Genomic DNA, 57,671 nt, shown 5'->3' on the forward strand with positions numbered 1-57,671 from the left:
GGCGAAAGCGGCCGCCAGGCGAATCTCCAGCGGCACCAGGTTGCGGGCGGCGGCGTATTTGACCAGGAAAGCAAAACCGAACAGCAGCACCACCACCCCCACCCGCACCATGAGGTTGCCGCCCAGGAAAAACGCCCTGATCCGATCGCCCGGGTCACCCGGCCGCGGCGTCGCCGGATCCGGACGGGGCGGCCCGGACGGCGGGTCGAGCCCGGCAATGGCGTCATCGGACAGTTCCAGCTCCAGGGAAGGCATCGCACCGGCGGGATCGGAACGGGGGGGCGGAACTGTGGGCGCCCGTCCCCCGGCGTCCCGGGCAGGTTCCGTTTCCGACAGGGCGGCGTCATCGTCACCTCCCGTGTCCATGGGGGCCGACCGGACCGATTCCGGCTGTCCGGAGGGTTCCGCCGGCCCGGCGACGCCCTCGGCGGAGAACGTACCGGCAATCCGCTTTTCCAGGGATACAAGGCGGTTTTCCAGCGCCAGGAGCCGGTTTCTCTGGTTGATCACCGCCGCCACCAGCAGGCCGACGAAGCCGCCCAGTAAAAAGTCGCCCCGCCCATACAGGTAAACACTGCCCGTGACCGCCCCGATCAGCCCCAGAACGATGTAGATCATGCACGCTCCCTTATATTTTGCCCAAGATACCATTGAAAGAATGACGCATTGACAGGCAGCGAAACCGCCTGCGGCCGGCTGCATCATACGAAAAGCGGCTGATATGTCAACGCACGACGAGACGATATCACCGTGTTTTTGAGTTCGGCAGGCAGTGGCGGCAACTCAAGAAATAAAATCGGTCATCCCGCGGAAGGATGACTTTTCGACATCCGGGTATTGGAAAAAAAATGTCCTCCGATTCGAACAGCCTTCATGTAATCCGCTAATAAATGGCCATTTCCCCATTATTATGGTATGAGATAAAATATGCCGGCAACACCGGCACCACTTAACCATCATTGTGCAAAAGGGGATGATCATGAAAAAACCGAGTGATTCTGCTGAAAGACTATCGGAAATGATCAAGACGGCCATGGAAGACGGAAAACTGACCACCAAGGAACACAATAAGATTATGGCCATTGCCGATGAAGACGGGATTCTCGACAATCAGGAAAAACAGCTCCTGGCCCAGCTGCAGGAAATGCTCGCCAATGGCACCATCAAACGGGTTGCCGAGTAAACGACCAGCAACGTTTGAACAGGCTGACCGCCCCATTGGCAAAGAAAGAATGCTCCTACCCTTTCCACGGGTGGACCGGTTTTCACGACTGGTATCCAATCCTGCGCCTTCGATTGACGGACAAATCCGAATTCCGTCCCGGTTTGACATTGTCAATTCAAGCATAATTTTTGAATTGTCTTACACCAACCGACAAAAAAGGAGCATTATTATGGCCTATACATGTAAAAGCTGCGGCGCCGTGGCAGAAGCCCCGGGGCACCTGTGCAATCCTTGCGGAGACACCGAAAAATGCAGTTTCTGCGGCACTCCGGACGTAGACCCCAAGCACATCTGCAAAGACAAGCTGGCGGTAATGAAGTTTACCTGCGGCGGCTGCGGCCGGGTGGCCATGGAAGAAGCCCATCTGTGCAATCCGGTCCCCATCAAATAGCGTAAACCCGATATGCCTGAACCAGGCGCCCGCTGATTCGATCTGCAGGCGCCTGGTTTGTGCCGGCTGCCGGCCCATGCACCATCCTTTGCACCCCTCTTGTGCAGGCAGTCACCATCTTTTTTTCGAGTCACCCAACCGCCCTTTCTGGTCGGCAGTTTAAGTTGCTCCGCCGATGGGCGATACCCTATCCATGGCAGCACCCAATCGCATGTATTGATGCCAACGCATCAACCGGAACCGGAGTCGTCCCCCGTATGGCATGCGGAAAGCCCATGGAAAGGAATTCAACGCAATGCTGAACCGTCTGAAAATCAAAACCAAACTGCTGGGGGCCTTTATCATCGTCAGCCTGATCCCGCTGGGGATGGTCACGTTCATCGCTACAGACAAGGCCAGCCGTGGACTGCACGATGAGGCCGTGGCCAAGTTTACCGCGGTCCAGGAGGCCAAGCGGAATCACATCGAAGACTACTTCAGGCGGGTAGGCACCGCCGTTAAGGTCATCAAGGCAGACCCTTTCCTGCATCAATGCGTCAGGTCTTTCAATGCGGCCTATGAAGAAAACGGCAACTCCGCGGACAACGAAGACTGGCGCATCATCGTGGAGTTCAAGGAGCCCCGCATTAAGGGGATGGTGGCCGACAACGGCTTTTACGACCTGCTGCTGGTTTCCCCCGATGGCAATATCGTCTATTCGGCGGTCAGGGAATCGGACCTGGGAATGAACATACCCGGCAGCGAACTGGCCGATTCCAGCCTGGGACAGGCCTATAAACGGATGACTCAGGCCGGGGACGATCGGGTGGTCATCGGCGACTTCGCCGCCTATGCCCCCTCGAACGGGGCGCAGGCCGCCTTCATGATGGCGCGGATGAAAGATGAAAGCGGGAGCGTCGTGGGCAGCGTGGCCGTTCGGCTGGCCGCCGACCAGCTCAATGCCATCCTCCAGCAGCGCAGCGGCATGGGCGAAACCGGGGAAAGCTATCTGGTGGGCCGGAACAACGGTCAAACCGGCCTGCGCAGTGACCGCGTGGTAAAAAAGGGCCGAATCGGCGACGTAAAATCGGACCAGTTTATCGACCTCGCACTGAACGGCGAATCGGGTTCGGCAGTCAAGACCGGCAGCAGCGGCGCCAGGGAATTTGTTCGCTACGACCCGGTAACGATCAGCGGGCTCAACTGGGGCCTGATAACCACCGCCGCCACCGAAGAAGTCTTCGGCGCCGTCGACGCCCTTCGCAACACCATCCTGGTCGTCATCGGTGTGGTCATCCTTGGTATGGCCGCACTGGCGTTGGGAATGACGGCCGTCATCGTCAGGCCGATCAGAAATACCGCGGCCATGCTCAAGGACATTGCCGAGGGTGAAGGCGACCTCACCGGGCGTCTGTCGGTGGACGCCCGCGACGAAATGGGCGAGATGGCCACCGGGTTCAACACCTTCATGAAAAAGCTTCAGGGCATCATCGGCCAGATCGCTGTGGATGCCACCACATTGCACAACGCCTCCTCCAGCCTGTCCGCCATTGCCGGACAGATGACCGGTGGGGTGGATAATATGTCCCGGCGTTCTGAACAGGTGGCCGCCGCATCCGAAGCGATGAGCGGCAACATGAACAGTGTGGCCACCGCCAGCGAACAGGCGGCAACCAACGTCAACATGGTGGCCTCGGCCACAGAAGAGATGACGGCCACGGTAGGCGAAATCGCCCGGCACTCGGAAAAGGCGCGCGCCATCACCGAATCAGCGGTCAGCCAAGCCGGCGACGCGTCGGCCAAAGTGAACGAACTGGGCCAGGCGGCTGATGAGATCAGCAAGGTCACCGAAGCCATCACCGAGATTTCCGAGCAGACCAACCTGCTGGCCCTCAATGCGACCATCGAAGCGGCCCGTGCCGGTGAAGCGGGCAAGGGCTTTGCGGTGGTGGCCAACGAAATCAAGGATCTGGCCAAACAGACCGCTGCCGCCACCCTGGACATCAAAAACCGCATCACGGGCATCCAAGGCTCCACTGACGATACCGTATCGCAGATCGAATCAATCTCCGGCGTGATCAACGACGTCAACGATATCGTGACCACCATCGCCTCAGCGGTGGGAGAACAGGCCGCAACCAGCCAGGAGATCGCCGATAATGTGGCCCAGGCCTCCCGGGGCATCCGGGATGTCAACGATAATGTGAACCAGAGTTCCACGATGGCCGGCACCATTTCCGGAGAAATTGCCCAGGTCAATGCATCGGTTCAGGAGGTTTCCGATTCCAGCGGCCAGGTCAGCCGGAGTTCGGAGGAACTGTCCGCCTTGTCCCAAAAACTCCATGAACTGGTCGGTCGCTTTAAAATCTGATCGCCAGCTGCGGGTCGGATGGGAGCGCCTCCAAGCCCGTTTCCGGTTGGTTCAACCGTGGCCCCGCATCTCGGTGCGTTGACGAAAATCAGGGCTGCGGGCACTCACCGGAACGTTTTCAGGCTTCCGAATCCTCCTGCCGGACGCCCAGGCCATTTGCATTCCCGCCCGGAATCGTATATTTTCTTTTAGCGTCTGATTTTCTCAACCAGGTGGCCGGTTCACTGTCGGCCAACTGGGTCCAAGGCGTTCCCGATCCTTTTCTTGACACCTTCGCTGCCTTAAAAAACGGGCAAAAACGATATTGGGGCAACCGGCCCGTCCCACCGGGCCGTTGACCAAAACCTATGGTTCCTGAAGGATCTGCGATGACGACCCAACGATGGGCACAACGCTGCGCCGCCTGCATCCATGAACGGTTCCGGGACTATGAGGACCGTTTCCGCCGGATTACGTCGCGGGCGCCCGAACGGTTCATGAACCGGCAATGGACACAGGTTCAGGCCGAGACCACCGAACGGTTGAACCTGTATGCAGCGATCGTCGACCAGACGGAAACCGGCATCCGCCGCCTGCTGGAAAACCGGGTCGCCGACGGCAGGGTGTGGGCCGCCGCCAGGGCGGACTATGCCGCCCGCATCGCCGGGGGGGATAACCGGGAACTGGCCGAGACCTTTTTCAATTCGGTCACCCGCCGCATTTTCGGCACCGTCGGCGTGAATCGACAGATCGAGTTTGTCCACGATGACGACGGCCCGGTCCGGCCCGGCCCGTCCGAATCGCTTTGCCGGGTCTACCCGCTGGCCGACCCCATTGAACCGGCGATCCGGCGGATGCTTTCGGATTTCAACGAGGTCCGCATCGCCCCTGCCGTCATGGAAAAGGTGATGCCACGAATCGCCGAAAGGGTGGAAAAACAGCTTGGCCACAGCCGGCCGGCGCGGATAGAGATGATACGCCACATTTTCTTCCGTGGCCAGGGCGCCTATCTTATCGGCCGGATCGTTGCCGGAAGCCGGGTGATTCCGCTGGCCCTGGCCCTGCTTCATGAACCGGCGGGCGTCCGGGTGGACGCGCTTGTGCTGGACACCGACGGCTTGAGCATCGTTTTCTCCTACACCCGTTCGGCCTTTCACGTAGCCATGGAAAACCCCGGTGAACTGGTCGGTTTTCTCAAGTCGATCATGCCGTCGAAACCGGAAGCCGAACTCTATTCGGCCGTCGGCTATTTCAAGCACGGAAAGACGGTGCTCTACCGGGATGTGTGCCGTCATACGGCGCAGTGCACACAGGACCGGTTCCGCCTTTCGGCGGGCAAGCGGGGCATGGTCATGGTAGTGTTCGACATGGCCGGTCACGATATGGTGGTCAAGCTGATCCGGGACCGTTTCGACTCCCCCAAGCGGACGACCCGGAACAAAGTGATGACCCAGTACGCCTTCGTCTTCAACCACTACCGGGTGGGACGCCTCATCGAGGCCCATACCTTCGAGCATCTCTCTTTCGACCGCTGCTGGTTCTCGGACGATCTGCTCGATCATCTCACCACCGAAGCCGGGCAGACGGTCCGCCTGGAAAACGACCGGGTCATCATCGACCATGCCTACCTGGAACGACGGGTGACCCCGCTCGACATATACCTCAAAGAGGCGTCCGCCGAGAAAACCGACGCCGCCGTTGTGGACTTCGGCAACGCCATCAAGGACCTGGCGTTCGCCAACATCTTTCCCGGGGACATGCTGCTCAAGAATTTCGGCGTCACCCGCCACGGCCGGGTGGTCTTTTACGACTACGACGAAATCGTACCGCTGGTCGAATGCCGGTTCAGGACAATCCCCCGGGCCAGAACGGACATGGAAGAAATGGCCGACGAACCCTGGTACACGGTGGGGGAAAACGACGTTTTTCCCGAAGAATTTTCCCGGTTCCTCGGACTCTCGCCGGAGCATCGGGACCTTTTTTTGAGCCGGCATGCGGATCTGCTCGCCACTGATTTCTGGACGGCGGTCCAAGACGAGATCCGTTCCGGCCACATCCGGCACATCCGGCCCTATGCGCTCCGCTACCGGCTGGAACAGGAGTAAAGGGTTTACATTGTACCACAGCGTATTAACTTGTGTCTGTCCGGAAATGAGGAATTTTGGTCGAGATCAAGGCGTGCGAAAAATTCAACCGGAAGCATATAGTTGATATTCCGAGGATAAAATTTTTCGAACAACGCAGAGATCGGGCAAAATAACCATTTATGGATGGGCACTGACTTAACCCCAGCTCCGCTTTAGACCGAGCCAGTTTCAAAATGTCCCGTTTCGGCCCGTATCGGTGTTGGGCGCGCACTTCAATGCTCCAAATACCCTGTGTATTCATCCGTTTGAAGTGATCGCCCGCCGTGATCCTGGCCGGACTGCCACATTTTGAATCAGACCCGACAGACAGTTCTACCAAGACCCACGCCACCGTTCGATCCGTCGGAACGAATTGGGCCACACCCTGGCCCAGCCCGGACCGTTTCCTGCACCGGGCCACCGGCGGACGCCGGTTTCCGACGGTGGATGCCCCCAACACACCAAAGGAGGAATCAGATGAGCACCACGCCATTGACAGACGGCATCACCATCAATGCGCCGGTCAGCGATGCGTTCAGCCGTATTCTCACCCCTGATGCACTGGCATTCGTAGGAACACTGGCCCGGCGGTTCGACGACCGCCGCCGGGAGTTGATGAACCGCCGGGAGAACGTCCAGGCGGAAATAGACGCCGGCCGGCTGCCGGACTTTCTGCCCGAAACCCGGCATATCCGTGAAGGAGACTGGACGGTGGCCCCGGTGCCCGCCGACCTGGCCGACCGCCGGGTGGAGATCACCGGTCCGGTGGACCGCAAGATGGTGATCAATGCGCTCAATTCCGGCGCAAAGACATACATGGCCGATTTCGAGGACAGCCACTGTCCCAGCTGGTCGAACACCATCGAGGGCCAGATCAACCTTCGCGATGCCGTCAACCGGACCATCACGTTTACCAGCCCCGAAGGGAAAACCTACCGCCTGGACGACCGGACCGCCACCCTCATCGTCCGGCCCCGCGGGTGGCACCTGGAGGAAAAACACGTGCTGGTGGACGGCCGGCCGGTATCGGGCAGCCTCTTCGATTTCGGGCTCTTCTTCTTCCACAACGCAAACCGTCTGCTGGCCGCCGGCAGCGGACCCTATTTTTACCTGCCCAAAATGGAGAGCCACCTGGAAGCACGGCTGTGGAACGATGTCTTCATCGCCGCCCAGGAGACCCTGGGCATCACGACGGGCACCATCAAGGCCACCGTGCTGATCGAGACCATCATGGCCGCCTTCGAGATGGATGAAATCCTTTATGAACTCAAGGACCACAGTGCCGGGCTCAATTGCGGGCGCTGGGATTACATCTTCAGTTTCATCAAACGGTTCAGGAACGTTCCCGGCTACCTGTTCCCCGACCGGGCCCAGATCACCATGACCCGGCACTGCATGCGCTCCTATTCCCTGCTGGCCATCAAGACCTGCCACCGCCGCGGTGCCTATGCCATCGGCGGGATGGCCGCCCAGATTCCCATCAGGAACGACCCGGAGAAAAACCGGGAGGCCCTCGACAAGGTGCGGGCAGACAAGACCCGCGAAGCCGCCGACGGCCACGACGGCACCTGGGTGGCCCATCCCGGCCTGGTTTCCATCGCCATGGAAGAGTTCGACAAGGCCATGCCCGCCCCCAACCAGATCGACCGGCTGAGAACGGACGTCCAGGTCTCAGCGGCCGACCTGCTGAAACTGCCTGCCGGCACGATTACCGAGTCGGGCATGCGCACCAACATCAGTGTGGGCATCCAGTACATGGCCAACTGGCTCTCGGGCCTGGGGTGCGTGCCCCTGTATCACCTCATGGAGGATGCGGCCACCGCAGAAATTTCCCGGGCCCAGTTGTGGCAGTGGATCAAGCACCCGGATGCGGCCCTCGAGGACGGGCGCAAGATCACCCTGGAGCTGTTCCGGTCGATGCTGGAGGAAGAAATGGAGAAGATTCAAACCGAGGTGGGCGACGCGATGTTCCACCGGGTCAGGTACGGGCAGGCCGCCGGCCTGTTCGAGGACATCATCGCCGCCGACACCCTGGCGGAATTTCTGACCCTGGCGGCCTACGACCATCTGGAAGGATGACCGCCGCGCCGGGCGCCGAACCCACGTTCATTCACACCCATCAGGAGGCGAGATGAAAACCATTGAAGAGAAAGCCGAAGAAATCTGTGAACGGTTGACCTGTCACGAAGTGGTGGCCGACGAACGGGAGGAACTGGAAACCCACTGGGCTCAGGATCCCCGGTGGAAGGGCGTCCAGCGCCCCTACACGGCAGAAGATGTGTTGAAACTGCGCGGCAACCTGACCATCGAGTACACCTTTGCCAAAATCGGCGCCAAGCGCCTGTGGTACCTGATCAACCATGAGGACTACGTTGCCGCCCTGGGCGCCCTGACGGGCAACCAGGCGGTTCAGCAGGTGGAGGCCGGGCTCCAGGCCATTTACCTGAGCGGCTGGCAGGTGGCCGCCGACGCCAACCTGGCCGGCGAGATGTATCCGGACCAGAGCCTTTACCCGTCCAACAGCGTGCCGGCGGTGGTCCGGCGCATCAACAACGCCCTGCGAAGGGCCGACCAGATTCAGGTGCTGGATGGAAGAAAGAACGGCCCCTACTGGTTCGCCCCCATCGTCGCCGATGCCGAGGCCGGGTTCGGCGGGCCGCTCAACGCCTTCGAACTGATGAAGCAGATGATCGAGGCCGGTGCCGCCGGGGTTCATTTCGAAGACCAGCTCTCCTCGGCCAAAAAATGCGGTCACATGGGCGGCAAAGTACTGGTTCCCACCCAGGAGGCGGTGGCCAAGCTCGTTTCCGCCCGGCTTGCCGCCGACGTCTGCGGCGTCCCGACCCTTCTGGTGGCGCGGACGGACGCGGATGCCGCCAAGCTGGTCACCAGCGACATCGACGAACGGGACCGGCCGTTCATCCTGGACCGGCAGCGATCCAGCGAGGGCTTTTTCTATGTCAGAAACGGCGTGGAATCGGCCATTGCCCGCGGCCTGGCCTATGCCCCCTACGCGGACATGGTCTGGTGCGAAACCTCCAAGCCGGACCTGGACCAGGCCAGGCGCTTCGCCGAAGGCATCCATGCCCGGTTCCCCGGCAAGCTGCTGGCCTACAACTGCTCCCCGTCTTTCAACTGGAAAGCCAACCTGGACGATGCCACCATTGCCGGCTTCCAGCGGGAACTGGGGGCCATGGGCTACAAGTTCCAGTTCGTCACCCTGGCCGGCTTCCACGCCCTTAACCTGGGCATGTTCGACCTGGCCATGAACTACCGCAAAACCGGCATGCTGGCCTACTCCCGGTTCCAGGAGGAAGAATTCCGCTTCGGCAAGGAAGACGGCTATATGGCCACCACTCACCAGAAATTCGTGGGCGCCGGCTATTTCGACCGGCTGATCGACACCATCAGCGCGGGGGCGTCCAGTGTGGGCGCCATGTCCGGCAGCACCGAGGAGGAGCAGTTCAAGTAATGTCGATCACCATCCCCGTCTGCAGCGGTGAGAAATGTTCTTTGAACCTGTTGTAAAGCGCCACCTGTGCCCGGAAGCCGGTGCAATGGCCGGCATATACCCAGTCGGGGCCGACATCCCCGATCCCGGCGACCGTCTTCTTGATTCGTTCATCGGAGGCCTCGACCAGGTGCAGTCCCCCAAGCAAACCGACTGTTTTTTTGACGCCGGTCATGCGCCGGGCCTGAGCCAGCACGTTCACGACCCCGGCATGGCAGCAACCGGTGACAACAACCAGGCCGTTGCCTTCCATGTTGGCCACAAGGCTGATATCGTCGGTCATGGCGTCCGTTTTGACCCTTCCCTTTTCGATGGTGCACAGGTCGATCCCCGGGTCCTCGAATTCGGTGGTCCGTTCCACCTCCCCGGTCGTCATGAGCCCGGGCATGATCTCCAGTGGATCCCGGGTCAGGAAAAGAACGCCGCCGGCGTTTTCGATCTGCGGTTGCAGATCGCCGGGCATGACGCCCACATGCCTTAAAAAAGGCGTCCGTAAAAAGTTCAGGCGAAACAGGTCGGGATGAGCAATGACGGGGATGTCGTCCCGGTCGATTGCCTGGAGGATCCGGGCCAGGCCCCGGGTGTGGTCATAATGGCAATGGGTCAGCACGATCGCGTCGATACAGGCGGGGGCGATGCCCATTTTTTCAAAATTGGCCAGCAGGGCCTCGGGATCCTGGGCGACATCCACCAGGATGTTTTTCTCGCCGGGTCCGGAATTGGCCGTCAGCAGCAGCGAAATGCCATGCTGCCCCAGCAAGTTCGAATCGTAGGCCACGGAGTCTTCGGCAGCCACGGTAATTTTCAACGTTTTAAGCATATCTGTCCTCGGGTCCCGGACCTGCGGGCACCGGTTGCGCAGGACTGCATCCTGAAGGCCATCGCCGTTTCCGGGCAGCCGTGCGTTAACGCCAATCGGGGTCACGCCGTGTGCTTGCGCTTCAGCGCCGCCCCGCCTAGATACGCCTCCTGGATCTTCTTATCGTCACGCAGGTCGGACGCCGGACCGCTGACCGAAATCACCCCGGTCTCCAGCACGTAGCCGCGGTTGGCAATTCCCAGCGCCTTGCGGGCATTTTGCTCGACCAGCAGAATCGACACCCCCTGGGCATTGATCTCGCGGATGATTTTAAAAATCAGTTTGACAAACAGCGGGGACAGCCCCAGGGACGGCTCGTCGAGAAGCAGAATGCGGGGGTTGCTCATCAGCGCCCGGCCCATGGCAAGCATCTGCTGTTCTCCGCCGGAAAGGGTGCCGGAAAGCTGGTTGCGCCGCTGCACCAGGATCGGGAACAGTTCGAACACCCGCGCCCTGGCCTCGGCCACTTCCTTTTTATGCGTCTGCCGGGTATAGGCCCCCAGGTTCAGGTTCTCCTCTACGGTCAGGGTTGCAAACACCCGGCGCCCCTCGGGGGACTGGGAGATTCCTTTGCGAACGATGTCATAGGGCGGCACCGCGTTCAAGGCCTCGCCGTCGAGATAAACGGCGCCGCTTTCAGGCGGCACGAGACCCGAGATGGCCCTCAGCAGCGTACTTTTCCCCGCCCCGTTGGCCCCCAGCACCGTGACGATTTCGCCCTGGTTCAACGCCAGCGAGATGCCCTTGAGCGCCTCGACCGCCCCATAGACAATCCGCAGATTTTCGACACTAAGCAGCGCTGCCATGTTACGCCCTTTCCGTCCCGCTGTCTTCGTCTTCGTCATCCCGCCCCAGATAAGCCTCGATCACCTTCTGATCGTTGTAGACGGTTTCCGGCGTTCCCTCTGCAATCTTGCGCCCCTCATCCATGACGGTCACCCAGTCGGAAATCCCCATGACCACGTTCATGTCGTGCTCGATAATCAGGATCGTCAAATCCTCTTTGATCAGGTTTTTGAGAAAAACGATCAGATCTTCGGATTCCCGATCGTTCAAGCCGCTGCTGGGTTCATCCAGCACGAGCAGCCGGGGATTGGTGGCCAGAGCCCGGCCGATCTCGAGCATTCGCTGATTGCCATAGGGGATGTTTTTGGCCAGTTCATCCTTAAGGCGGCCCAGCCCCACCTGCTCCAGGCGCTGTGCGGCAATCGCCGCAATCCGCTTTTCTTCCGTCCGCTGCCCGGCCGTTCGGGCAATGGAAGCCCACACCCCTGCCGCCCCGCGGCAATGCTGACCGGCCATGACATTTTCCAGGCAGGTCATATTGGGAAACAAACGGATATTCTGAAAGGTGCGGGCAATGCCCAATTCCACGATCTGATGGGGTTTTTTACCGTCAATCGGCGCGCCGTTGAAGCGGATGTCGCCCGCATCGGGCCTGTAGATCCCCGTCACGACGTTGAAAAAGGTCGTTTTCCCGGCACCGTTGGGACCGATCAGGCTGCTGATCTCGCCCCGGTGCACCTTCAGATCCATATTGCCGACGGCAACCAGACCTCCGAAACGCTTGGTCAGGTTTCGGGATTCGAGAACGATTCCGGCATTCTTGTGGTTTCTCATCTTCACGTCCGAGTTCCTGTCAATGTCCTTGACGGCTTCCTGTACAGTGGATTTACCCGTTATTACGGCCCCGGGGCCTACGGGTTCCCCGAAGCCCCCTGCTCTGGCATTTTCGGCAGCCGGAATCCGGTCCGCCGCTCGATGGCCCCCCGCTTGCGCGGCCAGATGCCGCCGGGACGGAAAATCATCATCAGGATCATGGCCAGCCCGAAAATCAGCATCCGGTACATGGCAAAGGGCCTGAATATTTCCGGAAACAGGCTGATCACCGCTGCGCCGATCAGGACCCCCGGAATCGACCCCATTCCGCCGATCAGCACGATGCAGAACAGCAATGCCGATTCCATGAACGTAAAACTGTGGGGCGAGATGACCATCATCTTGCTGGCATAGATATTTCCGGCAACCCCTGCCAACGCGGCGCCCAGCACAAATGCCAGCAGCTTGTAGGCCCGGACGTTGATGCCCGAGGCTTCGGCGGCGACCTCGTCTTCCCGGATGCAGTTCCAGGCCCTGCCGATTCGTGACTGCTGCAGCCGGACCAGGCCGAGGATGCTCAAACCGACGACGATCCAGACCAGAAAGTAAAAATCCAGGGAGGTGTCGACCACCAGCCATTGGGTCAGTGACGGGTTGTCGATGCCCACGATGCCGTTGGACCCGCCGGTCATGCCGAAGGGATTGTTGATCAGTACCAGCCGGATGATTTCACCGAGGCCGATGGTCACGATACACAGGTAATCGCCCTTGAGATGGATAATCGGTGAGACGACAAGGTAAGCGAAGAGGGCGGCGGCGATAAAGCTGAGGGGCAGCATGACCAGGATGGGAACACCGTATAGGGTATTGAGAATACCGGTCGCATAGGCGCCGATGGCATAGAACGCGGCGTGCCCGAGGTCAAACAGTCCCACTTCTCCGAGAACGATGTTCAGGCTCAATCCCAGGATCACGTATATGCCGAAGAAAAAGGCCACATCCAGCAGGTACTCGTTACGCATGCCAATCAGCGGAAAGAGGAGAAAACCGGCGATGACCAGCCAGACGATACGGCCGTTTAAAAAACTGGTGCTGATTCGCCCCATTTGCAAATCCTTTACTCTACTATACTTGATGAACTCTAAAAAACCAATTTCCAACGGGTTCGTAAGAAGTCCGAGATCAAGGTTTGCGGGCCGCGGAAGCGTGCACGGCCCTCGTCTGCGAGCGCACTGGAAACCGACCGTCATCCATACGGCGGACATTCATAGAATGTCCAATCCCGAGCAATGAGGTGTACTTACCGTACTCCGCAGTGACGAGGGATGAAGCGTAACGCAGATATCGGACTGCTTACGAACCTGTCATACTTTATCGGCAATCTTTTCTCCGAAGAGCCCGGTGGGCCGGAATATCAGCACCAGAATCAGTGCCAGAAAGACAAACACATCCTTCCAGGCCGCCGACACGTATACGGCACCCAGCATTTCCAGGATACCCAGGATCAGCCCGCCGAACATGGCCCCGGGAATATTTCCGATGCCACCCAGAATCGTTGCGGTAAACGCTTTCAACCCATAATTCCATCCCATGGTAAAACTGATCTGCCGGTAGTACATGCCGACCATGACGCCCGTCATGCCGCCCAGGGCCGGTCCGAGCGTAAAAATAAAAAGGATCACCTTGTTGATGTTGATGCCCATCAGTGCAGCCGTGTCCCGGTCCAATGCGGACGCCCTGATGGCGGCACCGAAGGTGGTTTTCTGCACGATAAAATAGAGCAGCCCCATCAGGCTGAAGGAGAGCAGGAGAATCACCACCTGCAGGGCGCTGATCTGAACCGCACCGAGCTGGATCACATTGTCCGGCACGATATCGGATGTATAGGCCAGATACCGCGGCCCCCAGACAGCCATAATGGCATTTTCAATGAAAATGGATGCCCCCAGGGCGGAAACCACAGCGGGCAGCCGGCCGGCTGAGTATATGGGACGATAGGCCACCCGCTCCGTGAGCATGCCGACCAGGGCCACGCAGACACCCGCCACGGCAAGGGCCACCACCATGCCGCCCCAGAGCCCGAACCGATTGCTGATCAGCGCCGAGCCCCAGACGAGAAGCGTGTAACCGAAGTAGGAACCCAGCGCAAAGAAATCGCCGTGGGCAAAGTTGATCAGCTTCATGACACCATAGACCATGGAGTAGCCCAGTGCGATCAGGGCATAAAAGGCCCCGATGGTCAGGCCATTGACAATTTGTTCCAAAAAAACGTCCATTCTGAGCCCCGGTGTTGTGCGACCGATCGTTTGATTCGGCACCAGACAATTGGCGGTGTCCGTCCTGAACCGGTTGACGGGTTTTGGCAGCGCGACGATCGGTGGCCCCCCCCCTGATTCAACCCGTCGCCCGGTTCATGTGTTTTCCATGCAGGAACGCTATTTATCGAGCAGGACAAAGGCCCCCTTTTCGTTGACAACGTACATCAGGTAGGGCACCCCTTCACGGTCACCCTGTGCGGTGAAACCGATCGGTCCGGTCACCCCCGGCACCCCATTGGCGTCATTGTGCAGGTAATCGGCCAGCACACCCGGCTCCGTCGAGCCGGTTTTTTCGACTGCCGCGGCGAGGATATTGACACCGTCGGCGGCATAAATCGGCCAGGGGCTCGAAGGAATCTCGCCGTATTTCTGCTCATAGGCAGCCAGGAATTCCTTTGACTCCTTGTACGGCAGTTCGCTGGGCATCGGCTCCTGAGTCATCATCCACCCCTTGGCCACGTCGACACCGGCGATTTTGACGAAATCATTGTTGATTACGGCGTTGCTGCCGACAAATATGCAGTTGATGCCGATCTTTTTGGCCTGGCGGGCAATCAGTGCCCCTTCCGGATAATGTCCGGTGTAGTAGAACACGTCCGGACGGGTCTCGCGCATCTGGGTCAGAACAGGTGTAAAATCCTTGTCCTCCGGATTGACGGCGTCATAAAAAACGAGTTCGACCGCACCTGAATCCAGCATCGGTTTGAGCGCCTTCTTGGTCTCTTCGGCCACACCAATGGCAAAGGTCGTATTGTTGTGCACGATGGCGATGCGCTTGACGCCAAACTTCTCGGGCATGAATTTGGCGAAGAAGATCCCCTGGGCGTCATCCCTTCCGCAGGTGCGGAAGAAATAATTTCTGTTCTTTTTGCTCAAGCCGACAAAGGTCGCGCCATATGCGATGTTGATCATCTTGCGCTTCTCGAAAATATTCGAGCTGGCTTCAACGGTCGGGGAACCGTAGGTGGACACCACTCCGACAATATCTTTCTGAGAAACGATTTTCATGGCGGCCAGGGCGCCGTCCTTGGGTGTCCCGGAGTCATCGAACTCGCGGATTTCAACCATGCGACCGCCAAGCAACCCGCCTTTTTTATTTATCAATTCAGCAGCCACCTGGCAGGATTGCACCGCCATCTGGCCTTCGAACGCCCATGGTCCGGTGATGGGCGCCTGAATCCCGATTACGATCGGTTTCTCAGCTGCAGAAACACCCGTCGTGAAGAGGAGACATGCCGCCATCAAAACGCCCAACGCTGCAAAAAAGCCTGACCATCTCATGAGTTTTTCTCCTTGTGATAGGTTAAGAGTAGGCTCATCCTTTTTGAGGATAAGCGCATTATATTGGATGAAGCCGGTCGGCATGTCAAGTAAAAAGCATATGGCCGTTATTCAGCTCGCCAGAGCCATCGGGAGCGCGCCTGCCACCCGCTCAGAATTGAGCGGCGGGCCGGGCATCGGCAAGCGGGAAGAAAGGTGCAGCGGGATCGACGCGGCGGACCACGTCGCTCCCCGGAAAGGGGTTTCGTGTATGTTCAACAGGATGGTTGACCGGTGGAGCGGTTCGCAACAGGCGGGCGGGGAATCCATCGAACCGGGATTCGACCGGTTGGGTGCGGCAAGATCATTTCCGCGGGGGACACCACGGGGCGATGGGGCGGGGCCTCAGGAATCGGCCAATATCGCCATCCTGAAGCAGCCGGCTGAGAAAGCACCACTGAACGGGCGGGGCTGCACACCGGCCGTGCGCATCGGCCGGAACAGCCTGTCAGAACGCAACCGCCGGATTTTTTCGCCTCCGGCCGGCAGCCCCTGCTTTGGGCCGACGGCCCTATCCCGTAAAATAAACGGCCGCGTAAAGGCCCAAAATACCAAGGGAAATCAGGAGGCTGACCGCTCTGGGGTGTTTTTTTGCCGCTTGTTTTCGATGCCCCCTTGCGACCAGGATGATCCTGGCCGGATTCTGATCATAAGCGCTGCAAATTCTCGGTATCATCGTTTCTCCTCCTGCAGTGGTAGTGTATCTGGTAACTACCCGAGGTTCTACAATGACCGTGCCACCCCGACGCAAATCCGCCCCCGATTATTTCAACCTATTTGAATATTGAGACATTTCCCCATAGTCGCTGAAAACACCGGTCCTCCCTGCCCGCCCCGGGGAGGCCACTGACCACGACACATGTGGCACTGCCGCTCTCACTGCGACCGTATCCAACCGATATGATTAACTTTTTCATTTGCGCCAATATTGTCGCATAACCTGCCGGTTGTGGCGCACCTGGAAGCCGTCACTACAGCTGATGGGCCTTCATCTTGCGCTGAAGCGTTCGAAGGCCGATACCGAGCGCTTTGGCGGTCCGGGTTCGGTTCCAGCGATGCTGGGCCAGGGCCGCAGAAATCTGACGTTTTTCGAACGAAGCCACCGCATCCGGCAGCGAAGCCGCGGGGAAGGTCGCTTCGACGGACGGGTCAGGGGCGGGCAGGGCCGCATCTCCGGCAAGGTCCAGCCGTTGGAGGGTGACGAACCGGTAGAGTACATTCTGAAGCTCACGGACATTGCCCGGCCAGTCGTAATTCATGAGGGCCTCCATGATCCTTGACGTCAGCGTCGGCCGGATCTTGCGGTCATAGGCCTTGAAGAAGTGTTCGGCCAGCAGGGGGATGTCTTCTTTTCGTTTTCTCAGTGGCGGCAGATGAATCGGAATGACGTGCACCCGATAGAAAAAATCGCTGCGCATCCGCCCCGCCCTGACCCGTTCGGTCAGGTTCCGGCTGGTGGCGGCAATGATCCGAAAATCGGACTGGATCACCCGGCGGCTGCCTACCGGCGTGTACCCCCCGCCTTCGATGGCCCGCAGCAGCTTCACCTGGAGGCCCGGCTTGATTTCCCCGATTTCATCGAGAAACAGGCAGCCGTGGTCGGCCTCGTCCAACAATCCTTTGGTATCGGCTCCGGCACCGGTAAAGGCGCCCTTTTTGTGGCCGAAGAACTCGCTCTCCAGCAGGTTTTCGGGAATGGCACCGCAGTTCACGGGCACAAAATTGCTGCCCTGACGGCTGCTCATGGCATGGATGGCCCGGGCAACCAGTTCTTTTCCGGTTCCCGATTCCCCGTAAAGGATGATATTGGTGTCCGAGGCGGCAGCCATCAGCATCAACTCATACACTTCCTGCATGGCCGGACTTTTGCCCACAATATCCCCGAACCGCTCACGCTCTTCGATTGAGGTCCGCAAACGGATATTTTCCTCACGCAGATGCGCCTCACTGTCGCGCAGCGCCTCTTCCATCCGCTTGCGCTCGTCGATGTCCGTGATCATCGCCTGGCAGAAAACCGACTGATCCGACATCCGTACCGGCACGTTGATGCTGTAGTACCACTTCTTGTCATTGGGGTTCTTCATCTCGAACCGGACCCGGTTGCCCTCGAAGACCTGTTCGGCAACACACCACAAACAGGGCGCCGACCGGTTGTGCAGCGCCTCATGACAAATTTTCCCCGTGGCATCGCCACCGGTGTTGTGGATCAGGTTTTCATTCATGAAACGAATGCGGTAATTCCTGTCGATAAAATAGACGAAGCCTTCGTAGCCCTCCAGTATGGCGCTGTACAAGGTCTCACGGTCGCGGAGTTCCTGCTCCGTGTTTTTCAAAGAGGTAATGTCTATGATTGAAGCGATGCTGCGGCCGGTTTCGCTGAGCATCCCCACCTTGATGAAGATGGTCCGCAGGGATTGATTGCGGTCGATGATCCGGCATTCGTATTCGGCAGGTGCGCCGTGTTCATCCGCATCGGACCGTCGGGCGAAGTGATATCGGATGACCATCTGACGGTCTTCCGGGTAGATAAAGTCCGTCCATTTCATCCGCTTTTCGATTTCCCTGCAGTCGAACCCGGTCAGCTCTTCGAACTTGGGGTTGGCCATGGAGATCGTAAAGTCCTGCTCGACGATAATGGACGGTGCGCCGGAGTGGCGGAAAATATTTCGGTATCGGTTTTCCGCCGCCGACAGGTCGGCGCTTCGCATGGCCATCTGGTGCTCCAGGTGGAACTGGTATTCGTGGAACTGTTCTTCGGTTTCTTTTTCACGGGTGACATTGCGGACAAAGGCAATGACTTCATCATCGGAACTCCTTACCAGGCGGGCCTCATAAAAGCAGAGGGTCTGTTGGAGTGTGAGCGAATAATCGATGGAATGCACCTGTCCGGTCCTGAAAGCGGATTCCAGCGTGTCGACGAATCGAATCGCCGTTGCCCCGGGCAGCACGTCTTCGATACGCTTTCCCAGGTAATCCACTTCAGGCCGGTACAGCTCATTCACCTTCCCCTCGAAGCTGCGGAAGACATGATCCTTGCCGATGCGGATGATCATGTCCGGGATGGCATCAACAATGGCCCGGCAGGAAGCGATCCCGAGCCCCTCATGCGCCTGTGTCATGTCGGTTTCCCCTATCTATTGGATGACGGCAGATGATCGAAAAGGCGCGAACGTGCCACATGTTACGCAGCAAGTCAACATTGGCATATCGTGTCAGCCGGACTGCTTTTCAGCATTCCGGCAGGAGGGGCATCTGCTGCCGATCTATAAATGGCCAATCTGCCCGATATCTTCGTTGAACGAAAAATTTTATCCTCTGACGATCAACCGTATGCACGGGTGAAATTTTTCGCGTGTCTCAATCTCATTTTCCTATTTCTGGATCGTCACTGTCTGCCGCCTGCATGACACACCGGAAAAGGGGAAATCCGGCTGCATCGGATTGTCGAATCCCGGGAAAACCAACGCCGCGACGGTAGCTTCCGAACACATTGGTTGTCAGGTAAAAAAACAGATCACACGATCTTTTTTTTCACGTTTCTGCCTCTTTCCGTGCTTTAATGAATCACCTTTATCACCCGATTAAATACTTTCGACACCATCGTTATTTTAATGCCAAGAAGTCTATTAAAAATCATTGCAATGCCGAAAAAAGATTCGTTATAAATATCATTCCTGTAATTTTTTTTAATGAATAGTTATATTATACTTGATTTTATTTTCATCATGTTAATAATAGAAAGCAACTATTTAATATTCACCGGTTTTCATTAAAAAAGGAGATTAAAATGCCAGCAAAAAAGAAGATTGACGGTGCCAAACTGATTAAAATGGTCGCGGATGGCAGCCATCAAAAAGAGATCATGAAAGCGTTCAAATTCAATACCGCTGCACAATTCAAGACGCACTATCTCGATGCATTGATGAAAGCCGGTAAAGCTCCGGAAATCAAATCCGGCCGGGGCATCGCAAAAGCCAGATCGAGCAAGGAAGTACTGGTGAGCAAACGCGGCAGCGTGGTTGTTCCCAAGGCAATGATTGAAGAAATGGGATTTGCTGAAGGTGAAAAATTTATCGTCCGCAAAACGAAATCAGGAATTTCCTTGAAAGCGATCGGGAAATAACTTCACCTCATTTCGTCGTTGTCGGAGAGAAAAAAGCAGGCCATATCCGGTCTGCTTTTTTCTTTTCAGGATGCTGTCAGCCAAAAGACGTGCGCAACCTGCATGGCAGGTGGTATCATTTCGCCCTTCAAAGAGGACTAAATAACAGACCCATGACCATCGAACACTGAACGTCCAACATCGAACGTCAAATAAGGAATTCTATCATTTGATAGGATCAGAAACATGGTTTCCTTCTTCTTTATTACACCTGAACGAAGTGATCTCATCATTCGACGTTGGACGTTGGGCGTTCGATGGTCGATGTTAAAAACAATCAATTTTTATCGCTATTATCTCGCCGGATCGGTCGAACTTTTCCACTTCCACCACTGTAGGTGGTGGCTTAATGCCAGAGTTATTTTTTACAGCGGTTCAATCCTTTGATACCCACATACGGAAAGGGTTACAAAATGGCTGTCGAACAATGAAAAGCCATGCAAGCCGGGCCCGGCGTAATAGAGTTAAAGAGACTATATGCGGATGGGTATCACCGGTTTCATCGCTTCGCCCGGCGCATCGCCGTCCTGTAACCGTCCACAAAGTAAACACAGATGCAAGGCCTTGGGCATGCAGGCAGACTGCCTGTTTCTGTTCGCCATCGGAGTCGCTTTCGGTATCGGCAACGAAGAGGGGGATTGGGCGTTTTCCGACCCTGATTCAGATAACGATTTCCCGCACAAAATTAGAGTTCTTCCGGGGTAAAGGCGACCACATCGTCAATCGAAGCCGCGTCGCAAAAGAGCATCACCAGCCGATCCAGGCCCAGTGCGATTCCGGCAGCGGGAGGCATGGATGCCAGAGCCTGCAGAAAGGGTTCGGCGGTGGGATAGGCCGGTTTTCCGCCCGCCCCGCGGGCGCGATTCTCCGTTTCAAAGCGGGCGCGCTGTTCTATCGGATCGGTGAGTTCGGAAAAGGCATTGCACAATTCCATGCCGGCGATATAAAGTTCGAAACGCTCGGCCACCGACGGGTTGCCGGGCTTGAGCCGGGCCAGTGCACCGCAGCGGGCCGGGTAGTCGTAAAGAAACAGCGGGCGCCGCAGCCCCAGTTTCGGTTCAATGTCGATGCCCAGAATCACGTCGAAGCAATCCCGATCCAGCGCCGCTTCCGCCGTCATCCCCCCGAAGCGCCGGAAGGCCTCGGCCACGCTCAGGCGATCCCAGGGGGGGGTCAGGTCGACCACTTGTCCCTGGTAGGTCAACTGGGTCCCCATATCCATTCGCTCGGCCAGGAAAACGACCAGTTTCTCGCACTGGGTCATCAGGTCCAGGTAGTCGGATCCCGCCGCATACCACTCCAGCAGGGTCATCTCCGGCATATGGCGGCTGCCGCGCTCGCCTTTGCGGAAGCACCGGCAGATCTGGAATATTTTCTCGTAGCCGGCGGCCAGGAGCTGTTTCATGCAAAGTTCCGGGGAGGGCTGCAGGAACCAGTCCCCCGACTCCTGGGTATCGATATGGGCCTCCGGAGCCGGGGCCGGGATCCGCACCGGCGTTTCGATTTCCAGAAACGCCCCGGCAATGAAAAATGCACGAACGGCGTCGATGAGGCGGGCCCGTCGCAGCAGGTTGGGCCGGATGGCGGCCTGTCGGGGAAAACGCATGGATTATGTGGTTTTCTCCGCCATCACATCACCGGCGCGATCCTGGAGACAGACTTTATCATACCGGGCCGCATCTGCCGAATCATACCACTGGTAGCCCTGCTTCCGGCAGGTCTCGCAGGTGTTTCGGGGGATGTGCACCGCCAGGATATGCTTCATCCCCTGGGCGGCGGAATCGATTTTAAAGGCGCCGCCGCAGTCATCGCAGACCCGGATGGTCTCCTGCTGGTGTTCGTGGATATTGTCCGTATCGTAGTAGATGTTGCGGTCCCGGTTCATGAGCTGGTAATCCCCCCGGTACATCTCTGCCAGATGCTGCCGCTGGTGCCAGTTTTCCAGCACCTTATCGCAGGTTTTATGCACCCACCGGGTCACCTCGGCGGACTGCCGGACCTTCACCGGGTCGTAATCGGGCTCCCTGAGGTGGCTGTAGTCCATGCCGGCCATGGCCAGGATAATGCCGGCATTCACGTAGGGCAGCGCCCCTTCGATGGCATAGCCCCCCTCCAGGACGGCGATGTCGGGTTTAAGCAGGGTGGTCAGTTCCGCATATCCCCGGGCGGAGAAGTTCATATTGGTGATGGGGTCCGAATAGTGGTTGTCCTGCCCGGCGGAGTTGACGACAATCTCCGGCTGGAACTCGTCCAGGATGGGCATCACCACTTCACGAACGGCATGCAGGATCCCCTCTTCGGAGGTGTTGGGAGGCAGTGGAATGTTAATGGTGGTGCCCACGGCGTTGGGCCCGCCCAGTTCACTCAGAAAACCGGAGCCGGGGTAGAGGGTGCGGCCGTCCTGGTGAATGGAAATAAACAGGGTGTCCGGATCGTGCCAGTAAATGTCCTGGGTACCGTCGCCGTGGTGGCAGTCGGTGTCCACAATGGCCACCCGCTTGACCCCGTAAGCCTGGCGGATGTATTCGATCATGATGGCTTCGATGTTGACGTTGCAGAATCCTCTGGCACCGTGAACCACCCGGTTGGCATGATGTCCGGGCGGCCGGACCAGGGCAAAACCGCGTTCCACATTTTTGTCCATCACCGCCATGGCAATGGTCTTGGCGCCGCCGGCACTGATAAAATGGGATTCGGTCATTACCGCCCACAGGTCGGGCACACAGAAGTGAACCCGCTGAACGTCCTTCTTGGTGACCAGGTCCGGTTTGTATTCGATGATTCCCTCGATGTCGAGAATCCCCTCTTCGAACACCTGATCCTGGGTGTAGAGCAGGCGCTCCTCACGTTCCGGATGGGTGGGGCTGATGGCCCAGTCAAAGGCGGGGAAAAAGACAAGGCCGGTTTTATTTATGGCGCGCAGCATAGCGGACTCCGGGTAAAAACATGGGTTTCCCGTTCGCGGGCTTCCCGTTTCGGGGTTATCGGTCCCGGATGGCTGTGGGAAAGCACATCCTTCAGGTATAGCTGTTTTCCACGATCTTTTCCGCAATGGGATCATAGCCGTGAATCAGCCCGGGCTTGACCTGGGCCATGACGCGGATGTTTTTGCCGGTGGTGTAGAAACCGCGAACCATGTTGAAGGACATGGCATCGACGATTTCCAGTTCCAGGTGTTCAGGGTTGGCACCCCGGCCAATGGCTTTGCGGCGCAGCAGGTCCAGGGCGGTGGTGATGGCGTCCTGTTCGGTGTAGCTTGACGAAATCACCGCGGTAAACCCTTCTTCCGGGGCGGCGGCGATTTCCCGCTCCGTATCGGCAAACAGGGTCACCTCACAGGTCGTACGGGCCAGGCCGGCGCCGATGGCATTGGCGACATTCCAGCGGGGGACCACATCGACCCGGTTGTCGCTCAACCGCTCCAGGCCCCTGGCGAACCAGGGCGCCGGCCCTCCCAGGACCAGAATGTGCCGGGGCTGAAGGCGGTGGCCCTCCCACAACTCGTGGACCGTATAGACCGGTTTGGCGTTGATTCGCTCGATCATCGCGTCGGCTTCGGCGAGGATGGTCCGGCAGGCCTGTTCGAAAATTCGATGGGCCGCATCCCGGACATCGGTCCCCAGGGCATCGGCCAGGGCCTGGACGCCCTCCCGGGCCTTTTCCAGGTCGCCCCCCTCGCCGAGTCCCAAAAGGAAAATGGCATCCGTGGGGGTCGGCACCGGCCCGCCGTAGGCCATGGCCATTCCCAGCCGGTCTGGACCGATATGAATCGTTCCGTCCACGACGCGCACGGCACTGTCTCCACCGACGCCGATGGAGACGGTTTCCAGCGATCGAATCAGTGTTTTGTGCTCGCCGATGCCGATGCCCATGGGGTCCAGCAGCGGCACCCCGTTAACCAGCACCGCCATGTCCGTGGTGGTGCCGCCGATGTCCAGCACCAGGCACTCTTCATCCCTGGGGGCAAAGGCCACGGACCCCATGACACTGGCTGCCGGACCGGAAAGAATGGTCTGGGCCGGATGGTCGATGGAGGCATCGAAGCGCATGTTCCCGCCGTCGGGTTTAAGGATGCGGATGGGCACATGCAGCCCTTTTTTACGCAACGAGTTGACGACGGCTTCGAAAAACTCCTTGTGGATCGGATAAACCGACGCGTTGAGGAAGGTGGTGGCGATGCGCCGCGGAAAGTTGAGGTTCCCGGCAACCCGATGGCCCAGAAACACCTTTTCGAAACCGTCGCCGAGAAGTTCACCGATGGCGACTTCATGTCCCGCGTTCCTGACCGAAAACTTGGAGACCACCCCCACGTAACGGATGCCGTCTGCTTTGAACCGATGGGCCACCTCCAGGATCTGGGCCTCATCGATGGGAGAGACCTCGCGCCCCCGGTGGTCGATGGCCCCGGCCACCTGATGGTAATGGGGGCCGGTGCGAAACAGTTCCGGATCGATACCCGGTCCGGCGGAAACGATCATTCCCACCTCGGGAATCCGGTTCTGCACAATGCGATTGGTGGCCAGAGTGGTGGACAACACCGCCCGACGGATATGCTCGGGATCGATGCCTTCGGTAATCTTTTCCAGGCCGGACAAGACGGTGGCAAAAAGATCCGACGGGTTGGTGGTCACCTTGACCTGTCTCACCAGTCCTTCCTGACCGAGAAGGACCACATCCGTATGGGTACCGCCGACATCCAGCCCAATGATCATGGCGCTATCCTGATTGGGTTTGTTTTCGCCTCTGTGGAAGAGGATTTCAAGGTATCCAAAATCAGCACCCATGTCAACACATCACCACCGGTTGAGGAATCTTTGCCGACCTGTCAATCGCCCCCCCCGGCAGTTCCCGCAGCGCGTCCGGCACCGCCGATTCCTTCCCGTGGTCCCTGCCCGCCGAGCCGCCCCCGAAAGGCCCCTTCGCGGCCCTCCGCCGCGTCTATTTTCCTGAAAGATGTTGACTATCCGGGAAAACCTGCGATAAACGTTCAGGTTTACGCGAACAGATCGTCGGCAACGGCAGCCGGGGTCGGTCAGGGCGGCAGAGGCCGCCGCCCGCCACCGGTTGCGGGATTGCCCGAAAGGTATTGTACACTGATGAGCCAGCCTAGCATACAACTGATCAGAGGGTTCAAGGACATCCTTCCCGGAGAGACGGAACTGTGGCAGCATATCGAACGCACCGCCATCGCCCTGTTCGAGGATTTCGGATACCGGGAAATCCGCATCCCGATCATGGAAAAAACCGGACTGTTTGCACGCAGCATTGGCGAAGACACGGATATCGTGGAAAAGGAGATGTACACCTTCCCGGACCGCAAGGGTGACCCGCTCACCCTTCGGCCAGAAGCCACGGCATCCATCTGCCGCTCTTACATTCAGCACAAGATGTACGCGCAGGATCCGGTCCGGAAATTCTATACCATCGGCCCCATGTTCCGCCGGGAAAGGCCCCAGAAGGGCCGCTACCGCCAGTTTTACCAGATCGATGCGGAAATTTTCGGCGTTGCGGAACCTTACGCGGACGTGGAACTGATTTTTTTGCTGCGCACCCTTTTCGACCGCTTGAAGGTGACCGACACCACCGCCCATGTCAACTCCCTGGGCTGCCCGGTTTGCCGCCCCCGCTTCAAGGCGGCCCTGGCCACCCTGCTGGCCGATGCGGCGCCGTCGCTGTGTAAAGACTGCCTGCGTAGAAAAGACCGAAACCCCTTGCGCGTGCTGGACTGCAAGGTTCCCGGCTGCCGGGAGGCCATGGCCGGTGCGCCCGCCATCATCGACTACCTGTGCGACGACTGCCGCGATCATTTTTCAACGGTCACCGGGTCATTGACCGAACTGGGCGTTCCCTTCAAGGTGGACAAACAGCTGGTTCGCGGCCTGGACTACTACACCCGCACCGCCTTCGAGATCCAGACCGGCGCCCTGGGTGCCCAGAGTGCCGTGGCCGGCGGCGGCCGCTACGACGGGCTGGTCGGATCCCTGGGCGGCCCTGAAATGCCCGCCATCGGCTTTGCCATCGGCTTCGACCGCCTGGCGGAAATCGTCTCTACGACCACCCCGGCCGCCGTGCGGACACCCGACCTGTTTATCGCCGCACTGGGAAAGCCGGCCAAGAAACTCGCCTTCGGATGGTCCACCGCACTGGGGCTCAAGGGCATCGGCGCCGCCATGGAATACGGCGACAAGAGCCTGAAGGCCCAGATGAAGCGGGCCAACCGCCTGGGCGCCGGCCGGGTTCTCATCGTCGGCGAGAGCGAACTGGCGTCGGGCGCAGCGGTGCTTCGGGACATGTCGACCAAGACCCAGATCACGTTGCCCCTGGACGGCATCATTGATTCATTGATTGAGACATTGGATTGAAACGGCACAGATTACAATTTTTAATTATAAATTTTTACTTTTGAATGATTGTTTCTGCCATGTGCATAAATAATGGTCAAAAGGCCTTAATTGAAGATCCACCATTAATCATTCAAAATTGCTTTTTGGTTGGAATTTGAAAGGAGCATTCCATTGGCTGACATTCTCGGAGACATGAGAAGAACCCATCACTGCAACGCCTTGAGTGCCGGGGATATGGGCAAACAGGTCGTTCTGATGGGCTGGGTCCTGCGGCGACGGGATCATGGCGGGGTCATTTTCATCGACCTGCGCGATCGCGAAGGCATCACCCAGGTGGTCTTCAACCCGGAAATCAACCCGGACGTCCACGCCAAGGCCCACGCCATCCGCAGCGAGTTCGTCCTGGGCATCCGCGGCCGGGTGGAACCCCGCCCCGACGGCATGATCAACCCGAAGCTGCCGACCGGCGAAATCGAAGTGCTGGTGGACGAGCTGAAAATTCTCAATCCGGCCAAAACACCGCCCTTCATGATCGAGGACCACGTGGAAGTCTCCGAAGCCCTGCGCCTGAAAAACAGGCATCTGGATCTCCGGCGTCCGCCCCTTCAGCGCAACATCATCACCCGGCACAGGGCCAGTGCCTCGGTGCGCCGCTTTCTGGACGAAAACGGATTCCTGGACATCGAAACGCCCGTACTGACCAAAAGCACGCCGGAAGGTGCCCGGGATTATCTGGTGCCCAGCCGGGTCAACCCCGGGCAATTCTACGCCCTGCCCCAGTCCCCCCAGTTGTTCAAGCAGCTGCTCATGGTTTCCGGGTTCGACCGCTACTACCAGATTGTGCGCTGCTTCCGGGACGAAGATCTGCGGGCCGACCGGCAGCCGGAATTCACCCAGATCGATATGGAAATGTCCTTTGTGGGCGAAGAAGATCTCATGGCGGTCAGTGAAAACATGATGACCCGGGTGTTCGAAGAGGTCCTGGGCCAGTCGCTGACCGGCCCCTTTCCCCGGCTCACCTACGCCGAGGCCCTGGACCGGTTCGGCCTGGACAAACCCGATACCCGCTTCGGCCTGGAACTCAGGGACATCTCCGACATCGTGGAGGACTCCGGGTTCAAGGTCTTTTCCAGCGTGGTCAAAAAAGGCGGCATCGTCAAGGCGCTGAACGCCAAGGGGTGCATCGACTTCTCACGCAAAGAGATCGACGACCTGACGGACTTCGCCGCCGTCTACCGCGCCAAGGGCCTGGCCTGGATCAAGGTTCGCGAGGAGGCCTGGCAGTCTCCCATCGCCAAATTTTTCACCGACGAAGAGAAAGCCCGGCTGGCCGAACGCATCGACATGCAGCCCGGCGACCTGGTCTTTTTCGTGGCCGACCAGCCCAAGGTCACCAACGAGGCCCTGGGCCACCTGCGAAACCACCTGGGCAAGCGGCTGGGGCTCATTGATGACAGCCGGTTCAATTTCGTGTGGGTCACCCACTTTCCCATGTTCGAATATGACGAGACCGAAAAACGCTACCAGGCCCTCCATCACCCCTTCACCGCCCCGCTGGAAGAGGATTACGACCGACTGGAAACCGATCCCCTCGCCGTCCGCTCCCGGGCCTATGACCTGGTGCTCAACGGCTTCGAAGTGGGCGGCGGCAGCATCCGTATCCATGACATGGATCTGCAGCAGCGGATCTTTGCCGCCCTGGGCATGCATCCGGCGGTCTACCGGGAAAAATTCGGCTTCCTGCTGGATGCGCTGGAGTCCGGCGCCCCGCCCCACGGAGGCATCGCCTTCGGATTTGACCGCCTGGTGATGCTGCTGTGCGGCGAACCCTCCATCCGCGACGTGATCGCTTTTCCCAAGACCCAGCGGGCCGCCTGCCTGCTTACCAGCGCCCCGTCGGAAGCGGCCACGGCCCAGTTGGACGAACTCTCGCTCAGGGTGAAACTGACCGTGATGGAAGGTATGAAGAAAGGCGAAGATTGATCAATAGACACTGTTTTTGGAACGTTGAAATTGGAAATTAGAAATTTGATCCTCATGCTTTTTTACTGTTGATCAACACATTCAATTCGTAAACTCGTTTGGTCTGCCCCAATTTCTATTTTCCAATTTCACCCCTTCAGGAGCCGCCATGACCGACAAAAACGAAGTGAAACTCTCCGACCTGCGCTGCCTGTGCGATGCCGCCATCTTCGATTTTGAAACCACCGCCGACATCGACCCCCTGGACCAGGTCATCGGCCAGGAACGGGCCGTCCGGGCCATCACCTTCGGCCTGGAGATGAAAAGCGCCGGCTACCACATCTTTGTCACCGGTCCGGAAGGCACCGGCAAAACCACCATCGTCCAGGACATCATCCGCAAAGCCGCCAGGGACCTGCCCACCCCTCCGGACTGGTGCATGGTCAACAATTTCAAGGATGAATACCGCCCCATTGCCCTGCCGGTAAAACCCGGCCATGGCTCCCGTTTCGCCAAAAGCCTCAACCGGCTGGTAGCCGACCTGAAAATCCGCCTGCCCAAAGAGTTCCAGACGGACCCGTTCCGTGAAAAGGTCGTCGAAATACAGAAACGACACGGTGAGCAGAAAAAGGACCACTTCGCCGCGCTGGACCGCTCGGCCCTGGAAAAACACCTGAAAGTGGAAAAAACACCCTCGGGCTATCAGACCCTCCCCATCAAGGAGGGCGAACCGTACACCCAGGAAGAATTCGAGGGGCTTCCCGAGCAGGAGCAAAAGGAGATCGAAAAGCGGGTACAGGGTTTTCAGGAGGAGATCCAGACGGTGATGCGCGAGGTCAGCCGGATCAACCATGCCCAGCAAAAAGAGATTCAACAGCTGGCAGACGAATCGGCCCGTTTTGTTTTACAGAGCCGCCTGGATCTGCTTCGTGAGAACTATGCCGACCATCCGCCGATCCTCCAATTTCTGGAGGAGATGCAGGAGGACATGGTGGAAAACGTCGCCCTGTTCCTGCCCCGGCAGCAGTCGCCGGAGGAAAATGGCGATGGCGCCCCACCTGCCCAGGTTGTGGAACACTCCCTCAACCGTTACAAGGTCAACGTCCTGGAAGACCGCTCCGGTCTGGACGGCGCGCCGGTGGTCTTCGAGCCCAACCCCACCTACCAGAACATCTTTGGACGAATCGAGAAAAAAGCCTTCATGGGCACACTGGTCACCGACTTCACCATGGTGCAGTCCGGCTCTCTGCTTCAGGCCAACGGCGGTTTTCTCATCATGGAGGTCGCATCGATACTGACCCACCCTCAGGTTTGGGAATCCCTCAAGCGCGCCCTGCAGAACAAGATGCTCTGCATCGAGGACATGGCCCACGACATGGGACTGGGCACCGCGTCCCTGCGCCCGGCCCCGGTGGCCCTGGATGTGAAAGTGATCCTTCTGGGCGGGTACGAACCCTTCCAGATTCTGCAGAACTATGACCCCAAGTTCAACAAGATCTTCCGGGTGCGGGCGGATTTCGACTATGAAGTCACCCGCACCGACGAGACCGTCAGGCTCTATGCCCAGTTCATCGCCCGGGTATGCCGGGATGAACGCCTGCTGCCCTTCACCGCAGACGGGGTCGCATCCGTGGTGGAATACGGTGAGAAGGCCATCGACAGCAAAAACAAGCTTTCCCTGCGGTTCGGCAGCGTCACCGGGGTAATCAAGGAAGCCGATTACTGGGCCAGGAAGGAGGATGCCGACCGGGTGACCGCCGCCCATGTGGTCAAGGCGTTCACGGAATACCGGTTCCGCTACAACCTCTACGAAGAGAAAATCCACGAAAATTACGTGGAAGACACCATCATGATCGATGTCGCCGGTGAAGCGGTGGGGCAGGTCAATGCCCTGGCCGTCTACCAGATGGGCGAAATCGCATTCGGACGGCCGTCGCGCATCACCGCCGAAACCTTCATGGGCAAAGCCGGGGTCATCAACATCGAACGCGAATCCAAGCTGTCCGGAAAGACCCACGACAAGGGGGTATTGATCCTCTCCGGATACCTGGGCCGCACCTTTGCCCAGCGCTACCCCCTGAGCCTGTCCATCAGCGTGACGTTCGAGCAGAGCTACAGCGGCATCGACGGCGACAGCGCCTCGTCCACGGAACTGTATGCCATCCTCTCCAGCCTGTCGAAAGTCCCCATCCGCCAGGGCATCGCCGTCACCGGATCGGTGAACCAGAAGGGCCAGGTCCAGGCCATCGGCGGCGTGAACCAGAAAATCGAGGGATTCTTCGATGTCTGCCGCAGCAAGGGACTGACCGGCAGGCAGGGGGTCATGATCCCTGCCGCCAATGTAAAAAACCTGATGTTGAAAAAAAGCGTCGTTGACGCCGTCAAGGAGGGGCAGTTCACCGTCTGGCAGGTGGCCACCATCGAGGAGGGCATCGAAATTCTCACCGGTAAAACTGCCGGCAGGCCTGACAAAGAAGGAAATTACCCCTCCGAGACCCTGTATGGACGGGTGCAGCAGAAACTGAAAACGTATCTGGAACAGAGCCTGAAACTCAAAAAACCGTATGTGTCGGAAAAATAGATGCTTTTCAGTTAGGCTCCTGCCCCGGCTGTCATCCCCTTTTCTCGAGGGGCAAGCCCATTGATGACATCCTGACGGGAGCGTTGCGGTCTTTGATACCCGGAAATATCGACAGGCATTCATGGTGGCGCAAAATGTGGTTGCCCGAAAACCCTGACGCTTCAGTTTCCTTGGGTGCCATAATGGCTCAAATTCCGTTTCGGTTTCCCTCAGAGGCCGTCTCCTGATTTTCCGGAGTCCTTCTTCCCATGATTTTCTTGTACTGGTACCTGAAGGCATGGTGTTTCAGATTCAGAAGTCTGGCGGCACGGGTTTCATTGCCCTTTGCCAGGGCCATGGCCTGGGAAAAGTAAAATTCATCCATATATGTTCTCATGGCATTCAGGTCCACTCCTTTTGGAGATAACGGTGCCAAATCAAAATGCGGAATGTCACCTGCATCTTCTCCGGCGCTAAAATCGCCCAACCCCAGGTCCTCGGACGTTAGTTCCGGCCCCGCAGCCGTGAGAACGGCGCGCTCCATCATGTTTTTCAACTCCCGGACATTTCCCTCCCAGGTATGGGTTTTTAACAGTTCCAGGGCCGTCTGGCTGATCCCGGTCAACGATCTGTCGAACTTTTCGTTGAACATCTGCAGGAAATACCTGGTAAAAATCAGGATATCATCATCCCTTTCTTTCAGAGAAGGCTCCTGGATCTTGATGACGCCGATTCTGTAGAAAAGATCCCTGCGGTAGGTATCCTTTCCGATCATCTCTTCCAGGTTTTTGTTGGTAGCGGAGACAATTCGGGTTGCGACTCTCTTTTTCTCGGTACCGCCCACCTTGTAGAACTCACCGTCTTCCATGAACCGGAGCAATTTGGCCTGTGCATCAAGGTTCAAATCTCCCACCTCATCCAGAAACAGGGTGCCCTTGTCTGCCATTTCGATCAGTCCTTTTTTCCCGCCGGCATTGGCCCCACTGAAGGCCCCTTTTTCATAGCCGAAAAGTTCGCTTTCAATAAGATTAGGGGGAATGGCCGCACAGTTGACCGTGATAAAGGGTCCTGAAAAATTCGGGCTTCTGTGGTGGATGGTATTGGCAATCAACTCCTTGCCGGTGCCGGTTTCCCCGATGATAAGGACCGGGGTGTCCGGGCTTTTGGCCACTTTTTCGACATAATCCAGAATGTCGCGGAACACCTGGCTTTCGCCGATGAAAAATGGCATGTTTTTTCGGATCAGCTTTTCCTGGAGACTTTTGATTTCCTTTTTCAGACGAATCGTTTCTAAGGCGTTGGCAATGGCAACTTCCAGCCCTTCCATTTGAAGGGGCTTGACAATGTAGTCATAGGCGCCTTGCTTCATGCACTGGATCACGGAATGGATATCCTCATAGGCGGTGATCATGATCACCGGAAGATCGGGGTTGACCGCTTTGAGTTCCTGCAAAGCCTGGATCCCGTTCATACCGGGCAGACCAATATCCAAAAGCACCAGGTCCGGATCATGGGCTTCGAGATTTTGAAGGGCGTCTTCAGCGGTCATGTATGAAAACAACCGGTAATCCTCTTCAAAACATGCGGTAATGCCCTCCCTGATGGTCTTTTCATCATCAACGATGAACAGGGTGTAATCGGTCATGGGTTCTCCTTGGGCTGGTTTCCATTATCGGCATGGTTAGTTTGTAAACGTTTATCTGCCCCCCCATCATCAAAATCACCGGTCGGGGGGCTGGATACGGGGATTTCGATCAAAAAACAGCCCCCCCAGATCCGATCGCCTTACGGCGATCTTTCCCCTGTGGTCGGTGATGATTCTATGACAAAGGCTCAGGCCGATCCCCGTGCTATTCTCCTTGGTGGTAAAGAAGGGTTCAAACACTTTCCCGCTTAAATCCCGAGGAATGCCTGGACCATCGTCTTCTACCCGCAAAACAACCTTTTGCCTGCAGGATTGCGATGACACCTTGATGACGCCGTGATTCCGGTTCTGGAGAATCGCATCTGCGGCATTGTTGATCAGATTCAAGACCACCTCTTCAATCATATGGGGTTCTGCGTAGCATTCCGGCAGATTGTCATCCAGATTTTCACCGATATCGATTCCTTCTTTGTAGAGGGTAAAACGGGTCAGATTGACAGCCTCTGCCACCGGTGCATTCACATTGATCCGTGCAAACTGGGGTTCCGTCGGCTTGGCGAAATTCATTACCCGTTTGATCACCAACTCTATCTTTTGCGATGCGGACCGCGCCGCCTCGATTGAAGCATTGACCTTTTGGGCTTTACTGGGATTTTGAAAATACTTTTCTATGGTTCCCAGAAAAGGGAAAAGATATGGGCGTTATGGCCTGTTCCGTGAACAGCGTATTCCCTTTGAGAATGGAAGCCGCTTTGCTGTGGCGCCGGTTTGACCTGATGGAAAACACTCCCTGGGAAGTAAACATGGGTTGGTCTGTCCATCTGAAAAAAGGGGATTTCCGCGGTAAGGAAGCACTCGTGGCCGCAAAGGGTAAAGAACGCTTTAAACTCGCCGGGATCGAGGTTGACCTCGATCGTGCACTGGCAGGCGGCGAAAAGCTGATGATCGACGGCAAAGAGGTTGGCAGGGTCCATGACAAGCCGGCCTGGTCCCACCGGCTGAACAAATCCCTCGCCATCGTCCGCCTGGATCCTGAATTGACTGTTATCGGAACCCGGCTGGAAGTGGCCGGGGAGGATGGTACCTGCACGGCCACGGTGGTGAAGTTTCCGGTCTATGATACCGAAAAAACAAGAACCCATCAGTAGCGTGGCGGAAAAATTGTCATCCTGTATAAAGGAGCAGTCATCATGACGACCCAGGACATTTTCAACGCCGTGCTGGCCTTTGACGAGGCCGCGGTAACGGCCAGAACCCAGGCGGAAATCGACGCCGGCACGGCCATCGACGCCATCTTGAACGACGGCCTGATCAGCGCCATGGACGAGGTGGGTGAACGGTTCAGTGCCGGCGAACTGTTCGTACCCGAAATGCTCATGGCGGCCCAGGCCATGAAGTCCGGCCTGGGGCTGCTCAAGCCCCACCTGGCCGAGGGCCAGGGCCAGAGCAAGGGGGTCGTGGTCATCGGCACGGTCAAGGGCGACCTGCACGACATCGGCAAGAACCTGGTCTCCATGATGATGGAAGGCGCCGGGTTCGAGGTGGTGGACCTGGGGGTGGACGTGGACAGCGAGGCCTTCGTCCGGACGGCGGCGGAGAAGAAGGCCGACGTGATCGCCCTGTCGGCCCTGCTGACCACCACCATGCCGTCCATGGAGAGCACGGTCAAGGCGGTCAAAGAGGCCGGCATGGCGACCCGGACCATCATCGGGGGCGCCCCGGTGACCCAGGCCTTCGCCGACCAGATCGGCGCCGACGGTTACAGCGCCGACGCCCCGGGGGCGGTCAAGCTGGTGAAACAGCTGGTAGGCTGAAGGGGTTTAGGCACTAGGAGCGGCTTCCAGCCGCGATCAATTGGACCCGGAACCCGGAGCAGATACCACGATCATCATCGGCGAACTGATCAACGCCAGCCGCAAGGCGATCGAGGCGGCCATCGAAACCCAGGATGCCGCGGCCATCCAGCAGGTGGCCACGGACCAGGCCGAGGCCGGGCCGACTACATCGAGGTCAACGCCGGCATTTTCGTGGTCATGGAGCCCGAATATCTCCGCACATGAGATCGAAAAAGGCCAACCTCCGGATGCCGGGGGTGGCCTTTTTGATTGTGAGGATTTCCTGAGCTGTACCCGATGCCGGCTTCCTCTGGATCGACATTGATCCCGCCCACACGTGATTCCGGTAAGAACTACGACCCTACCGGCCCCCCACCGCGCCATCGCGCCGCTGGTCGGCGCCACCTATCAGGTATGAGTGTTTATGGCAGCGGCCCTTGGCGTGCCATTTTCCCCTTCCGCAATGATCGCATTCGACGACCTGAATGATCGACAATCCGCTTGTCTGGGCGATGATGCCGACACGATCCTCCGGCGGGACCGACAGGTTGCCGCTGTGTCCACGGTCGACCAGTTCAGCCGCCAATGCCCCGGCATCGTAATCCAGGGTGACCCCCGGAATCGGTTCCTCGAGATCCGTGCGCCCGTTGCGGTTCATGTAATGCGGGACATTGATCGCTTCCTGGGGATCAAGGCCAAAGTCCAACACGTTCATGATCGATTGGGCCGTGTACCCGATGATTCGCGACCCCCCGGGAGACCCTGTCACCAACGCCACCTCGCCCTCCTCATCGAAAACGATGGTCGGTGACATGGAACTGCGAGGTCGTTTGTCGGGCTGGACACGATTGGCAATCGGAACGCCGTCGTCGTCCTCGAAGGCAAACGAAAAATCAGTCAGCTCGTTATTGAGCAGAAATCCTCGCACCATCACCCCATTGCCGAATGAACTCTCTATCGTCGTGGTCATGGAAAGCGCGTTGCCGTAGCGATCAACAATCGAAACATGACTGGTGCCACTCAGTTTGGCAGCAGGGTCGGGTGCGTATGGATCGAAGTCGTCTGGTGGGGTCCCCGGTTCGGCTGTCCCCATGTCCGTGCCGGTGATCAGGGCAGCACGATCCGCCAGATAGTCCTTGTCCAGCATACCGACCACCGGGACGGTGATGAAATCGCTGTCTGCAACGTATTTATTCCGGTCGGCGAAAGCCAGCCGGCCGGCCTGGGTGAAAAAATGCACCACCTCAACATCGAGGGGTGGGTAGCCCGTCAGATCGAAATTTTCGAGAATGCCGAGAATCTGCCCCACTGCCAGTGCGCCGGAGGATGGGGGCCCCATGCCGCACACGCGATAACCCCGGTAGTCAATGCATACCGGCTCACGCACGACCACCCTGTAATTGGCCAGATCCTCGACCGTCATGTCACCGCCGATATTCAGATCACCCTGCACCGCATCGGCAATATCCCTGGCGATCGCTCCGTAGTAAAAAGCATCTGCGCCTTTGCGTGCAAGCGCCTTGAGCGTCCTGGCATATGCCGGGTTCCGCATCCGCGTTCCGGCCGGTTTGGCGGTGCAGTCATCGGTATCGACAAAATATTCAAACGCCGCGGGATCCCTGAAGTACAGTCGTACGCCATCCTCACAGGAGGAATTCCTCTCGAGCAGCCCCGCCACTTGCGAACTGGTGCGTTCGGTGAGCTTGAATCCCTTCAGTGCCAGCGACCTGGCCTGATTGAAAAGAAGCCGCCAAGGCAGGCGGCCATACTTGTCGTGCATGAACTCCATCATTCTCGGCGTACCCGGCACGCCGACCGACAGGCCGCTCTGCCAGGCATTGCGGAAGCCAAGGGGGTTGCCGGTATCATCCAAAAAGCGTTTTTCGGTCGCGGCTGAGGGCGCCTTTTCTCTGGCGTCAATGGTTGTCGTTTTACCGGTTTTCGCATCATGGTAAACAATGAACGCCCCCCCACCGAGGCCGCTGGACTGGGGTTCGACCAGGCCGAGTACCGTTTGCACGGCGACCATTGCGTCGGCTGCAGTGCCGCCCATCTTGAGAATCCGTGCCCCGGCCCCGGTTGCCAGCGGATTAGCGGTGACGACCATCTCCCGCTTGGTGATGACCGCAGTCGGCAGGCCTGAATCGTCCTGCGCCCAGCCTGCTGATGCCAGCAGGCAACCAATCATGACAGTAAATATGAATGCTCTGAAATGCATGATCTCTACTCCTCTCGCGGATAAGGGGTGGAAGAATTATTCCAGGCCTTCTTGGCGAAGCAGCGATTCCAGTTTTATCCGGTGAAGGCGGATTAAATGGATTTTACGATCTGAAAAAAGGAAGGATCAAAAAAAGTTTAGGTTCTTTTAGATAGAATGATTGGTTTGTGCGGGTCAAGTGATAATTCAATTCGGACAGGCTCCATAATGATAATGGGGTTTCGTAAAATGCCGCAATGCAGGTCGCTGCCCATTGCCGTTATATCATTGTGTATCGGTGATCAGTTCAGGCCATTAAGAATAATCTGCGACGACACGCCATGCCGAATCGTCGGATAGACAGGCCTCGGGGTCAACGGCCGAATCCCAGGCGGCCGGGCAGGCACATAATGGCTTTCCGGCAAAACAGTGCGCCGCCGTTTCGTGTGGTGACGTGCCGGCATCGAATGGGGCAAAATGATCTCTACGGCCAATGAGCGCTTTCGGGAACGATTGAGCGAAGCCGTCCGCTCCTTCGGTGCTCAGGGTTCGACGTCGGATTCGACCCCATGCGCTGCAGGTCTGTGTCGCGTATCAATCTTTTTTCCCGCCTTGGCGAAAACGCCTACGACAAGGCAAAATCGGTGGTTTTCAGCAGGCCGGATACCGGCACGACCGGTTTTCCGTCGGGGTCTTCCACAACGGCCGCCGGCCAGGCGAAATCCGGTTGCATGGACCTGTAGTAGGACCGGTCGTAGGGCAGCAGTTTGACGGAAAGGCGGTCGCCCCGGCCGACAAAGGCGGATGACAGGCCGAAATCCACCTCTCCCAGTTCGGTGCGGATGATGTATCGGGGCACCTCCCGCCCGCTGCCCTCCCGCCGCACCATGGTGGCGATGTCGACCACGTCGTAAAGGGCCACCGGATGTTCCCGGTTCCAGCGATCCTGAACCGCCAGCCCGGCCACATAGAGGTGGTGGAATTCGATGCCGGCCTCCCGGCAGCCGTATGCCAGCCCATGGATGGCCTCGGGCGTGTCGTTGATTCTGCCCAGCAGCGGGGTGTTGGCGTAGACCGTAATGCCCTGGTTGCTCAGCAGCCGGGCCAGCCGGGCGTGTGCCGGCCGCAATTCGCCGGCGGTCAGGAACTGGGTCTCGATTTCCAGCCGCAGGGGAGACACCATGGTCAGCCGGTTCAGACCGGCCAGGGTGTCGATCACCACCGGGGTGTAGCTGTCGGGTTCATAGTTGAACTTCAGGCTGCGCAACCGCACCGCATTCACATGGGGAATCGTTTCAAGCGCACGGACGATGCGGCGGATGGGAAACAGGGCGTCCACGGCATCGGTAAGGGCGACGACCACCACGTCGGTAATCCGGTCGTCCCCCCGGATATAGTCCAGATCCGCATCGGCACATCCGGCAGCGATCTCCACCCGGGTCTCGTGGACACGGGAAATCGTGGACGACCCCGTAGCGACGATCGACGGGGCAATCGTTTCACCTTTCCGGACCATGGGCCGGACCGCATCGACGGACTCCGGCCGGGCCGCCGCCCCGCCGGCAGGTCTTTGGGGCCGCGCCCCCAGGAAAAGGGATCGATCCCCGATCTGAGCCATGTACTGGATATCGATGGTGCCCTCGTCGTTGACCCGGATGTTTTCCAGATCGTTGGCAATGGGGGCGAACCGTTTGAAGTAGGCGGGGGTATACGGCGTTCGAATCCACATGAAGTTCTCGTTTTCGGCCACGGGTTCCACGGCCCAGCCGCTGGAATGCCAGTCCATCTTGCCGATGGGGGTGGCCGTGCAGATCCGTGGAATCACGCGGTCGGACAGGTGCGCCCGCAGGTAGTTGCCGGCGGCCAGCCCCTTGGCGATCGGCGACCAGTAGACCGAGTTGCCATGGATGGGGCTGCAGGGAATGTAGATGTAATGCAGCTCGGCCCCTGCCCCGCGCAGCAGGCTGAACAGGCGGACCAGTTCGGGCCCCTCATCGTTGCAGCCGTTCAAAAACGGCGTCTGAACGTACACGGCGATGCCGCTTTTCACCAGTTCGGTAATGATATTCAGGCTCTGGGGGGATATTTCATCGGGATGGATGAAATGGGTGGCCACCTCCATGCGCTTGCCGCAAGCCTGCAGTTCAAGGTTCTTGCGTTTCAGGTAACCCAGCAGTTCGGCATTGTCGGACAGGAACAGGTGGGGATAGTAGGCGATGGACCGGGTGGCCAGGCGAAGGGTCTGGACATGCTCGACCGCCATGAGGCCGTCGATGGCGCAGGCCATGTTGGCCCGGTTCATAAAGGGATCCCCGCCGGTAATTACGATTTCCTTGATGGATGGTGAATTGCGGACATGGGCCACCGCACGCTTGACATCCGCCGGGGTGGGGTTGGTTTCGTTGCGGGATTCCTTGTGCTTGCGAAAGCAGAAGCGGCAGTATACCGGGCAGCTCATGTTGAGCAGAAAAATGACCCGGTTCTGGTACATCTGCTCGAGCAGGCCCTGGTGGAACTGGCCGATCCAGGTGTTGGTGTGGCCCGTGTCGTCCAGTTCCTGGATGAAGGGCAGGTACTGATAGGCGACGTCGGCGGACACCCGCATCTGGCGGATGGTGTGCATGGAGAGCCTGACCGGATAGGTGTCGATGACCGTCTGCATGTCCGGCCGGTCCGCCTCCGGCAAGCGCAGATTGGCCATTTTCTCCAACTGCCGGGTGGTTTTGATGGAGACGAATTTATTGCCGGGCAGGACGACCTCAAGGATGGCCATGAGCAGGAGGTGGGGAAGCGCGATACCGTTGACGACGATCGGCTGCGTGCCGTCGGCTTTCCCCAGCAGGGCGAGCAGTTCCGAGAAGAACCCTTCCGGATTCCGGCTGTATCCGCAGGCGTCGAGAAGCCGGGCCAGTTTGGCCGGACCGTCGCCGGTGCCGATGATCTCGACAAACGCCCGGCCGACAAGCGTTTTCACACCAAAATGATCCAGGAAGGCCGTGGCGGCGGAAACCAGGTCCGACAGGGCGGCCTGGCCCTCTTCACCGGAATTTTCAAAACCAACCCCCAATAAAGCGTCATCTTTAAGCATTGCTCCTCCTTACGGCCCTCTGAATCCAATTTAGCCGTTGACATTTGTTTTCTGATCTGGCATTTTAACTATAATAGTAATTATGTTTCTATTATAGTACTCATCCTAAATCATCCCCAAAACGAATGTCAAAAGGAAAATACTATTTTTCAAAGTCGCTTGAAAAAGGGCTGAAAATCCTGTCCCTTTTTAACCGGGAGACCCCGGTCCTGACCCAGAGTGAGATCGCCAAAACCCTGGCTCTGAATATGACCTCGACCTACCGCTACATCAATACACTGGTGGAACTGGGGTACCTGGAAAAAGATGCCAAGACCAAGGAGATCCGGCCGTCGATCCTGTGCCTGCTGTTTTGTGCCAACCTGATGCGGGCCACCGATCATCTGAGGATGATCAAGGAGGTCGTGAACCGGATTCACAAGGAAAAGAACATCAGCATCGACGTGGCCTTCGCCGTGGACGACACCCTGGTGCGCATCTACTACCGGGGGGCGGATGAAACGCTGACCTACAGCCTGCCTGATTTTTCGAAAAACTGCCTGCACAACACGGCATTGGGGAAAGCGTATCTGTCCAGCCTCCCCGACGACCTGATCGCTGAAAAAATCGAAAACATGGTTCTCACGGGCAAGACCGAAAAAACGATCACGGACAAGGCGGTGCTTCTGGCAGACCTGAAGAAAGCCAAAGGGCGTCAATATGCCATGTCGGAAGAGGAGTATCTGCCCGGCCTGATCACCATCAGCGCCCCCCTGTTCGACCCCCTGACGGGGAAAGGCGTCGGCGCGGTCTGTTTTGACTTTTCGGTGCTTCAGCACAGTGCACAGGATGTCGAGGCCAAATATGGTCGCTTGATCCGGGAGACGGCCGGGACACTGTCCGAACTCCTGCCGCCGGACAAAGACCGCAGGAATTAACGCATGCATCCATTTTCAATTCAACGCACCGGGGCAAAACACCCATGAAAAATGACAAGTGGAAACCGTGGGCACTGCTGGCGCCGTCCATGAGTGCCGTATTTTTACTTCTGGTCATACCGGTCTGCTTTATCGTGGTCTACAGTTTCTGGCTGCGGGCTCCCAGCGGGGCGGACATCCCCGCCTTCCAGTTCGGCAACTACGCCAAGTTCTTCGAAGATTTCTTCTACCCGAAGATTCTCATCCGCACCATCCGCATCTCCTTCGAGACGGTCATTCTCTGCGTGGTCATGGGCTATGTTCCCGCCTATTTCTTTTACCGCAGCGAAAGCCGCTATAAAAAGATATTTCTTCTTCTCATCATGCTGCCGTTCTGGGTCAGTTTCATCATCCGCACCATGAGCTGGATCAACATCATGGGGGATTCGGGACTGATCAACCACTTCCTGATCAAAATCGGGCTGATCGCATCGCCCATTTCCATGCTGTACAATGAGTTTACCGTACTCATGGGGCTGATCATGTACCTGCTGCCCTTCATGGTGCTGAACATCTACGTCAGCCTGGAAGGCATCGACAAAAGCCTTCTCGAAGCCGCCCGCTGCATGGGCTGCACCGAATGGCAGGCCTTTCGGGAAGTGACGCTGCCCCTGAGCCTTCCCGGGGTCAGCGCCGGGTGCCTGCTGGTCTTCGTGCTGACCGCCGGCACCTATCTGCCCCCCATGATCCTGGGCGGGCCGGGAAACGGCATGATCGCCAACCTGATCTTCAAACGGGTCATCGGTACGCTCGACTGGCCCTTCGGCTCGGCCATCAGCGTGATCCTGCTGTCGCTGCTGTTTGTGATCGTGTGGACCTACAACCGCTACCTGGGGATCAACCAGATCTTCAAGAGTCTGCAGGGGAGCTGATCCATGAAACAAGTATCCATCGGATGGTCATTGATCAGGATCTATACGTTTCTGGTATACCTGTTCCTGTTCGCCCCCATCGTCGTGGTCATCGTGCTGGCATTCAACCCCAAGCAGTTCGGCATCTTCCCCATGGAAGGCGTCAGCCTGCGCTGGTTCATCAAGCTGGCCCAGAATGAATCCATCATCCAGGCGTTTCAGAATTCGCTCGTCCTGGGGTCCCTGACCGCAGTCATTTCCACCGGCATCGGCATCCTGGCCGCCCTGGCCTTCATACGCTTCGAGTTTCCCGGCAAAAACACGCTCAACACCCTGCTGCTGTCACCGATCATGATTCCGGAAGTGGTGCTGGGGGTCGCCCTCCTGCTGTTTTTACGCTTTCTGCAGCAACCCAAGAGCTTCGCCCTGCTGCTGATCGGCCACGTCGTATTGACCCTGCCCTATGTACTGCTGATTGTCCAGGCGCGGCTGGTGGGCATCAAAAAAGAATACGAAGAGGCCGCCAAATCCCTGGGCGCCAATGCTTTCCAGACCTTCCGGGAGGTCACCTTCCCGCTGCTGCTGCCGGCCATTCTGGCCGGCGCCCTGTTTTCCTTTACCATCTCCTTTGACGACATCACGGCAACGCTCTTCTGGGCCACGGCACAGAATCAGACCGTTCCGGTCAAGATTTTCAGTATGCTCAGAAATTCCATCAGCCCCGAAATCAACGCCCTGGGCGCCGTCATGATCGTACTGACCGTCGCCACCCCGCTGCTTGCAGGCTATCTTTCCCGGAAATTCTCAAAAATTAAGGAGTAAGGTTTTAACCTGACAACCATCAGCTGAAAGGAGAACCCATGGCTATCGTAACGAAAGAAAAACTGGACCGGGTCTACGACGCATATAGAGAAGGCAGGCTCAGCCGGCGTCATTTCATTAAATACCTCGGCCTGGCCGGCGCCTGCCTCGGACTGTCCGGTCTGCCCTTCGGAAACACCGTCCGGGACGCCTGGGCGGCCAAGTCCATCCGTTTCGACGGATGGGGCGGTTCGGTCTCCGAGGCATTCAGGAAGCACGCCTTCAAGCCATTTACCAAAGCCACGGGGATCGACGTCATCGACGGCGAATTCGGAGACATGAACTCCTACCTGACGCGCGTCAAGGCCTCCTACCCGCCGGGCGGGGAGTTCAATATCGCCTACCTGAGCGCCGTCTTCGACTATGCCCGTTATGTGGACCTGGGTTTTTCAACGGTACTGGATGAGTCCAAAATTCCCAACCTGAAAAATGTCATGCCCTCCATGATCAAACCCCTGCGCGACATCACCAAGGGGACCCTCTCGGCCGTGCCCTACGATCTGGGGCAGACCGGCATCGCCTACAACACCAAGCATGTCAGCAAGGAAAAAGCCGAAAAACTGGGCGCTGCGCTGCTGTGGGACAAGGACCTGAAAGGCAAGCTGGGCAGCTGGGAGGGCGACTTCAGGACCAACATGTGGTACGCGGCCCTGTACACCGGCCAGAGCCCCAACAACATGACCGACCTTGCGGCCATCTGGGCGGCCCTTCGGGAGCAGCGCGGCCTGATGAAAAAATACTGGGCTTCCGGCGCCGAACTGATGAGCCTGCTGGCCAATGAGGAAATCTACGCCACGGTGGCCTGGTCCGGACGGGTGGCGTCGCTTCAGCAGGAAGGCCACCCCATCGGCTACCTCTCCCCCAAGGGCACCTATTCGTGGATGGAATATCAGTTCGTCCTCAAAGGCACCGACCTGGCAGTCGCCCAGCAGTTGCTCAATTTCATGCTTGAACCCAACGTGGCCATCGCCGTGGCCGAGGGCCAGAACTATCCGCCCAGCCTGGATCCGTCCAAGGTGAAATTGACCGAGAAGATCAAAAAAATGCCCGCCTTCGACCCCACCGGCAAGCTGGACGGCTACCTGTTTGCCAAACCGGCTTACTGGAATGCCCACCAGGTGGAGTGGACGGAGAAGTGGGACAGGATCAAGGCAGGCAGTTAGTTCGTTGCGAATCCTAAACGGCATCTTGCGGCCCGGGCCGGCGTTCTCGCGATATTGAAATCCTCGACGTAGCGCTGCTACGCCTCCGGTTTCAATATCGTTGCGGCCTTGGCCGGAGCACAATCTGCCATTTCTGAATCGAAACGGGTCCGTTTTACTGCACAGATGCAAACCGCAAGAATATGACCCAAACCGATGGTCTCGGCAGCGGTCCGGCGCAGATCAAGATAAACAAAAGAGGGAGACAGGGTAACGTGGCAACCGGCAAGAAGCAGCCCATGGTGGCGTTCAAAGGCATAATGAAGCGGTTCGGCAAGGTCGTGGCTGTCGAAAAAATGGACTTCGAGATCGAGGAGGGCAGCCTGGTGACGCTGCTTGGCCCTTCGGGATGCGGCAAGACCACCCTGCTGCGCATGGTGGCCGGTCTTGAAGAACCCACCGAGGGCGACATTTTCATCAAGGGAAAACGGATCAACGACACACCGATCCACAAACGCAACCTGGGCATGATTTTTCAAAACTATGCCCTGTTCCCCCACAAAACCATCTTTGACAATGTGGCCTTCGGTTTGAAATACCGTGACGTTTCCAGTGCGGACATCAGAGAAAAAGTGAAACGGGCCCTGGAAATGGTTCGCCTGCCCGGCGTGGAAAACCGCATGCCCAGCCAGCTCTCCGGCGGGCAGCAGCAGCGCATCGCCATGGCGCGGGCCATCGTCATCGAGCCGGATGTCCTGCTGATGGACGAGCCCCTGTCCGCCCTGGATGAAAACCTGAGGGAGGAGATGCGCCGCGAGGTGGACAACCTCCAGCGGCTGCTCGGGGTCACCACCATCTTCGTCACCCATGACCAGCGGGAAGCGCTGAGCATGTCCGACAAGATCCTGGTCATGAAGGCCGGCCGCAAGCAGCAGGAAGGCAACCCCGAGTCGGTCTACAATGAGCCGTCCAACCATTTTGTGGCCGACTTTCTGGGCCACTCCAATTTCATCACCGGGGAGGTCGTTGACGTCAGCAACGGCCATGTCAATGTCAGGATCGAGACCGGCGATGTTCTCTTTGCGGAGAACAAAGGCGGGTTCTCCAAAGGCGATCCGGTGGAGATGATCGTCCGCGCCCAGCGCTTCGATGCCTTCCCCAGGGAGGAATTCGAACCCGTGGAAGGGATGAACCACTTCGAGGGCCGCATCAAGGACCGCAGCTACATGGGCGGAGAAGTCAGCTACTTCATCGAGCTGGGGGCCGACCGCGAAATTCATATCATCAGCATGATGCGAACCCGGCTCTACGAGATCGGCGAAGCGGTCAGCGTGCAGGTATCGCCGCACCACTGCCACCTGATTCACATGGAATGATCCGGCAGGCCGCTGCCGCCGACATCCGATCGATCATTAACCTGAAAGCAGACACGACCGTTTTCAGGTTTTGTTTTCAGGAGGATGCCCGGCCGGCAGATGCCCCAGCCACCATACGCAAGACAGGAGACCGTTTATGTACAGACCGGATCGGATCGAAGACGGTTTTTTCAATCGCTACCCGGATCGACTCGTCACCATCGATTCCCACACCCAGGGAGAGCCCACCCGTTTGCTGGTCGGCGGTGTGGGCAGCCTTCCCGGCCGCACGATCAAAGAGAAAAAAGACCATTTTGAATCCCATTTCGATCACGTGCGCCGCCTGCTGACCCGTGAACCCAGGGGGCATCGGGGCATCATGGCGGCCGTGGTGACCGAACCTGTGAGCCCGCAGGGACAATTCGGGCTGTTTTACATGGACGCCCGGCGCTACCCCTACCTGTGCGGCCATGCCACCATCGGGGCCGTGGCCACCCTCGTCGACGTCGGCGCCCTGGCCGCCGTGGACGGGGACGCGACCATCACGGTGGACACCCCGTCCGGCCCCCTGGATGCCCATACCCGCATCCGCAACGGCCGGGTGGTATCCGTGGCCATTGACATGGTGCCGTCATTCGTTTTTGATACGGACCGCAAGCTCGACGTTCCGGGGTTCGGCCGGGTCTGCGTCGACCTGGTCTGCGTAGGCGGATTTTTCGCCATGGTGTCGGCCCGGTCCGTGGGCCTCGATCTGCTCCCGGCAAACAGCCACCGCCTGATCACCCTGGGAATGGCCGTCATCGATGCGGCCAACCGGGCATTTAACGTCTACCACCCCGAACGGCCGGAAGTCGGCACGGTGGATGTCACCGAATTCTACGATGACGACGCTGACGAAAAGACCGGCCGGAGCGTGGTGGTATACGGTGAATCCCACATGGACCGGTCGCCGTGCGGCACCGGAACCACAGCCAAAATGACCCTGCTTCACCACCACGGACGGCTGGACCCCGGCCAGGTCTACAAAAATGCCGGCCCGCTGGGAACGGTCTTCGAAGGACAAGTGGTGAAAAGATTGACCATTGGAGAATTTAACGGCATTGTGGGTCAGGTCCGGGGAAACGCCCAGATCACCGGGTACCATCAGTTTGTTGTGGATGCCGACGACCCCGTTCCCGAAGGGTTTTTGTTGTAAGCATCCAAAAAGAACCCTCATTATCAATGATGCCAAATGTACCGGAAATAACAAAATACAAATAGCAAATCTCAAATAAATTTCAAATTGCAATACCCAAATCTCAAAAAGGGTGAAAACCAACGGTATATCATTATTTTGATTTCTCGATTATTTATTATCGGAATGCCACGTCTTCAAGGCTATCAGGTTTGGATTTTTTATTTTTATGTCATTGTGATTTATTGGTCATTTGGCTTTTGTCTATTGTGATTTTTTTTTGTTTTCTGACACAACAACCACTTATTCCAAGATTAAGATATCATCATGAATTCAACATCACCCAGCCCTGACATCATCCTGTTTAACGGAACCATCGCCACCCAGAACGTCCACCAGCCGACCGCCAAGGCGATGGCCGTCGGGCAGGGCCAGATTCTGGCCACCGGCAGCAGCGACAAAATCCTGGGCATGGCCGGTGCCGGCACCGAGACGATCGATCTTGACGGCCGCCTGGTCGTCCCGGGATTTATCGATACCCACATTCACTTTTATGAGTGGTCCCTGAAACGCCAGGGCGTGAAACTGACGGACCTCACCGGCCTCGACGGGCTGTTGGAGCGCGTCCGGCAGGCCGCCGAGGGACGTCCCCCGGGCCAGTGGATCATGGGCCAGGGATGGAACGAGACCGACTGGACCGCGCCGCACGTGCCCACCCGCGAGGCCCTGGACCGGGCGGCCCCGGATCACCCGGTGCTGCTGTGGCGCTGCGACCTGCACCTGGCCGCGGCCAACACGGCCGCGCTGAGGGCGGCAGGCATCGACGCCGACACCCCCGATCCGCCGGAGGGCCGGATCGAGCGTGACGCCTCGGGAACCCCCACAGGGATCCTGCGGGAACTGGCCATCAATCTCGTTCGCCGGGCCGTGGCGCCGCCGGATGAAGACCAGGTGGCGGCGGCCTTTACGGAGGCCTCCAGAGCCCTTCACCGCCGGGGCGTTACCGGCATTCACGACGTGCGGCTGATGGCCGACACGGATGGCGCCGCCGCCTTCCAGGCCTTCCAGCGGCTGGACCGGGAGGGTCGCCTGGCGCTTCGTTCATGGGTCACCCTGCCCGGGCATCGGTTGGACGACATCATCGGCCTGGGACTGCAGACCGGGTTCGGCAACGACCGGCTGCGGGTCGGTCACGTCAAATTCTTTTCCGACGGCGGCATGGGCGCCCGGACGGCCTGGATGATCGATCCGTTTCAGGATGCGGGCTGCGGCATGCCGCTGATGGACATGGCGAAGCTTGCGCAAGACATCCGCAGGGCGGACGCGGCCGGGCTGTCGACCATGGTGCACGCGGTGGGCGACCGGGCCAATCGCGAACTGATCGCCATGTTTGAAGATCTTGAATCCCGCCGCGCCGGGTCGAAAACCCCACGTCCGAGCATTCCCCATCGCATCGAACACGTGCAGATGATCCGTCCCGAGGATGCCGAGCGGCTGCGCGACCTTGGCCTGGCCCTTTGCGTGACGCCGGCCAACATGGTCCTGGACATCAACCTGATCGATTCGGCGGTGGGCGAAAAAGGCCGGTGGACCTATGCCTTTCGGCGGCTGATGGACACCGGATCAGCGGTCATGTTCAGTTCGGACTGCCCGGTGTGCGATCCCGACCCGCTGACAGGCATTCACGCGGCGGTGACCCGCCAGCGGGCCGACGGCACCCCGACGGGCGGCTGGCATCCGCACAACCGCATCACGGTGCCCGAAGCCATCCGGGCGTACACCGCCACCCCCGCCGCCGTCCACCAGGCACACGATCTGGGGACCATCGCGCCGGGCAAAAAGGCGGACCTGGCGGTACTGGGCGAGAATATCCTAACATCCGATCCGTCCGGAATTTCCGGCACGCATGTTGACATGACGGTGTTTGACGGCCGGATCGTATACAGACAGTTTTAACACTTTTACTACAGGAGATCCCATGCCCGCAACCGCAGACCGCCTGACCTTTTTCACCGAGTCGGTCATTCGCGAAATGACCCGCGTCGCCAACCGCTGTGATGCCATCAACCTCTCCCAGGGATTTCCCGATGCCGATCCGCCGGCGGAGGTTTTGGCCGCCGGCAAGCGGGCCATGGCCGAGGGCCCCCACCAGTATGCCGTCACCTGGGGGGCGCCGCGGTTCAGGGAAGCACTGGTAAAAAAACAGCGCCATTGGATGGGCCTCGACCTGAACCCCGATGCCCATGTGGTGGTGACCTGCGGCAGCACGGAAGCCATGATGACCGCCATGATGACCGCCTGCAACCCCGGGGACAAGGTGATTATCTTCTCACCCTATTATGAGAACTACGGGGCGGACACGATCCTCAGCGGCGCCCGGCCGATCTATGTTCCCCTGCACCCCCCGGAATTCAATTTCGACCCCGGTGAACTCCGGGCCGCCTTCATGCAGGGGGCCAAGGCCATCGTGCTGTGCAATCCGTCGAATCCGTCCGGCAAGGTTTTCTCGCTGGAGGAACTCGAAACCATCGCCGACCTGGCCAAAGAATTCGATGCCTTCGTCATCACCGACGAAGTCTACGAGCATATCGTCTACCCCCCCCACCGCCACCACTACATGGCCGCCCTGCCGGATATGTTCGACCGCACCATCTCCTGCAGTTCGCTGTCCAAAACCTACAACATGACGGGGTGGCGGCTGGGCTACGTGATCGGACCGGAGTCGGTGATCGCCGGCGCCCGCAAGGTGCACGACTTTCTCACCGTGGGGGCCGCCGCCCCCCTTCAGGAGGCGGCCGTCACCGCACTGGAACTGCCCTTGAGCTATTATGAACGGCTGACCGTGGACTACACCCGCAAAAGGGATCTGTTTTTAGGCTTCCTGGACGAGGCCGGCCTCACCTATACCCGGCCCCAGGGGGCCTACTACGTGATGGTCGACTGTACCGAATTCGGCGTGACCGACGACAACGCCTTCTGCCGCTGGATGGCCAGAACGGTGGGGGTGGCCGCTGTCCCCGGTTCCAGCTTTTTCCACGAGCCGGTCGATCATCTGATCCGCCTTCATTTTTCACGTTCCGAGGAGATTCTGGCTGAAACCGGCAAAAGGCTGAAAAAACTGAAAACCCTCGTATAGCAGGGGCAACCGGTGCACCCATGGCCGACAGAATTGAAACCATCGACGGGTCATTGATCCAGCACGGCCGCCACAACGACCGCATATACCTGATGCACCTGCACGGGATGGCCGCCGGCAATCTGATTCCGAAACTCGACAGGATGGCCAGGGACCATGGCTACACGAAGATTTTCGCCAAGGTCCCCGCCACCCGCTGGAAGGCGTTCAAATCCGCCGGCTACACCAGGGAAGCCCTTATCCCGGGGTTCTTCAGGGGCAGGGTCGACGGTCTGTTCATCGCCAAATTCTTTTCCGAGCAAAGGCGGAAGGCCCCGCCGCGGCAACCCGTCGATCCGCCCGCGCCGCCTTTTGCCGAAGCCCCTCCCGCCGGCAGGTGCGCACCGCCGGTCGAGGCATGCACGCCATCGGATGCCGGGGAAATGGGCGCCCTCTACCACCGGGCATTTGACTCCTATCCTTTTCCGATCCACCGGCCTGATTACCTCACACGGGTGATGGGCAAAAACGCCTTCTATTGGTGTATCCGGGTTGAAAAGAGGATCGCCGCCATTGCGGCGGCAGAGATCGACCCCGCCAGCCAGGCGTGCGAGATGACCGATTTCGCCACCCTGCCCGGTTACACGGGCAGGGGGTTTGCACAGGTGCTGCTGGGCCGGTTGATGGATGAAGCCCGCCGCCGGGATGTAAAAACCGCCTATACCATCGCACGGGACGATTCCAGGGCGATGAACCGGGTCTTCCAAAAAACGGGGTATGGATATGCGGGACGGTTGATCAACAATTCTCAGATCGGGGGGCGCATCAGGAGCATGAACGTATGGTACAGAGTCGTTTAGGGGTTGAGGGATTGGTTTTTAGACACGAACAGGATGCTGATCTCCGACATCCGCATCCAACACTCAGAACCCAGGACCCAGAACTATTCTTCACCCCCCGTGTCGCCGGCTGCGGCTTCCTTTTCCGCTTCCTGCTCTCTTTTCCGCAGCACATATCCGGTGTCCGGCAGGATATCCCGGAAGGCCTGCCCGTAAATCTCCCAGACCGTCACAAAAAGGGCGGCGATGATGGGCCCGATGATCACCCCCACCATGCCGAACATGAAAATGCCCCCCATGGTGCCGAAAAAAATCATCAGTTCGTGCATCTGCGTATCTTTACCGACCAGGATCGGTCTGAGCAGGTTGTCCAGGCTGCCGACCACCAGCCCGCAGAACACAAAGAGCCCGATGGCCTTGCCGACGGCGCCGCCGAATCCCAGGATGAGGGCGACCGGCACCCAGACGATGGCCGTTCCCACACTGGGAATAATGGACAGGACCACCATGATCACGCCCCAGAACGTTGCGCTGGGAATCCCCACCGCCCAGAAGGCCACGCCGGCCAGCCCCCCCTGGAGAATGCCGATAACCGCTGTCCCCTTCAGGGTGGCACGCGTAACCGAGGTGAAGCGATCGAGCATCTGCTGCTCGTCATGGTCCTGAAGCGGCAGGTAATACAGTATTTTTTCGAGCAGTTTATCCCCGTCCATCAAAAAGAAATACATGGTGTAGAGCCACGTAAAAATCATGAACAGGAAGTTAACCGCCCCCATGGTTGCCGACCGGAGATTGTTAATCAGGAACTGGCTGATGCTGCCGACCATTTCACCGGCCTTGCGCAGAATCAGTTCGCTGTGGGGGGCAACTTTGTCGTAGTAGGGGATGTTCTCCAGAAAATCGGAAACCGCCCCCGGCTGGCTGAGCTGCGTTTTCACCCAGGGAACGGCTGTCTGGCTGACCTTGATGGCCTGCCCGGTCACCACCCCGGTGAGCACCGCCAGGGGCAGCACCACGACGATGATGATCAGCAGCAGCGTCAAAACGGACGCCAGGCTGCGGCGTCCTTTCAGGGAGTCGGCCAGCCAATGGTAGACGGGACGGGCAAGCGCGGAAAATATGCCGGCCAGAAAAATGGCCATCAAAAAAGACCGGATCATCGACAGAAAAACAGCCGATATGAATGCGACCAGCAGAACGACCACGAATTTATTCATCTTGTCGTCGGGCATGATTGGTTGACTCCCATCCTGGTGGCGGCCTGTAACAAGCCGTTGCGGTAGGTAAGAAGGCCTTGAAATCCATACCCCCATCGAAGGGGTGGGTTCCAAAACGCAGCGGCTGTCGCGTTCAGCTCCGTTAGCGGAGCGATGCCTTCTGGGCTGTGGCCGCCCGCACGGTCCGGCAATGGGGCCCTGCAGGCGGCAGGATCGGCCATTCGAGGTGGACTTTACCCTAAAAACACCCTAAGTACAAACGGACGGCCGGGTCATCGGACGGCCCGCGGAGGGATTGTTGAAATCGCCGCAAAGCATCCATATAGTGTGCGATGAAAACGATGGTATCGTTCAACGGCACGATGATCGGTTTTCCAAACGAGGAGTCCCCATGTTCCGGAATCGGTTCGTCAGTATCATCCTGGCTGCATCAGCGCTCTTTTTCGGCGCCTGTTCCACGGCGCCCGCCCCCTCGCGGCAGGCAGCGTGGAACCTGAAGGCGCTGGTCGCACCGGTACAAAAATCGGTGGTGACCGTTGTCAATTATGACATCAATGGCAGCGTATCTTCCATCGGCAGCGGATTCTTCATATCGGACAGCGGCGACCTGCTGACCAACTTCCACGTTCTGGACGGCGCCTATAATGCGGAGATCAAGACCCTGGACGGCAGTCAATACCCGGTGGCGGCCGTACTGGCCGGAAACAAGCTGATTGACCTGATCAAGGTCAGGGTCGACATCCCGCCCGGCCGGGTATCACCGATCATTTTCGCCAGGCAGGCCCCCGCGGTTGCAGACAGTATTTTTGTCGTCGGCAGCCCCATGGGGCTGGAACAGACCGTCTCCGAAGGCATCATCTCCGCCGTTCGGGAAATTCCGGCTGGCGGCAGGATCTTACAACTGACCGCCCCGATCTCCAGTGGATCCAGCGGCGGCCCCGTGCTCAACCGCGACGGGGAGGCCATCGGCGTGGTGACGTTTCAGGCTGCCAAGGGGCAGAACCTCAATTTCGCCATCTCCATCGATGCCCTTGAAATGCTTTCCGACGAAACGTCGCAGCTGTCAATCGCCGAATGGACCATACGAAACTCCCAAAAGGGCCCGGCGCTGGCTGCGGCGCTCTGCAGCCAGGGCTCCCGGCTCACCATCCAGGGAGAATATGAAGAGGCATTGACCTATTTCCAGAAAGCCGCCGAGACCAATCCGGAGGATCCCGAGGCATGGTATGGGCTGGGCAGCTGCTATGTCGGCCTCGAACAGCCGGATGATGCCATTGCCGCCTACAACCGGCCCATTGAGCAGGACCCGGACAATGCGGTCGCCCACTTTGTGCTGGCCATGTATTACAAAACCATCGGGCAATACGAACAGGTGATCCCCTCTCTCCGGGAGGTTGTCCGCATCGACCCCGCCAACGTCCGGGCGCAGTTCGAACTGGGCAGGGCCTACGGCGCGCTGGACCGCACCGAGGAGCAGATCGACACCTTCAATGAAATTCTGGGGAGCCACCCGGATCATATTCCGACGCTGCTCGACCTGGGCGCGACCTTAGGAAAAATCGGCCGTCTGGAAGAGGCGATCGCCATGTTCTCCAGGGCCGGCAGCCTGGAGCCGGACAACGAATTGATCTACTACAACATCGGGGTCACGTACAACCGCATGCAGCGGCCGGACAAGGCCATACGCGCCTACACCCATGCCATACGCGCCAATCCGCGAATGACCGCCGCGCACTTCAACCTCGGTGTGACCTACCTCGACCAGGGCCGCCGCAGACAGGCCCTGGACCAGTATGAAATCCTCAACGGCCTGGAACCGGACGCCGCGACGCGCCTCTTCGAAAAGATCTATCCGGAAAGTATCCAGTAAACCGTCGGGTCATGGCACCCAGGGATTCGGGACCCTCCGTGCACGGGACCGGATGCGTGGCCGGCGATGCCGCCATGGCCGGAACGACGGGGGGCAGGTTCGCTTATTTCCGATCCGGCCTGACCAGCGGGACGAGAAAAACAATACAGGCGACGAGGAAAATGACACTGCCGATGAATGCCAGCGCATCGTGATTTTTCAGACTTGAGGCGATAAAGAAAATGGCACAGACAATAAAAAGTGCCCATCCCGCCAGGTGACACGTCATCTCCCGCCCCATCTTTTTTTTCCGGTTGCCATTGCCTTTCATGGTATCGGCCCCTGATCCTCCCTGTGGCAGCTGGCCCCGTGGTCGCTGTCAGTTCAACTGGAACGCCAGATACTTGATGGTCGTTTCCCGTGACCGGGCGGCGGTCTCAAAGGCGGAAACGACCTCGCCGGCAGCTATCGATCCGTCGTCAGCCCCATGAATATCATCACACTGCGCAACCACGCGACCGCCCCAGTGTTCAACCGATTGCCGGGTGAAATCGTATAGCAGACGGCTGTCCGTCTTCAGATACACGGTACCTCCGGGCACGAGCAGCCCCGCATAGGCATCCAAAAAAGAGGCTGCGGACAACCGGCTCTTGACGGCCCGGTGCTTGGGGTGCGGGTCGGGAAACGGCAGCCAGATCTCGTGTATCGACCGGGGCCTGAAGAATTCACCGATGCGCTCGATCCGCGCGCGAAGGAAGTGAACATTGTCCAGTCCCGCGGCAAGGGCCTTTTCTGCACCGACACACATGCGATGGCTCTTGCAATCGACGCCCACAAAAAGCCTGCGGGGGCTGGCGGCGGCAAAGGCCAGACTGTGCTCTCCCTTGCCGCAGCCCAGTTCGAGCACCGTTTCCATACCCGCAAAGCACTCATCGTGCCAGGGATACGAGCCCGGCGGGGGCGACTCGCCAAGCGCGGAAAGAGTCACGTTGGGCAGCTGTTTGACGCGTTCGTACTTGTAACGTTTATTTTTGGGCATGGGTTGATGGCCCGGCATCCTGGTTCCAGGCGGCAGTATGGTCCTATCATCGCCCGGCGCCAGACCGCCGCGCGTTTTCACCATGAAATTCCCTGCAGGATTTCGTGAGGATCGACCCTAATTGATTTTGCGAATCGGTTCAAGAAAAGAAAACCGGAAGGATCGCCTATTGACCGGTCCCCTGTTTCTGGTAAAAAGAAGCGTTTCGCCAATCTTACCGAAAGCCGATGACCCGCCCATGAACAGCGACCCAACCGCGGAAAGCCGTCAACCGCTGGCCGGCACCCTGTATGCCTTTCTGGCCTTTCTCATATGGGGATTGAGCCCCATCTACTGGAAAGCCCTCCACGGCGTGGGTGCATTTGAGATCATCCTGCACCGCATCCTCTGGTCATTCGTGTTTCTGATGCCGCTGATATGGCTCGGCCACCAGTGGGCCGAATTCAGACAGACGATAAAAAGCCCCCGGATGCTTTCCATTCTGCTGATCACCTCCCTTCTGGTGGGCGCCAACTGGCTGATCTACATCTGGGCGGTGAACAACGGGCGGGTGCTCCAGGCCAGCCTGGGGTACTACATCAACCCGCTGGTCAACATCGTCCTGGGAATGGTCTTCCTGCGTGAGCGCCTCCGCCGGGCCCAGGCCGTCGCGGTGGTCCTGGCGACCCTGGGGGTACTCAACCTCACCTTCCGCTACGGTGTGTTTCCCTGGGTCTCCCTGGCGCTGGCCCTCAGCTTCGGCGTTTACGGCCTGGTCCGCAAAGTGGCTGCGGTCGGCGCCCTGGTGGGCCTGACCGTCGAGACGCTGCTGCTGACCGTCCCTGCAAGCATATGGGTGTTTCACCTGCACCGGATCCAGGCCGGGGCATTTTTACATACCGGCCTGACCACCGACCTGCTGCTGCTGGGCACAGGGATTTTAACGGCCACACCGCTGCTGCTTTTCAACCTCGGCGCCAAACGGATCACCCTGGCCACCCTGGGATTCATCCAGTACACCGCACCCACCGGCATGCTGCTGCTGGGCATTACCATGTTCGACGAACCCTTTACCCGGGTTCAGGCGGTGACCTTCGGACTCATCTGGACAGCCCTGGCCATCTATTCATGGGATACGGTTCGTGTCCATCGACAACGGGCCCGCGTTGAGAGAGAAAAATCCCCGGGCCGGCCGGGGAAACCGGTGTGACCCGCCGTGGGGTTCCTTTCAGGGCCGGCCCGTGACTCCCGGCGCCACGGAGGGTCGCAGCCAGGCTCCTGACCACGGGACCCATGGTTGCAAAAATGCCACCCTGGTCCAGCGGCGCCGGGCCAGGCGCCCCTTGGAGCCGAACCGGATGGTCTTTTCGAATGCGCACTCCCTGAAGGCCCCCCGCAGCATCATCTGCAACACGGACGCGGGGGGGCACCCCCTGAACCCATCCCGCGGCAGGCCGATCGTTTCACCTTGGCACAGCCTGTGCTCATGAGGCTCAGGAAGGCCCATCGATGGTTTCGATCGCGTGGGCGCCACCCCAAACGGAACCCCCTGCCAGAAGCGTCAATGTCTCGAAAGGAGGAATAGATGGCCAAAATCGGATTGATCCGCTGCCAGAAAAACGAAACCCGCTGTCCGCTCACCGGGTGTTTCAAGTGCTTGGAAAACAGGGAACAGGGCTTCTCTGGACATGAGCAGACCGAACTCGTCGGGGTGTTCACCTGCCGCTGTCCCGGAGACGGCCTGGTCGATATGGCCAAAATACTGAAAAGCAAGGGGGCCGACACGATCCACGTCTGCACGTGTACCTTTTCTCACAAAGCGGATGGCAAATGGATTGCCGGCAACGGGTTCTGCGGGGATGTCGACCGCCTCATGGCGCAAATCGCCAGCGAGACGCAGATGCCATGCGTCAAGGGTACCGCCCATCTGCCCGAAGGGTATCATCCCCGGGTTTTCGGTGGACAACGCACGTGAAAACGGCCCTTGACTGCGTCCCCTGCTTTGTGCGTCAGGTTCTCGATGCAAGCCGGATGGTATCCGCGGATCCCGCCCTTCACCAGCAGATGGTTCGGGAGTTGCTGCACTGGACCGCTGAAATGGATCTGGATCAGCCGCCGCCGGTCCTCGGACAGCGCCTCCATCGACGACTGCGCGAAATTTCCGGGGTCGCCGATCCCTACCGTGCAGAGAAAAACCGTTTGAACCGAATGGCCATGGGCGTGGTGTCCCGGATCGAGGCAAGGATGCGCATGGCTCAAAACACGCTGACCACCGCCGTCCAGTTGGCGATCGCAGGAAACGTGATCGATCTGGGGGCCAGCGCCAGCATCACCCGCGAGGATGTGCTCCGGTCCGTGGACCAGGCGCTGGCGGAGCCGTTAACCGGCGATCAGGACCGGTTCCGTCAGGCGGTCGGCAGCGCCCGGCAAATTCTGTATCTGGCGGACAATGCGGGTGAGATCGTCTTCGACCGCCTGCTGATCGAAGCCCTTTCGCCGGACCGGGTCACCCTGGCCGTACGTGGCGCTCCGGTAATCAACGATGCGACCATGGCCGATGCGCAAGCAGCTGGAATCCACCGTATCTGCAGCGTCATTGACAATGGCTCGGATGCCCCCGGAACGCTGCTGGATGATTGCAGCAGGGTGTTCCGGCAGCGGTTCATGGAAGCAGACCTGATTATTGCCAAAGGCCAGGGGAATTTCGAAACGCTCAGCGAATCCCCCTACCCGGTTTTTTTTCTTTTCAAAGTGAAATGCCCCGTGATCGGCGCCCACGCGGGGCTGCCGGTGGGAACCCATGTGCTGGCCCGGTCCCGGGCGGCGCCATAGTTCCCACGGAACGATTCACGGTTCACCCGCCCGTCGACGCGCATGTCCGTCTCCACCGGGACCATGCCGTTCTCTTTTGTCGTCGAAATGTTTTTGAACAACACGTCGGCCCCTTCCGGTGGTCTAAGGCCGTCACCCGCCAAAAGACAATCCGATTGAGCAAATAATTGTGAATTTTGTCAAGAATCCAAACAACTTGACAGGGTTTTAACCATATGGTAGCTTTTTTCCGATTTATTGCCCGGGATCAATTCGCCCGGTTCGGGTACCAGCAGTCGGGACGAGCAGGGATTAAATGCTTACTGACACCGGGCTTAACCGAAAACGCAACGACATATCAAACAAGGTTGACGGGGGAAAACTATGGATGGTCGCCGGACGCCCGATCCGAAGCCTGAAAAAGAGAACGAGTCGATCGATGAGGAGATCATTGATCTGAAGCAGGTTATCGAAGGGGGAGATGACGACGATATCATCGATCTTAACGATATCCTGGAACAGCCGGATCAGGCCTCGGTGGAAACGGACGACGTGGTAATTCCCCTGGAGGACGCCATTCCGACTCAGGAGACCGCCGCACCGTCCGCGGAACCGGATGACAGCATCATCGACCTGGAAGATGTGGCCACCACGCTGGAGGCCGACATTGCCGATACGCAGCCGGACGTTCCCACCCTGACGGAAGCGCCGGGCGCGGCCGCGGCGGCCGACGATGAAGGCGTTATCGATCTTCTGGATATCGCCGCGCTCGACACGCCCGACGATGACCGGCCACCATCGCCGGCCGATGAAAACGAAATAGAAACCGCCGCACCGTCCGCGGAACCGGATGACAGCATCATCGACCTGGAAGATGTGGCCGCCACGCCGGAGGCCGGCATTGCCGATACGCAGCCGGACGTTCCCCCCCTGACGGAAGCGCCGGGCGCGGCCGCGGCGGCCGACGATGAAGGCGTTATCGATCTTCTGGATATCGCCGCGCTCGACACGC

Annotated in this window: 45 protein-coding genes (2 of these 45 running past the window's edge); 27 read left to right on the forward strand and 18 right to left on the reverse strand. The window is 58.6% G+C overall.

Going from position 1 to position 57,671, the window contains the following annotated elements; genetic code table 11:
* Positions 1 to 618, reverse strand: the start of a protein-coding gene (locus tag DSCA_RS08665) for a DUF2339 domain-containing protein (protein WP_167527676.1). The gene continues 2,178 nt to the left of window position 1, outside the view; 618 of the gene's 2,796 nt are visible here — the first part of the coding sequence; the start codon lies at positions 616 to 618; the stop codon falls past the left edge of the window.
* 361 nt (positions 619 to 979) lie between these two features.
* On the opposite strand from DSCA_RS08665, the gene DSCA_RS08670 reads away from it, so the two are divergent.
* The 6 genes from DSCA_RS08670 (at position 980) to aceA (ending at position 9,543) form a co-directional block, all read left to right on the forward strand.
* On the forward strand, positions 980 to 1,183 hold the full coding sequence (locus DSCA_RS08670; protein WP_155316052.1) for a hypothetical protein: 204 nt from the start codon (positions 980 to 982) through the stop codon (positions 1,181 to 1,183).
* Between the two features lie 211 nt (positions 1,184 to 1,394).
* Positions 1,395 to 1,616, forward strand: a complete 222-nt coding sequence (locus tag DSCA_RS08675; protein WP_155316053.1) for a hypothetical protein — start codon at positions 1,395 to 1,397, stop codon at positions 1,614 to 1,616.
* Between the two features lie 295 nt (positions 1,617 to 1,911).
* Entirely contained in the window at positions 1,912 to 3,966 is a 2,055-nt protein-coding gene (locus DSCA_RS08680) for a methyl-accepting chemotaxis protein (protein WP_167527677.1), read from the forward strand.
* Between the two features lie 368 nt (positions 3,967 to 4,334).
* Positions 4,335 to 6,050 carry a bifunctional isocitrate dehydrogenase kinase/phosphatase gene (gene aceK, locus DSCA_RS08685; protein ID WP_167527678.1) on the forward strand — a complete coding sequence of 572 codons (1,716 nt, stop codon included), beginning with the start codon at positions 4,335 to 4,337 and terminating at the stop codon, positions 6,048 to 6,050.
* 498 nt (positions 6,051 to 6,548) lie between these two features.
* Complete coding sequence (aceB, locus tag DSCA_RS08690) at positions 6,549 to 8,150, forward strand: malate synthase A (RefSeq protein ID WP_155316056.1); 1,602 nt, start codon at positions 6,549 to 6,551, stop codon at positions 8,148 to 8,150.
* A 52-nt stretch (positions 8,151 to 8,202) separates the two neighbouring features.
* Positions 8,203 to 9,543 (forward strand): isocitrate lyase, encoded by a 1,341-nt coding sequence (gene aceA, locus DSCA_RS08695; protein WP_155316057.1) that lies wholly within the window; start codon positions 8,203 to 8,205, stop codon positions 9,541 to 9,543.
* Here aceA and DSCA_RS08700 read toward each other — a convergent pair.
* The 7 genes from DSCA_RS08700 to DSCA_RS08730 all read right to left on the reverse strand — a co-directional run bounded on the left by DSCA_RS08700 (position 9,536) and on the right by DSCA_RS08730 (position 18,797).
* Positions 9,536 to 10,402: an MBL fold metallo-hydrolase gene (locus tag DSCA_RS08700; RefSeq protein ID WP_155316058.1), complete on the reverse strand. Its 867-nt coding sequence runs from the start codon at positions 10,400 to 10,402 to the stop codon at positions 9,536 to 9,538. The two genes, aceA and DSCA_RS08700, sit on opposite strands and share 8 nt — an antisense overlap.
* Before the next feature lie 101 nt (positions 10,403 to 10,503).
* Positions 10,504 to 11,247: an ABC transporter ATP-binding protein gene (locus tag DSCA_RS08705; protein WP_155316059.1), complete on the reverse strand. Its 744-nt coding sequence runs from the start codon at positions 11,245 to 11,247 to the stop codon at positions 10,504 to 10,506.
* Position 11,248: 1 nt separating this feature from the next.
* Positions 11,249 to 12,061 (reverse strand): ABC transporter ATP-binding protein, encoded by an 813-nt coding sequence (locus DSCA_RS08710; protein WP_155316060.1) that lies wholly within the window; start codon positions 12,059 to 12,061, stop codon positions 11,249 to 11,251.
* A gap of 77 nt (positions 12,062 to 12,138) precedes the next feature.
* Complete coding sequence (locus DSCA_RS08715) at positions 12,139 to 13,146, reverse strand: branched-chain amino acid ABC transporter permease (RefSeq protein WP_155316061.1); 1,008 nt, start codon at positions 13,144 to 13,146, stop codon at positions 12,139 to 12,141.
* 258 nt (positions 13,147 to 13,404) lie between these two features.
* Positions 13,405 to 14,316: a branched-chain amino acid ABC transporter permease gene (locus tag DSCA_RS08720; RefSeq protein WP_155316062.1), complete on the reverse strand. Its 912-nt coding sequence runs from the start codon at positions 14,314 to 14,316 to the stop codon at positions 13,405 to 13,407.
* Between the two features lie 159 nt (positions 14,317 to 14,475).
* Complete coding sequence (locus DSCA_RS08725) at positions 14,476 to 15,639, reverse strand: branched-chain amino acid ABC transporter substrate-binding protein (protein WP_197904764.1); 1,164 nt, start codon at positions 15,637 to 15,639, stop codon at positions 14,476 to 14,478.
* A gap of 1,010 nt (positions 15,640 to 16,649) precedes the next feature.
* The gene (locus DSCA_RS08730) at positions 16,650 to 18,797 is read right to left on the reverse strand and encodes a sigma 54-interacting transcriptional regulator (RefSeq protein ID WP_155316063.1); all 2,148 of its coding nucleotides are present in this window, start codon (positions 18,795 to 18,797) and stop codon (positions 16,650 to 16,652) included.
* A gap of 668 nt (positions 18,798 to 19,465) precedes the next feature.
* Between DSCA_RS08730 and DSCA_RS08735 the strand changes: the two genes are divergently transcribed.
* Positions 19,466 to 19,801, forward strand: coding sequence for a hypothetical protein (locus DSCA_RS08735; protein ID WP_155316064.1), 336 nt, complete (start codon positions 19,466 to 19,468; stop codon positions 19,799 to 19,801).
* Between the two features lie 724 nt (positions 19,802 to 20,525).
* On the opposite strand, the gene epmA is transcribed toward DSCA_RS08735, so the two are convergent.
* From epmA to DSCA_RS08750, 3 genes are all read right to left on the reverse strand, one after another.
* Positions 20,526 to 21,446 carry an EF-P lysine aminoacylase EpmA gene (epmA, locus tag DSCA_RS08740; protein WP_155316065.1) on the reverse strand — a complete coding sequence of 307 codons (921 nt, stop codon included), beginning with the start codon at positions 21,444 to 21,446 and terminating at the stop codon, positions 20,526 to 20,528.
* A 3-nt stretch (positions 21,447 to 21,449) separates the two neighbouring features.
* Complete coding sequence (locus DSCA_RS08745; protein WP_155316066.1) at positions 21,450 to 22,766, reverse strand: histone deacetylase family protein; 1,317 nt, start codon at positions 22,764 to 22,766, stop codon at positions 21,450 to 21,452.
* A gap of 91 nt (positions 22,767 to 22,857) precedes the next feature.
* On the reverse strand, positions 22,858 to 24,552 hold the full coding sequence (locus tag DSCA_RS08750; RefSeq protein WP_155316067.1) for a hydantoinase/oxoprolinase family protein: 1,695 nt from the start codon (positions 24,550 to 24,552) through the stop codon (positions 22,858 to 22,860).
* 384 nt (positions 24,553 to 24,936) lie between these two features.
* On the opposite strand from DSCA_RS08750, the gene hisS reads away from it, so the two are divergent.
* The 3 genes from hisS to DSCA_RS08765 all read left to right on the forward strand — a co-directional run bounded on the left by hisS (position 24,937) and on the right by DSCA_RS08765 (position 30,727).
* Positions 24,937 to 26,202 carry a histidine--tRNA ligase gene (hisS, locus tag DSCA_RS08755; RefSeq protein ID WP_155316068.1) on the forward strand — a complete coding sequence of 422 codons (1,266 nt, stop codon included), beginning with the start codon at positions 24,937 to 24,939 and terminating at the stop codon, positions 26,200 to 26,202.
* A gap of 153 nt (positions 26,203 to 26,355) precedes the next feature.
* Positions 26,356 to 28,167, forward strand: a complete 1,812-nt coding sequence (aspS, locus tag DSCA_RS08760; RefSeq protein ID WP_155316069.1) for an aspartate--tRNA ligase — start codon at positions 26,356 to 26,358, stop codon at positions 28,165 to 28,167.
* A gap of 148 nt (positions 28,168 to 28,315) precedes the next feature.
* Positions 28,316 to 30,727, forward strand: a complete 2,412-nt coding sequence (locus DSCA_RS08765; protein ID WP_155316070.1) for an ATP-binding protein — start codon at positions 28,316 to 28,318, stop codon at positions 30,725 to 30,727.
* 187 nt (positions 30,728 to 30,914) lie between these two features.
* On the opposite strand, the gene DSCA_RS08770 is transcribed toward DSCA_RS08765, so the two are convergent.
* On the reverse strand, positions 30,915 to 32,351 hold the full coding sequence (locus tag DSCA_RS08770) for a sigma-54-dependent transcriptional regulator (protein ID WP_155316071.1): 1,437 nt from the start codon (positions 32,349 to 32,351) through the stop codon (positions 30,915 to 30,917).
* Between the two features lie 75 nt (positions 32,352 to 32,426).
* Positions 32,427 to 32,933, reverse strand: a complete 507-nt coding sequence (locus tag DSCA_RS08775) for a sensor histidine kinase (RefSeq protein ID WP_231716421.1) — start codon at positions 32,931 to 32,933, stop codon at positions 32,427 to 32,429.
* 221 nt (positions 32,934 to 33,154) lie between these two features.
* Here DSCA_RS08775 and DSCA_RS08780 point away from each other — a divergent pair, with 221 nt between their 5' ends.
* The 3 genes from DSCA_RS08780 to DSCA_RS32265 are packed head-to-tail and all read left to right on the forward strand — an operon-like array spanning position 33,155 to position 34,511.
* A complete protein-coding gene (locus DSCA_RS08780; protein ID WP_231716422.1) occupies positions 33,155 to 33,499 on the forward strand; it encodes a glycine cleavage T C-terminal barrel domain-containing protein in 345 nt (114 codons plus the stop codon).
* A 42-nt stretch (positions 33,500 to 33,541) separates the two neighbouring features.
* Positions 33,542 to 34,165, forward strand: a complete 624-nt coding sequence (locus DSCA_RS08785; RefSeq protein WP_155316074.1) for a cobalamin B12-binding domain-containing protein — start codon at positions 33,542 to 33,544, stop codon at positions 34,163 to 34,165.
* A 40-nt stretch (positions 34,166 to 34,205) separates the two neighbouring features.
* Entirely contained in the window at positions 34,206 to 34,511 is a 306-nt protein-coding gene (locus DSCA_RS32265) for a hypothetical protein (protein WP_197904765.1), read from the forward strand.
* A gap of 36 nt (positions 34,512 to 34,547) precedes the next feature.
* On the opposite strand, the gene ggt is transcribed toward DSCA_RS32265, so the two are convergent.
* Both ggt and DSCA_RS08800 read right to left on the reverse strand, forming a co-directional pair.
* Positions 34,548 to 36,404 (reverse strand): gamma-glutamyltransferase, encoded by a 1,857-nt coding sequence (gene ggt / locus DSCA_RS08795; RefSeq protein WP_155316075.1) that lies wholly within the window; start codon positions 36,402 to 36,404, stop codon positions 34,548 to 34,550.
* Positions 36,405 to 37,008: 604 nt separating this feature from the next.
* Positions 37,009 to 39,471 (reverse strand): radical SAM protein, encoded by a 2,463-nt coding sequence (locus DSCA_RS08800; protein ID WP_155316076.1) that lies wholly within the window; start codon positions 39,469 to 39,471, stop codon positions 37,009 to 37,011.
* A gap of 125 nt (positions 39,472 to 39,596) precedes the next feature.
* Between DSCA_RS08800 and DSCA_RS08805 the strand changes: the two genes are divergently transcribed.
* From DSCA_RS08805 to ablB, 9 genes are all read left to right on the forward strand, one after another.
* The gene (locus DSCA_RS08805) at positions 39,597 to 40,388 is read left to right on the forward strand and encodes an IclR family transcriptional regulator (protein ID WP_155316077.1); all 792 of its coding nucleotides are present in this window, start codon (positions 39,597 to 39,599) and stop codon (positions 40,386 to 40,388) included.
* A gap of 44 nt (positions 40,389 to 40,432) precedes the next feature.
* Positions 40,433 to 41,299, forward strand: a complete 867-nt coding sequence (locus DSCA_RS08810) for an ABC transporter permease (protein ID WP_155316078.1) — start codon at positions 40,433 to 40,435, stop codon at positions 41,297 to 41,299.
* 3 nt (positions 41,300 to 41,302) lie between these two features.
* Positions 41,303 to 42,100 carry an ABC transporter permease gene (locus tag DSCA_RS08815; protein ID WP_174783985.1) on the forward strand — a complete coding sequence of 266 codons (798 nt, stop codon included), beginning with the start codon at positions 41,303 to 41,305 and terminating at the stop codon, positions 42,098 to 42,100.
* Positions 42,101 to 42,138: 38 nt separating this feature from the next.
* Positions 42,139 to 43,302, forward strand: coding sequence for an extracellular solute-binding protein (locus tag DSCA_RS08820; protein ID WP_155316079.1), 1,164 nt, complete (start codon positions 42,139 to 42,141; stop codon positions 43,300 to 43,302).
* A gap of 254 nt (positions 43,303 to 43,556) precedes the next feature.
* On the forward strand, positions 43,557 to 44,657 hold the full coding sequence (locus DSCA_RS08825; protein WP_155316080.1) for an ABC transporter ATP-binding protein: 1,101 nt from the start codon (positions 43,557 to 43,559) through the stop codon (positions 44,655 to 44,657).
* Positions 44,658 to 44,793: 136 nt separating this feature from the next.
* Positions 44,794 to 45,831: a proline racemase family protein gene (locus DSCA_RS08830; RefSeq protein ID WP_155316081.1), complete on the forward strand. Its 1,038-nt coding sequence runs from the start codon at positions 44,794 to 44,796 to the stop codon at positions 45,829 to 45,831.
* Positions 45,832 to 46,137: 306 nt separating this feature from the next.
* Complete coding sequence (locus DSCA_RS08835; protein WP_155316082.1) at positions 46,138 to 47,766, forward strand: amidohydrolase; 1,629 nt, start codon at positions 46,138 to 46,140, stop codon at positions 47,764 to 47,766.
* Between the two features lie 22 nt (positions 47,767 to 47,788).
* Positions 47,789 to 48,946 (forward strand): pyridoxal phosphate-dependent aminotransferase, encoded by a 1,158-nt coding sequence (locus DSCA_RS08840; RefSeq protein ID WP_155316083.1) that lies wholly within the window; start codon positions 47,789 to 47,791, stop codon positions 48,944 to 48,946.
* Positions 48,947 to 48,966: 20 nt separating this feature from the next.
* Entirely contained in the window at positions 48,967 to 49,785 is an 819-nt protein-coding gene (gene ablB / locus DSCA_RS08845) for a putative beta-lysine N-acetyltransferase (protein ID WP_155316084.1), read from the forward strand.
* An 83-nt stretch (positions 49,786 to 49,868) separates the two neighbouring features.
* Here ablB and DSCA_RS08850 read toward each other — a convergent pair whose 3' ends face one another.
* Positions 49,869 to 50,996 (reverse strand): AI-2E family transporter, encoded by a 1,128-nt coding sequence (locus DSCA_RS08850; RefSeq protein WP_155316085.1) that lies wholly within the window; start codon positions 50,994 to 50,996, stop codon positions 49,869 to 49,871.
* A gap of 376 nt (positions 50,997 to 51,372) precedes the next feature.
* Here DSCA_RS08850 and DSCA_RS08855 point away from each other — a divergent pair, with 376 nt between their 5' ends.
* Complete coding sequence (locus DSCA_RS08855; protein WP_155316086.1) at positions 51,373 to 52,851, forward strand: tetratricopeptide repeat protein; 1,479 nt, start codon at positions 51,373 to 51,375, stop codon at positions 52,849 to 52,851.
* Positions 52,852 to 52,954: 103 nt separating this feature from the next.
* Here the strand turns inward: DSCA_RS08855 and DSCA_RS08860 are convergent, their stop codons facing one another.
* On the reverse strand, positions 52,955 to 53,161 hold the full coding sequence (locus tag DSCA_RS08860) for a hypothetical protein (RefSeq protein ID WP_197904766.1): 207 nt from the start codon (positions 53,159 to 53,161) through the stop codon (positions 52,955 to 52,957).
* 48 nt (positions 53,162 to 53,209) lie between these two features.
* Positions 53,210 to 53,953, reverse strand: coding sequence for a tRNA (guanosine(46)-N7)-methyltransferase TrmB (gene trmB / locus DSCA_RS08865; RefSeq protein WP_155316087.1), 744 nt, complete (start codon positions 53,951 to 53,953; stop codon positions 53,210 to 53,212).
* 154 nt (positions 53,954 to 54,107) lie between these two features.
* Between trmB and rarD the strand changes: the two genes are divergently transcribed.
* The 4 genes from rarD to DSCA_RS08885 form a co-directional block, all read left to right on the forward strand.
* Complete coding sequence (gene rarD / locus DSCA_RS08870; RefSeq protein WP_155316088.1) at positions 54,108 to 55,058, forward strand: EamA family transporter RarD; 951 nt, start codon at positions 54,108 to 54,110, stop codon at positions 55,056 to 55,058.
* A 375-nt stretch (positions 55,059 to 55,433) separates the two neighbouring features.
* The gene (locus DSCA_RS08875) at positions 55,434 to 55,823 is read left to right on the forward strand and encodes a CGGC domain-containing protein (protein WP_155316089.1); all 390 of its coding nucleotides are present in this window, start codon (positions 55,434 to 55,436) and stop codon (positions 55,821 to 55,823) included.
* Complete coding sequence (locus DSCA_RS08880) at positions 55,820 to 56,680, forward strand: damage-control phosphatase ARMT1 family protein (RefSeq protein ID WP_167527679.1); 861 nt, start codon at positions 55,820 to 55,822, stop codon at positions 56,678 to 56,680. The genes DSCA_RS08875 and DSCA_RS08880 overlap by 4 nt, the downstream gene beginning before the upstream one ends.
* A 363-nt stretch (positions 56,681 to 57,043) precedes the next feature.
* Positions 57,044 to 57,671 carry the 5' portion of a hypothetical protein gene (locus tag DSCA_RS08885; protein ID WP_155316091.1) on the forward strand. 854 nt of this gene lie beyond the right edge of the window, so only the first 628 of its 1,482 coding nucleotides appear in the window; it begins with the start codon at positions 57,044 to 57,046; the stop codon falls past the right edge of the window.

The sequence above is a fragment of the Desulfosarcina alkanivorans genome (assembly GCF_009688945.1).
In the GTDB taxonomy this organism is placed as follows: domain Bacteria; phylum Desulfobacterota; class Desulfobacteria; order Desulfobacterales; family Desulfosarcinaceae; genus Desulfosarcina; species Desulfosarcina alkanivorans.

Coding starts and splice junctions, on each gene's coding strand:
- DSCA_RS08730 (WP_155316063.1), bottom strand. CDS start 18,797: ATGACACAGGCGCATGAGGGGCTCGGGATCGCTTCCTGCCGGGCCATT.
- DSCA_RS08785 (WP_155316074.1), top strand. CDS start 33,542: ATGACGACCCAGGACATTTTCAACGCCGTGCTGGCCTTTGACGAGGCC.
- trmB (WP_155316087.1), bottom strand. CDS start 53,953: ATGGTGAAAACGCGCGGCGGTCTGGCGCCGGGCGATGATAGGACCATA.
- DSCA_RS08855 (WP_155316086.1), top strand. CDS start 51,373: ATGTTCCGGAATCGGTTCGTCAGTATCATCCTGGCTGCATCAGCGCTC.
- DSCA_RS08875 (WP_155316089.1), top strand. CDS start 55,434: ATGGCCAAAATCGGATTGATCCGCTGCCAGAAAAACGAAACCCGCTGT.
- DSCA_RS08715 (WP_155316061.1), bottom strand. CDS start 13,146: ATGGGGCGAATCAGCACCAGTTTTTTAAACGGCCGTATCGTCTGGCTG.
- DSCA_RS08770 (WP_155316071.1), bottom strand. CDS start 32,351: ATGACCGATTACACCCTGTTCATCGTTGATGATGAAAAGACCATCAGG.
- epmA (WP_155316065.1), bottom strand. CDS start 21,446: ATGCGTTTTCCCCGACAGGCCGCCATCCGGCCCAACCTGCTGCGACGG.
- DSCA_RS08720 (WP_155316062.1), bottom strand. CDS start 14,316: ATGGACGTTTTTTTGGAACAAATTGTCAATGGCCTGACCATCGGGGCC.
- rarD (WP_155316088.1), top strand. CDS start 54,108: ATGAACAGCGACCCAACCGCGGAAAGCCGTCAACCGCTGGCCGGCACC.
- DSCA_RS08745 (WP_155316066.1), bottom strand. CDS start 22,766: ATGCTGCGCGCCATAAATAAAACCGGCCTTGTCTTTTTCCCCGCCTTT.
- DSCA_RS08765 (WP_155316070.1), top strand. CDS start 28,316: ATGACCGACAAAAACGAAGTGAAACTCTCCGACCTGCGCTGCCTGTGC.
- DSCA_RS08835 (WP_155316082.1), top strand. CDS start 46,138: ATGAATTCAACATCACCCAGCCCTGACATCATCCTGTTTAACGGAACC.
- DSCA_RS08735 (WP_155316064.1), top strand. CDS start 19,466: ATGCCAGCAAAAAAGAAGATTGACGGTGCCAAACTGATTAAAATGGTC.
- DSCA_RS08810 (WP_155316078.1), top strand. CDS start 40,433: ATGAAAAATGACAAGTGGAAACCGTGGGCACTGCTGGCGCCGTCCATG.
- DSCA_RS08830 (WP_155316081.1), top strand. CDS start 44,794: ATGTACAGACCGGATCGGATCGAAGACGGTTTTTTCAATCGCTACCCG.
- DSCA_RS08705 (WP_155316059.1), bottom strand. CDS start 11,247: ATGGCAGCGCTGCTTAGTGTCGAAAATCTGCGGATTGTCTATGGGGCG.
- DSCA_RS08670 (WP_155316052.1), top strand. CDS start 980: ATGAAAAAACCGAGTGATTCTGCTGAAAGACTATCGGAAATGATCAAG.
- DSCA_RS08675 (WP_155316053.1), top strand. CDS start 1,395: ATGGCCTATACATGTAAAAGCTGCGGCGCCGTGGCAGAAGCCCCGGGG.
- DSCA_RS08750 (WP_155316067.1), bottom strand. CDS start 24,552: ATGATCATTGGGCTGGATGTCGGCGGTACCCATACGGATGTGGTCCTT.
- DSCA_RS08680 (WP_167527677.1), top strand. CDS start 1,912: ATGCTGAACCGTCTGAAAATCAAAACCAAACTGCTGGGGGCCTTTATC.
- aceB (WP_155316056.1), top strand. CDS start 6,549: ATGAGCACCACGCCATTGACAGACGGCATCACCATCAATGCGCCGGTC.
- DSCA_RS08860 (WP_197904766.1), bottom strand. CDS start 53,161: ATGAAAGGCAATGGCAACCGGAAAAAAAAGATGGGGCGGGAGATGACG.
- DSCA_RS08710 (WP_155316060.1), bottom strand. CDS start 12,061: ATGAGAAACCACAAGAATGCCGGAATCGTTCTCGAATCCCGAAACCTG.
- DSCA_RS08805 (WP_155316077.1), top strand. CDS start 39,597: ATGTCAAAAGGAAAATACTATTTTTCAAAGTCGCTTGAAAAAGGGCTG.
- ggt (WP_155316075.1), bottom strand. CDS start 36,404: ATGCATTTCAGAGCATTCATATTTACTGTCATGATTGGTTGCCTGCTG.
- DSCA_RS08700 (WP_155316058.1), bottom strand. CDS start 10,402: ATGCTTAAAACGTTGAAAATTACCGTGGCTGCCGAAGACTCCGTGGCC.
- DSCA_RS08800 (WP_155316076.1), bottom strand. CDS start 39,471: ATGCTTAAAGATGACGCTTTATTGGGGGTTGGTTTTGAAAATTCCGGT.
- DSCA_RS08820 (WP_155316079.1), top strand. CDS start 42,139: ATGGCTATCGTAACGAAAGAAAAACTGGACCGGGTCTACGACGCATAT.
- ablB (WP_155316084.1), top strand. CDS start 48,967: ATGGCCGACAGAATTGAAACCATCGACGGGTCATTGATCCAGCACGGC.
- DSCA_RS08815 (WP_174783985.1), top strand. CDS start 41,303: ATGAAACAAGTATCCATCGGATGGTCATTGATCAGGATCTATACGTTT.
- DSCA_RS08725 (WP_197904764.1), bottom strand. CDS start 15,639: ATGAGATGGTCAGGCTTTTTTGCAGCGTTGGGCGTTTTGATGGCGGCA.
- DSCA_RS08850 (WP_155316085.1), bottom strand. CDS start 50,996: ATGCCCGACGACAAGATGAATAAATTCGTGGTCGTTCTGCTGGTCGCA.
- aceK (WP_167527678.1), top strand. CDS start 4,335: ATGACGACCCAACGATGGGCACAACGCTGCGCCGCCTGCATCCATGAA.
- aceA (WP_155316057.1), top strand. CDS start 8,203: ATGAAAACCATTGAAGAGAAAGCCGAAGAAATCTGTGAACGGTTGACC.
- DSCA_RS08840 (WP_155316083.1), top strand. CDS start 47,789: ATGCCCGCAACCGCAGACCGCCTGACCTTTTTCACCGAGTCGGTCATT.
- hisS (WP_155316068.1), top strand. CDS start 24,937: ATGAGCCAGCCTAGCATACAACTGATCAGAGGGTTCAAGGACATCCTT.
- DSCA_RS08780 (WP_231716422.1), top strand. CDS start 33,155: ATGGGTTGGTCTGTCCATCTGAAAAAAGGGGATTTCCGCGGTAAGGAA.